The organism is Mesorhizobium sp. M0174 (assembly GCF_040322275.1).
Lineage (GTDB): Bacteria > Pseudomonadota > Alphaproteobacteria > Rhizobiales > Rhizobiaceae > Mesorhizobium.
Map to the genome: position 1 here is coordinate 57,329 of NZ_JAMYTB010000014.1, position 47,298 is coordinate 104,626.

General features: G+C 60.9%; 38 protein-coding genes and 1 pseudogene (1 of these 39 running past the window's edge). 31 read left to right on the forward strand and 8 right to left on the reverse strand.

From position 1 onward, the window contains the following. Positions 1-547, reverse strand: partial view of a type VI secretion system ATPase TssH gene (tssH, locus tag NKJ13_RS23120; RefSeq protein ID WP_352778429.1) — the beginning only. Its footprint begins 2,204 nt before the window's first position; 547 of the gene's 2,751 nt are visible here — the first part of the coding sequence; its start codon is at positions 545-547; its stop codon lies beyond the left edge, outside the window. A gap of 338 nt (positions 548-885) precedes the next feature. On the opposite strand from tssH, the gene tssA reads away from it, so the two are divergent. From tssA to NKJ13_RS23210, 18 genes are read left to right on the forward strand one after another with little or no spacing between them, the layout of a single operon-like run. Then, the gene (tssA, locus tag NKJ13_RS23125; RefSeq protein ID WP_352778431.1) at positions 886-2,064 is read left to right on the forward strand and encodes a type VI secretion system protein TssA; all 1,179 of its coding nucleotides are present in this window, start codon (positions 886-888) and stop codon (positions 2,062-2,064) included. 6 nt (positions 2,065-2,070) lie between these two features. Beyond that, positions 2,071-2,607, forward strand: coding sequence for a type VI secretion system contractile sheath small subunit (gene tssB, locus NKJ13_RS23130; RefSeq protein ID WP_352479410.1), 537 nt, complete (start codon positions 2,071-2,073; stop codon positions 2,605-2,607). A gap of 2 nt (positions 2,608-2,609) precedes the next feature. Next, positions 2,610-4,112, forward strand: a complete 1,503-nt coding sequence (gene tssC, locus NKJ13_RS23135; protein ID WP_023720342.1) for a type VI secretion system contractile sheath large subunit — start codon at positions 2,610-2,612, stop codon at positions 4,110-4,112. A 46-nt stretch (positions 4,113-4,158) separates the two neighbouring features. Continuing rightward, the gene (locus NKJ13_RS23140) at positions 4,159-4,620 is read left to right on the forward strand and encodes an Hcp family type VI secretion system effector (RefSeq protein ID WP_023678576.1); all 462 of its coding nucleotides are present in this window, start codon (positions 4,159-4,161) and stop codon (positions 4,618-4,620) included. Next, complete coding sequence (gene tssE, locus NKJ13_RS23145) at positions 4,607-5,362, forward strand: type VI secretion system baseplate subunit TssE (RefSeq protein ID WP_352752056.1); 756 nt, start codon at positions 4,607-4,609, stop codon at positions 5,360-5,362. Before NKJ13_RS23140 ends, tssE begins: the two co-directional genes overlap by 14 nt. Before the next feature lies 1 nt (position 5,363). Beyond that, positions 5,364-7,238, forward strand: coding sequence for a type VI secretion system baseplate subunit TssF (gene tssF, locus NKJ13_RS23150; RefSeq protein WP_352778432.1), 1,875 nt, complete (start codon positions 5,364-5,366; stop codon positions 7,236-7,238). Beyond that, positions 7,202-8,269 carry a type VI secretion system baseplate subunit TssG gene (tssG, locus tag NKJ13_RS23155; protein ID WP_352752052.1) on the forward strand — a complete coding sequence of 356 codons (1,068 nt, stop codon included), beginning with the start codon at positions 7,202-7,204 and terminating at the stop codon, positions 8,267-8,269. Before tssF ends, tssG begins: the two co-directional genes overlap by 37 nt. After that, positions 8,266-9,720 carry a type VI secretion system-associated FHA domain protein TagH gene (gene tagH, locus NKJ13_RS23160; RefSeq protein ID WP_352778434.1) on the forward strand — a complete coding sequence of 485 codons (1,455 nt, stop codon included), beginning with the start codon at positions 8,266-8,268 and terminating at the stop codon, positions 9,718-9,720. Before tssG ends, tagH (NKJ13_RS23160) begins: the two co-directional genes overlap by 4 nt. A gap of 3 nt (positions 9,721-9,723) precedes the next feature. Continuing rightward, the gene (tssJ, locus tag NKJ13_RS23165) at positions 9,724-10,179 is read left to right on the forward strand and encodes a type VI secretion system lipoprotein TssJ (RefSeq protein ID WP_352778436.1); all 456 of its coding nucleotides are present in this window, start codon (positions 9,724-9,726) and stop codon (positions 10,177-10,179) included. Positions 10,180-10,218: 39 nt separating this feature from the next. Then, positions 10,219-11,553: a type VI secretion system baseplate subunit TssK gene (gene tssK, locus NKJ13_RS23170; protein ID WP_023720336.1), complete on the forward strand. Its 1,335-nt coding sequence runs from the start codon at positions 10,219-10,221 to the stop codon at positions 11,551-11,553. Positions 11,554-11,557: 4 nt separating this feature from the next. Then, entirely contained in the window at positions 11,558-12,880 is a 1,323-nt protein-coding gene (gene icmH / locus NKJ13_RS23175) for a type IVB secretion system protein IcmH/DotU (protein ID WP_352648175.1), read from the forward strand. A gap of 1 nt (position 12,881) precedes the next feature. After that, positions 12,882-16,415: a type VI secretion system membrane subunit TssM gene (tssM, locus tag NKJ13_RS23180; RefSeq protein WP_352778437.1), complete on the forward strand. Its 3,534-nt coding sequence runs from the start codon at positions 12,882-12,884 to the stop codon at positions 16,413-16,415. After that, positions 16,397-16,936, forward strand: coding sequence for a type VI secretion system-associated protein TagF (gene tagF / locus NKJ13_RS23185; protein WP_352508031.1), 540 nt, complete (start codon positions 16,397-16,399; stop codon positions 16,934-16,936). The genes tssM (NKJ13_RS23180) and tagF overlap by 19 nt, the downstream gene beginning before the upstream one ends. A gap of 2 nt (positions 16,937-16,938) precedes the next feature. After that, positions 16,939-17,808 carry a DUF4150 domain-containing protein gene (locus NKJ13_RS23190; protein ID WP_352479422.1) on the forward strand — a complete coding sequence of 290 codons (870 nt, stop codon included), beginning with the start codon at positions 16,939-16,941 and terminating at the stop codon, positions 17,806-17,808. Next, complete coding sequence (locus tag NKJ13_RS23195; protein WP_352508030.1) at positions 17,805-18,227, forward strand: hypothetical protein; 423 nt, start codon at positions 17,805-17,807, stop codon at positions 18,225-18,227. Before NKJ13_RS23190 ends, NKJ13_RS23195 begins: the two co-directional genes overlap by 4 nt. Continuing rightward, positions 18,227-18,709, forward strand: a complete 483-nt coding sequence (locus NKJ13_RS23200) for a hypothetical protein (protein WP_352479424.1) — start codon at positions 18,227-18,229, stop codon at positions 18,707-18,709. Before NKJ13_RS23195 ends, NKJ13_RS23200 begins: the two co-directional genes overlap by 1 nt. A 3-nt stretch (positions 18,710-18,712) precedes the next feature. Beyond that, positions 18,713-19,801 (forward strand): DUF2169 family type VI secretion system accessory protein, encoded by a 1,089-nt coding sequence (locus tag NKJ13_RS23205; protein WP_352508029.1) that lies wholly within the window; start codon positions 18,713-18,715, stop codon positions 19,799-19,801. Continuing rightward, positions 19,798-20,847 carry a hypothetical protein gene (locus NKJ13_RS23210; RefSeq protein WP_352778439.1) on the forward strand — a complete coding sequence of 350 codons (1,050 nt, stop codon included), beginning with the start codon at positions 19,798-19,800 and terminating at the stop codon, positions 20,845-20,847. Before NKJ13_RS23205 ends, NKJ13_RS23210 begins: the two co-directional genes overlap by 4 nt. A gap of 1 nt (position 20,848) precedes the next feature. Here the strand turns inward: NKJ13_RS23210 and NKJ13_RS23215 are convergent, their stop codons facing one another. The 3 genes from NKJ13_RS23215 to NKJ13_RS23225 are packed head-to-tail and all read right to left on the reverse strand — an operon-like array spanning position 20,849 to position 24,782. Further along, positions 20,849-22,012 carry a hypothetical protein gene (locus NKJ13_RS23215; RefSeq protein WP_352508027.1) on the reverse strand — a complete coding sequence of 388 codons (1,164 nt, stop codon included), beginning with the start codon at positions 22,010-22,012 and terminating at the stop codon, positions 20,849-20,851. 9 nt (positions 22,013-22,021) lie between these two features. Further along, positions 22,022-22,444: a DUF6484 domain-containing protein gene (locus NKJ13_RS23220; RefSeq protein ID WP_352479429.1), complete on the reverse strand. Its 423-nt coding sequence runs from the start codon at positions 22,442-22,444 to the stop codon at positions 22,022-22,024. A 10-nt stretch (positions 22,445-22,454) separates the two neighbouring features. Next, positions 22,455-24,782: a type VI secretion system Vgr family protein gene (locus tag NKJ13_RS23225; protein ID WP_352778441.1), complete on the reverse strand. Its 2,328-nt coding sequence runs from the start codon at positions 24,780-24,782 to the stop codon at positions 22,455-22,457. A gap of 304 nt (positions 24,783-25,086) precedes the next feature. Between NKJ13_RS23225 and tagH (NKJ13_RS23230) the strand changes: the two genes are divergently transcribed. From tagH (NKJ13_RS23230) to NKJ13_RS23260, 7 genes are all read left to right on the forward strand, one after another. Beyond that, positions 25,087-26,130 (forward strand): type VI secretion system-associated FHA domain protein TagH, encoded by a 1,044-nt coding sequence (gene tagH, locus NKJ13_RS23230; protein ID WP_352778443.1) that lies wholly within the window; start codon positions 25,087-25,089, stop codon positions 26,128-26,130. A gap of 301 nt (positions 26,131-26,431) precedes the next feature. Then, complete coding sequence (gene tssL / locus NKJ13_RS23235) at positions 26,432-27,940, forward strand: type VI secretion system protein TssL, long form (RefSeq protein ID WP_352778445.1); 1,509 nt, start codon at positions 26,432-26,434, stop codon at positions 27,938-27,940. A gap of 25 nt (positions 27,941-27,965) precedes the next feature. Then, a complete protein-coding gene (gene tssM / locus NKJ13_RS23240; protein WP_352778472.1) occupies positions 27,966-31,526 on the forward strand; it encodes a type VI secretion system membrane subunit TssM in 3,561 nt (1,186 codons plus the stop codon). Positions 31,527-32,033: 507 nt separating this feature from the next. Continuing rightward, entirely contained in the window at positions 32,034-32,807 is a 774-nt protein-coding gene (locus NKJ13_RS23245) for a PP2C family protein-serine/threonine phosphatase (RefSeq protein ID WP_352778447.1), read from the forward strand. Positions 32,808-32,812: 5 nt separating this feature from the next. Beyond that, positions 32,813-35,401, forward strand: coding sequence for a serine/threonine-protein kinase (locus tag NKJ13_RS23250; protein WP_352778450.1), 2,589 nt, complete (start codon positions 32,813-32,815; stop codon positions 35,399-35,401). A gap of 12 nt (positions 35,402-35,413) precedes the next feature. Then, a complete protein-coding gene (locus NKJ13_RS23255) occupies positions 35,414-35,920 on the forward strand; it encodes a DUF1036 domain-containing protein (RefSeq protein ID WP_352778453.1) in 507 nt (168 codons plus the stop codon). Beyond that, positions 35,917-38,247: a M23 family metallopeptidase gene (locus NKJ13_RS23260; RefSeq protein ID WP_352778456.1), complete on the forward strand. Its 2,331-nt coding sequence runs from the start codon at positions 35,917-35,919 to the stop codon at positions 38,245-38,247. Before NKJ13_RS23255 ends, NKJ13_RS23260 begins: the two co-directional genes overlap by 4 nt. A gap of 99 nt (positions 38,248-38,346) precedes the next feature. Here the strand turns inward: NKJ13_RS23260 and NKJ13_RS23265 are convergent, their stop codons facing one another. After that, positions 38,347-38,883 carry an OmpA family protein gene (locus NKJ13_RS23265; RefSeq protein WP_352479445.1) on the reverse strand — a complete coding sequence of 179 codons (537 nt, stop codon included), beginning with the start codon at positions 38,881-38,883 and terminating at the stop codon, positions 38,347-38,349. Between the two features lie 254 nt (positions 38,884-39,137). Here NKJ13_RS23265 and NKJ13_RS31630 point away from each other — a divergent pair, with 254 nt between their 5' ends. Then, a complete protein-coding gene (locus NKJ13_RS31630) occupies positions 39,138-39,728 on the forward strand; it encodes a DUF6931 family protein (RefSeq protein WP_502901937.1) in 591 nt (196 codons plus the stop codon). A 614-nt stretch (positions 39,729-40,342) separates the two neighbouring features. Here NKJ13_RS31630 and NKJ13_RS23270 read toward each other — a convergent pair. Together NKJ13_RS23270 and NKJ13_RS23275 are read right to left on the reverse strand one after the other, a co-directional pair. Beyond that, positions 40,343-41,596 (reverse strand): caspase family protein, encoded by a 1,254-nt coding sequence (locus tag NKJ13_RS23270; RefSeq protein ID WP_352778459.1) that lies wholly within the window; start codon positions 41,594-41,596, stop codon positions 40,343-40,345. Positions 41,597-41,607: 11 nt separating this feature from the next. After that, the gene (locus tag NKJ13_RS23275) at positions 41,608-42,717 is read right to left on the reverse strand and encodes an OmpA family protein (protein ID WP_352778461.1); all 1,110 of its coding nucleotides are present in this window, start codon (positions 42,715-42,717) and stop codon (positions 41,608-41,610) included. A gap of 539 nt (positions 42,718-43,256) precedes the next feature. Here NKJ13_RS23275 and NKJ13_RS23280 point away from each other — a divergent pair. The 5 genes and pseudogenes from NKJ13_RS23280 (at position 43,257) to NKJ13_RS23300 (ending at position 45,651) form a co-directional block, all read left to right on the forward strand. Continuing rightward, the gene (locus NKJ13_RS23280; RefSeq protein WP_352778464.1) at positions 43,257-44,210 is read left to right on the forward strand and encodes an NAD(P)/FAD-dependent oxidoreductase; all 954 of its coding nucleotides are present in this window, start codon (positions 43,257-43,259) and stop codon (positions 44,208-44,210) included. Between the two features lie 91 nt (positions 44,211-44,301). Next, a complete protein-coding gene (locus NKJ13_RS23285; RefSeq protein WP_352752036.1) occupies positions 44,302-44,607 on the forward strand; it encodes a hypothetical protein in 306 nt (101 codons plus the stop codon). 168 nt (positions 44,608-44,775) lie between these two features. Then, positions 44,776-44,910: pseudogene (locus tag NKJ13_RS23290) on the forward strand (IS630 family transposase); the annotation flags it as partial. Positions 44,911-45,083: 173 nt separating this feature from the next. Next, a complete protein-coding gene (locus NKJ13_RS23295; RefSeq protein ID WP_352508055.1) occupies positions 45,084-45,452 on the forward strand; it encodes a hypothetical protein in 369 nt (122 codons plus the stop codon). Beyond that, positions 45,412-45,651: a DUF982 domain-containing protein gene (locus NKJ13_RS23300; protein WP_352479446.1), complete on the forward strand. Its 240-nt coding sequence runs from the start codon at positions 45,412-45,414 to the stop codon at positions 45,649-45,651. The genes NKJ13_RS23295 and NKJ13_RS23300 overlap by 41 nt, the downstream gene beginning before the upstream one ends. A gap of 476 nt (positions 45,652-46,127) precedes the next feature. Here NKJ13_RS23300 and NKJ13_RS23305 read toward each other — a convergent pair whose 3' ends face one another. Further along, positions 46,128-46,493, reverse strand: coding sequence for a low affinity iron permease family protein (locus NKJ13_RS23305; protein WP_352508013.1), 366 nt, complete (start codon positions 46,491-46,493; stop codon positions 46,128-46,130). Between the last annotated feature and the right edge of the window lie 805 nt (positions 46,494-47,298).

The following is a 47,298-nucleotide window of genomic DNA, read 5'->3' on the forward strand; positions in this document are numbered from 1 at the left end:
CCGGAGTCCGCCGCGGGGCCTCTGTCGCGGTGACCGTTGGCGCAGCGCCGGCTTCGAGTGAGCCCTCCGTGACATCGGCGAAGCGCGTCACGACGGCGTCGGCGTCGATCTTGTCGAACTCGCCGCTGATCTTCGACAGCAGGCCTTCCAGCACCGGTGTCTTCAGGCAAGCAAGCAGAACATGTGCGCTGCGGACCTCCTCCACGCCGAATTCCAGTGTTGCTAGATTCCAGGCCTCCTGGATGGCGTGGAAGATATGGTCGGAAAACTCTTCGATCGAGGTTGCGCCATAGGGCAGCTTGTCCACCGCGCGCGTCATATCGGCCGTAAGTCGGCTCGCATCCAGTCCTGCATCGGCAATCATCATTTGCACATCCGAGCGGTCGGAGAGCACCAGCTGCTCGATGAAGTGGACGAGTTCGACGTAAGGATTGCCGCGCAGCTTGGCACTGTCAGCCGCTGCCTTGAAGGCGCGCAAGCCTAGAGGGTTGAGCTTGCCGACCAGTTCCTTGCGCTTGAAGCTCTGCGATGACCGGCGCTGTTCCATCGAACGTGCTCCTGCACTCTGCAAGTCGATAACCTGCCACATAAGCAGCCGCTTGACAAAGTGCAGGATGAACAAAGGTTTCGATGCCCCGTTATGCGGGCTCCCATCATTCGTCGAAGATGCCGCATCGCGGCCGCAAACAACCACGAGCCTGACAGCCCAGGTGAGACGCATTCCCGATCCACGGCCCGGCAAACACGCCGGCGGATTCAACAATCAAGACAAGGCTGCATTAGCTTTTGTTAATTTTTTCCGTACTCGCTGAATTGTGGAAAAGCGCAACCGTGTGATAACGTAGCGGCAGGTTCGGCCTCAGGGCCGGTGACTGGGGGATCGGTGTGATCGACGTCGCACTCTGGCTTGCTCCGCTCGACGGTGAAAATCCGTCGGGAGAGGATTTGCGTAACGATCCGGCGTTTCACGAACTGGAGCGCCTGACAGAGCCTCAGGTCAAGGTTGTCCATGACGGCAACAACAAGCCGGTCTCGCAAAGCACCATTCCTGTCGACTGGCCAGCAGTAATCACCAAGGCCGAGGAATTGCGCGCGCGTGGCCGCGACCTGCGCCTGATTGTAATTGTCACACGCGCACTGGCCAACGAGCAGGGACTGGCCGGGTTGGCGCAGGGTCTGACGCTTATTGGGCGGACATTCGACCAGCATTGGGAAACCATGCACCCGGCGCTGCGGCCCAACACGTCGCCTCGCGAAGCCGCCTTGCGCCGCATCAATGCGCTGCTCGACCTTCAAAATGGTCAGGACGGGCTGTTGGCCAACCTGCGGCAAATGACTTTGTTTGCGCCACGCTCGATCGGACCGATCAGCGGACGCGATTTGGAACAAGCTGCGCTCGACGACCGCCTCATGCTACAAGAAGCAGCGTCAGGATTGAACGCGGCCGAAAAAGCAGCGCTTGTCAGTGCGCATGGACAATTGTTGAACCGTGTCCGTGCCGGGTGCGCGGCACAGGCGGATCAAGCCAACGAGGAAATGCAGTCGCTCATTACCGATGCGCGCGCGGCGGTTGCGGCACTGGAAGCCGTCGAGACAGCCCTCAACGCTCGCCTTGAAGGCAGCGGCGGGACCACCATTCCGGAATTAAAACGGTTCCTGCAGCGTTTGCTGACAACCCTCGAGCGCAACTCGGCTGCCGGCGCGATGGCGAATGGCGCAGTAAAGCCGTCCGCTTCGCCGGCAGAACCCGTAATGCCTGCCCGAAACGGTCATGGAGCCGATACTATGGCAAGTGTGGCTAGCTACGCTGACTCGAGCACCGGACTTCCCGACCGGATTACTTCGCGCGACGACGTGGTGAAATGCCTGGACCTCGTCGTCGCCTTTTATGACCGGACCGAACCGTCGAGCCCGATTCCCCACCTCGCCCGCCGTGTGCGCCGGATGGTGCATATGGATTTTGTTGAACTGATGGAAGATCTCGCCCCGTCGGGACTGAAGGAGTTCCGGCTGCTTGCCGGCGTTCCCGATGCCAAGAAGACGGCTCAGAAGGATGAAAGGTAGCAAGCAATGCCAGCCGAAAGCAAAGCCAAGGTCATCGAACGAAATCGCGCGCCGCGGGTGCAGATCGCCTACGACGTGGAAACCTATGGCAGTCCAACGACAATCGAGCTGCCGTTCGTCATGGCCGTCATGGCGGACCTTTCAGGCGCTTCGCAGACCAAGGAAGCGTCGAAGTCGGTACTGGACCGCTCCTTTGTCGAGACCGATGCGAACCGTTTCCCGCGGTTCATGGAGGCACTTGGACCACGCGTGAAAGCCCGCGTGAAGAATACGCTGCCTCAGGCCGAAGGCGCCGAGCGGGACGAGGAGCTGGCGCTCGACCTTACCTTCACCAAGATGGGCGATTTCGCGCCGGACAAGATTGCCGAGCAGGTCCCACAGTTGGCCGAAATCCTCAAGATGCGCCGCCAGCTCGAGGAACTTCTCGGCTTCATGGACGGGCGTGTGGATGCCGAAAAGCGCATTGCGCAACTGCTGAACAACGAACCGCTTCTTGGCAAGATCGCCAGCCAGGCGCTGGCGGACGACAAGGCAGGGGAATGACCATGGCCGAACAGCAAAAAACCGCCGCCGTCGCCGAGGCGGAAACCATCGATCTCGGAGAATTCAGCGGGCTCCTCGAGAAGGATTTCAAGGTCAAGAAGGACGACAGCGAAAAGCTGCAGCAATTGGTGCGCAATCTCGCACTCGCAGCGCAGACGCGTTCCGATACAACGACGATCTCGTCGAATGCGATCAAATCGATCAAGTCGCTGATCGCCGGGATCGACAAGATGCTGTCGGAACAGGTCAACGAGATCCTGCACGCTCCGGAAGTGCGCGAAATGGAGGGCACATGGCGTGGCCTGTGGTATCTCGTGAACAATACCGAGACGGATCAGAAGCTGAAGATCCGGGTGATGAATATTTCCAAGGAGCAGCTGGCCGACACGCTTGAGGATTATGAGGGCCAGATGTGGGATCAGAGCCCGATCTTCAAGAAAGTCTACACGGACGAGTATTCGATGCTTGGCGGCGAGCCGATCGGCTGTGTGATCGGTGCCTACGAATTCTCCAACCACCCGCGCGACGTCGGTCTGCTGCGCAACATCTCGGGTATTTGCGCCTCAGCGCACACGCCCTTTATCGCAGCTGCCTCGCCGCGCCTGTTCCGCATGGACAGCTGGCAGGAATTGCCGAACCCGCAGGACCTGCAGCAGATCGTCTCAAACCCCGCCTATGCCTCCTGGCAGTCGCTGCGCGAGAGCGAGGATGCACGCTATATCGGCCTGACCATGCCTCGCGTTCTGGCGCGTTTGCCCTATGGCACCGATACCGTTCCGGTGAAGGGCTTCACCTTCGAGGAGGAGGTACACGGCGACCACAACAAATATGTCTGGATGAACGCCGCCTTTCCGATGGGCGTGAACATAAACCGCAGCCACAAGCTCTATGGCTGGGGCACGCAGATCCGCGGTGTCGAAAATGGCGGCACGGTCCTCAACTTGCCGGTGCACAGCTTCCCGACCGATGATGGCTCGATAGCGATGAAATGTCCGACGGAGGTTGCCATCGACGACCGGCGCGAGGCGGAGCTGGCCAAGCTCGGCCTGATGCCCATCCTGCATCGAAAGAACACCGATCTCGCCGCCTTTATTGGCGCCCATTCGCTGCAGGACGACGAGACAAGGGCGGGACGGCTGGTCGACCCCGATGCGCAGGCCAACGAGCGGCTGAGTGCCAACCTGCCCTACCTTTTTCCGGTCTCGCGCTTTGCCCACTACCTCAAGGCGATCGCGCGCGACAAGGTCGGCTCGTTCAAGGAGCGCTCCGACATGCAGATCTGGCTGACCGAATGGATCAACCGGTATGTGCTGGCCAACCCGGCCTTTGCCGACGACAAGGCGCGCGCCAAGCGCCCGCTCGCCGCCGCCGAGGTCCAGGTGGACAGCGTGGAAGGGCGCCCCGGCTACTACAATGCGCGCTTCTATCTGCGCCCGCATTATCAGCTGGAGGGTATCAATGCCTCGCTCCGACTGGTTTCGGAACTTCCGTCGGTGAAGACTTGATTTGCAGCAACAACATCTTGGTTTTTGAAAGCGGTGGAGAAAAACAATGCCCACAAATACGAAGATTGATGGCTTTCTAAAGGTTCCCGATATCAAGGGTCCAAGCACTCGAGATGGCCATGAGGACGAAATCGAAATCCATGGCGTCGATTACAAGATGATCGCGCCCTATGATCCAAATTCGCTCTCGCGCCGCGGTCGTGTTTCATTGGGAATGATCAAGTTCACCAAGCACTATGACAAGTCTTCGCCCTACCTGAAAAAGGCGCTGTTCGAGAACAAGGCGCTGGACGAAGTCGTGTTTTCGGCACGGCGGACCATTGATGGCGAGACCAAGGATTACCTGGTCGTCACACTCACCGACGCCTCGATCATGGAATACGACATGTCGCAGGCCGAGGATGAGGAGGACCTGATCGAGGAAGAGGTCAGCTTTGCCTACAAGAAGATAAAGTTCGTCTACGACGACAACGACGAAATCGAAATGGATGTCTATGTCGGCAAGTGAGGCCCGGCGGCCCGGCGCGGACAAGTCGCTGGGTAGCGGCAGTTCGCGAGCAAAGCGCGAAGCGGTCCAGCCCTCTCTATGGGACCGCCTCGTAAACGATCTGCCGGGCGTGACCTCCGAGATAGACGGGCTGCGCCAGGCGCTGCAGGACGAGCTTGGCGCGGAGCGGCTGGACAACCTGGTTGCGGCCAGTGCGCGGCTCATCGACGCCGACGCGGAGTTGACCGCCGACCAGAAGCGGCGTCTGCATCGCCTGGCCTTTCAGAGCCAGCACCGCGCCGAACTCGAAAGCCGCAGCGTGGTGGTGTCGGTTCGTGTGCTCAAGGAGGCTGTGCGGCGCGATGTCGAGGCTTTGTTCAACACCGAACGGTTCGAGGCCGTACCGCTGCTCTCCGATCTTGAAAGCGAGCAGGCAGCGGACAACCCGCCGTCGCTCGCCGATTTTCCGGAGGTGCGTCGCAGCGTCGTCAATTACGGCGTGCCTTCCTTCTCGGGCCGTTCCTCCCGCGACTTCGATCGCGAGGCCCTGGCGCGCGAGATCCGCTCGGTGCTTGCCACCTTCGAGCCGCGGCTCAAGGACAGCGCAACAAAGGTTACGGTAACCCTTGGCGACAAAACCGTGGGCCTGAAGATCGAGATAGATGCGGTGTTGATCATGACGCCGACACCCGAACGCATGCGCCTGCGCACCACCATCAATCTCGATAACGGCTTGGCTCGGACCGAATTTAGGGAAGCCTGAGATGGATCGGGTCTTCGTAGAATATTACGAGGAGGAACTGACCCATATCCGTGCGCTGGCGGCAGAATTTGCCGACATGCATCCGGCGGTGGCGCGCAACCTTTCACTCGATACGGTCCCCTGTCCGGACCCCTATGTCGAGCGGCTGCTTGACGGTGTTGCTTTCTTGGCCGCGCGGACCCGGCTCAAGGTTGATGCGGAACGCTCGCGCTTCTCGCGAGCCGTTCTTGATGTTCTCTATCCTGATCTTGTCACGCCGGCGCCGGCAACGGCCATGGTGGTGCTCAAACCTGGACAGCAGGTCCAGACAATGATTGGGGGTCATGTCGTCAAGCGCAATACGCGGCTGGTTTCCAGCCTCCAGCCTGGCCTGTCGACGCGTTGCACGTTCACCACCGCCCAGGACATCACGCTGTGGCCGATAGCCATCACCTCGGTCGGGTACTTTCAGGATCGCAGCGCCTTGGCGGCAGCCGGCATCACGCGGATCGGCGGTGTGGATGGCCAGGCGGCGCTTCGCATCACGCTCGCTCGCACTGGAAAAGGCAAGCTCGACGAACTGTCGCTCGACCGCCTTGATCTCTACTTTGCCGCGCGCACCAAGGCACCATTGCTTTTCGACGCGATTTTCGGCGCCTGCTCGGCTCTTGGTACACGAGCGGAAGGCAAGGCCAACCCGATATCACCGTTGCCGGCCCCTGAAATGGTGGGCATCAGCGATGACGAGGCGTTGATGCCTCGTACACGTCCGACGTTCGAAGGATACCGTCTTCTGCGCGAATACTTCATGATGCCGGAGCGCTTTCACTATGCTCGGATTTCGGGGTTGCAGCCCGTTGTGCGCAGATGCACAGCCGAGCTCGAGATCATCTTCATCTTCAGGCGTCCGGTGCCTGAACTTGCCGATCTGGCGGCGGCCGATTTTGAACTTTTCGCAACGCCGATCATCAATCTGTTCGAACGTGAGTGCAATGTCGTCGAGCTCGATCCACGCAAGACGCGGCAGGTGCTGCATGCCGACCGCACGCGGGCGCGCGACTTCGAAATCTATCGGGTTACCCGCGTCGAGGACGCCGAGAGCGAGGGGAGCGACGCCGCAATCCCGGAGCTCTTCAGCCTGGGACAAAACCGCGGCAGCGGTTGGGTTTACTCCACCGAACGGCGCCCGCGGCGCCCGACGGAGGAGGAGCGGCGTGACGGACTCACCCGCACTTCATACACGGGCGACGACGTTTTCCTGGCGATTTCACGCCCAGCGGAAACTCCGCCGAACCGCCCGCTGAAGCGTGTCGACATCGTGGCGCTTTGCACCAACCGCGATCTGCCGATCCTTGATGACAATCCTACCTTGACGCTGGAAGCCGGCGATCCGGTCGAAACAATCCGGCTTCTCGGCGCATTGCGCCCGCCTCGCCCAGCCATCCCTGCAGCACTGCCGGCGGGCGCGGCGGGTGAATCGCGAGCCGACAATCTCGCCTGGCGGCTTGTAGCGCAGCTCGCGCTCAACTTTCTAAGCCTTGCAAAGGAAGGTCGCGGCGTCGACCCGCTGCATGCGCTGCTTGAGCTTTACGCCGACAGGGGAGACCCGAGCCTCGCCCGCAATGTGCACTCGATTGTGCGCATCGACTCCCAGCCGGTCATCGAACGACTGCAGATCGATGGGCCGATGTGTTTCGGACGAGGCACGGAGGTGATATTGCATGTCGATCAGTCTGTCCTGGCGGGGCAAAGCACCTTGCTGCTTTCGGCCTTGCTGGCACGGCTGTTTGCCCGTCACGCCGGAATAAACGGCTTTGTGCGAACCCGCACATGGCTGCTGCAGAAGCAGGAGGATGTGCCATGGCCGATGACGCCCGGCAATCGCTACCTGATCTAGACAAGCCTGGCGTGCACCGGTCCGAAGAGCTGTCAGATGCGTTCGACTTCTTCGAGCTGTTGCGCCGACTCGAACGAAGAGGCGGGCTGTTCGGCTATTCCGGAGCGCCGGAGCGCGAACCCTCGCGGCTCGGGCAGCACGTCCGGCTCAGCTTTTCGGCCAAGGACTTGGCAGAATTTCGCGAAGCGACTGACAAAGCGCCCGCTAGGGTCACGGTCGCCAACATTGGTCTGATGGGACCTGAAGGCCCGATGCCCCTGCATTTGACGCGCTGGGTGCTCGATCGCCTGTCGCAACGCTGGTTCACCGGTGCCGATGCGCAGCAGACCAGCGACACGACCTTCATGGACTTCGTCAACATTCTTCAGAACCGCATGATCGCGCTGTATTACAGGGCGTGGGCGGATGCGCATCCGGCGGTTCAGGTCGAGCGCCCAGTTGGTGGGCGCGTTCGCGCCATGCTTGAAGCCATGGCGGGGTTAGGGCTTCCCGGCACCCACAACCCCGAACTGGACGCCGTGAAGCTGCGCCAGGCCGCTTCGCTTGCCAATCAGGTAGACGGCCCCGAGCGGCTGACGCTGTTCCTGTCGGAGGCGTTCAAGGTGCCGGTCCACATCAGGGAGTTCATCGCTGCCTGGATGACCATACCAGCGGCGCTCCAGACCCGCCTTGGCAAAGCCTACGCAGCGCTCGGTCGCGGAGCAACGATCGGTCCGCGCGTCTTCAATCGTCAAAGCAGGATCGAGCTCCGTGTCGGCCCGCTGGGCTATGAGGACTTCAAGGCGTTCCTGCCGGGCGGTCAGCGCCTCAGATTGTTCAAGCAGGCCGTTAGCGACATGGTCGGCGAATCGCTCGACGTCGATGTGCGCATCGTGCTGGCGCGCGATGCCGTTCCGCCACCGCGTATTGGAACCGTGCAACTCGCCCGGACCGCGTGGCTTGCGCGGCCCGCTGAAAGGGGCGATGCTGAAGACTTGCGGCTGCGGACATTAGTCGGCTGGCGGCAGGAAGGGGCGGAGGTCGCGGCATGAGTCTGCTGCTGACGCTGGAGCAAGGGCCACGCACCCAAGCGGTACGGCAGGCCCGGCTTGACGAGGGGGAACTGGTGATCGGCCGCAGCGCGGACGCCGGCTGGAAGATCGACGATCCCGACATGTTCGTTTCGCGCGCCCATTGCAGGATCACTGGTGGGCGCGACGGATATTTCGTCACTGATACGTCAAGCAGCGGATTGTTCATAGACGACTCCGACAGCCCGCTCGGTGCCGGCAAGTCGACGCGTCTTCGCAATGGCATGCGGCTGAGACTGGGCGATTACGTCGTGTATGTCGATCTGCAGACGTCGAGCACTCAAGCAGCAGCAGCAGCGCCAGTTCCGGAGCGCTCGCGGCCGGCGTCTCGGGCGCCGGTCAGCATCGGCCGGGACGATTTCTTTTCAGCCACCGTGGAAGAAGAGCCCCACCGGCAACGTCCAGCCGAGCTGCCGAACCCGTTCGAGCAGCCGATCACGGGTGCGTTCGAGCGCGCCAATTCCAGACAGCGCAGCTCGCCTGCTTTCGATGACCCGTTCAGCCTCGATCCAATCTCAACGCCTGTTTCCAAAGGCACCGCAGAATCGGCCGGCACGCCCAACCAGACAGACCCATTCGGCCTCGACTCGGGATCGTTCCCCAACGGCGCGACGGAGCCGGCTACGGCAAAGCTGCCGGAATTCAACGACGACTTCGGTTTTGGGCCAGCCGCGGCGCCCAGCCGGGGAAGCGATGCGGGCTCAAACGGTCAGCACGAGCGTGACGCCCAACCAAAGCAAGCGGCCAATCCCTGGGACGTGCCCATGCGGGCGGCAGATGCCCCTCCCCCAATGCCGGCAGGCCCCAGCCCCGCCCGCCCGCCGCCTGCGAGGCAGCTCGCCGACATGGCGCTTCGCACCGCATTCCTGCGCGGCATGGGCGTCGCGGAAGCCGATTTTCCCGGGCGCGACGCCGTCGCCGAGATGGAAAAGTTCGGCCGCGAATACCGGCTTATGATGGAAGGACTGATGCAGCTGCTGCGCAAGCGTGCCGAAGAAAAGGGAAATGCTCGCGTTGCGCAGACAATGGTCGGAGCCTCTGAGGTCAATCCACTCAAGTTTCTGCCGACGGTCGACGACGCGATAGTGACGCTTATCGCCGAACGCAGCCCCGGATTTCTGGCCGGCGAAGCGGCTATCGCGGATGCGGTTCGCGACCTCGCACAACATCACGTGCGCGCCTGGCGCGGCGTGCAGGCCGCTCTGCGGCGGATGGTCGACCGTTTTGAGCCGGCAGCCATCGAAGAAGAGCTGAAATCGAGTTCCGCGATCGGCACTCTGTTGTCGGGCGGGCGCGGCGCCAAGCTGTGGGAGCTTTACCAGAAACGCCACCGTGAAATCGCCGAGAGCGCGGAAAAAAGCTTTCTCGGCGAAATCGGCGCCGATTTTCGGGATGCATATGAGGAGGAGTAACACATGATCGATCGACGCGAATTTATCGTTGCCTTGGGTGCGACCGGCCTGCTTACGGCCTGTCAAAGCGCCGGGCCGCCAAAACCGTCGGTCATCACGGTCAAGCTGTCAGGGGCGGCCGGCATGAACCCTGGACCGGGCGGCGGCGACAGGCCAGTGACGGTGCTGGTCATGCGGCTGCGCAGCACCGGTAAGTTCAACTCCGCCGACTACTTTGCCTTGCAAGGGGATGCCGGCTCGGCACTGGCAGGTGATCTCATCGGATCCGACCAGATTGCCGTCGCGCCTGGAAAAACCGCGACCAAGACCATTACGGTTGAACCGGATGCGACGGCCCTGGGCTTCGTTGCACTTATCCGTGAGCCTGGCGGGCGAAACTGGCGGACGACCAAATCGGTTTCGCCCGGATCAAACTTTGCGATCAATGTCACACTCGGCAGCGGCGGCATTTCCGCCTGACGGCCAAGGCAAGGGGAGCTCGATGCAGAGAGTAGCCGGATGAGCGATGCAAACAGGGTGCTGTGGTCGGAGGGCCTTTTTCTGCGGACCCAGCATTTCCAGCAGCAGGACCGTTTCTTCGAGGCGACTGTGCGCGGCGCGTTGCAGGCCGGCCAGCTGCACACGTTCGGCTTTCAGCAATTGACCCTGGATAAGGCATTGCTCGATGCCGGCCAGATCTCGATCCTGTCTGCACGAGGCATTTTCCCTGACGGTACCCCCTTCTCCATTCCGGATCTGATGGACGCGCCGCGTCCGCTGCCGGTCACCCCGGATACAGGCGCCGGCCCAGTGCTGGTCGCCCTGCCGCTCGAGCCGGCCGGCGGCGTTGGCTTCGATCCCGCGCATGCGCCACCCAGCGGTGCGCGCTATCATGGACGGATCGTTTCGGTGCGCGATGCCGTCCAGGGCGGTTCAGACCCCGAAGAAATCGAAATCGCCCGACCGCAATCGCTGTTGCTTGCACCCGGCAAATCGGTCGGCGGCTATACCGCCCTGCCGATAGCCGACATCAAGGGGGTTCGCGCCGATGGCGGCGTTTCGCTGGACGAGACATTCCTGCCACCGGCCCTGGTTACTGGTGCAGTGGCCTGGTACCGGCAATTGCTTCTGGAGGTCGTCACAGGCCTTGACCAGATCGCCGAGGCGCATGGCAAGATGGTCATGGGCGGGCCAGGGCGCAGTGTCGAAGACCTGTTGATGCTCAACCTCGCCAACGCGGCGCGTCCGCGCCTGGCCCATATGCTGGCGCAGGATGTTTTCCATCCGGCCGAACTCTATCTGGAACTGGCCGGGCTTGCCGGTTCGATGGCGACCTACGGCTCGAGCGCGCGGCGACTGGGCGAGCTGCCGGCTTACGATCACATGGCGCCCGGCCCACCGTTTTCGGCGCTGGCGGATGCATTGCGCTCACTGATCCTGAGCCTGCGCTACATCGAGCCGAAATCGCGCGCGCTGCCCGTCATGCGTCATTCGACCAATGTTTGGAAAATCCGCATCGACAATCCGAAGCTGCTGGTGGCCAGCCGGATCGTCATCCGGGTCGGTTCGGAACTGTCGGAGGACGCGCTACGCAAGATATTCGTCAACCAGGCGACCGTGGGCTCCGCGGATGAGTTCGAGGGCCTGTGGAAGTCCCGCCTGCCCGGCATCCCGCTGAAACCGCTTCATTCGCAACCGCGCGAGATTCCTTACGACGGCGATCGGCTGTGCCTTGAGCTCGACCAGAAAAGCGAGCACTGGGCATCGCTGCTCGGTGCCCCAGGCTTCGTCATTGGCGTTTCGGGTGTACTGCCGAGCGAACCGCAGGTGGACTGCTATTCGGTGAACAGGTGAAACCATGAGCCGGGATGATCCTTTCGGACTGTCGGAGGATCGCGAACGCACTCGCATCAGGCTGACCGGCACGCCGATGCCGCGGCCGATGGCGGCATCCTTGCCGGGCGGGCCGGTAAAACGCTCGCGCACCCACCCGAACGGCCTTGTCAACGCCTTCGCGCCCCTGCTCGAGTTTGCGCCGGAGCTTGAGAGCGCGCTGCCACCGGAGAATCCGGAAGTGTTACGCACCAGGCTGCTCGAAGAACTGGTTCGGGCACGCGACACGGCAATGGCGGCGGGGTCGTCGATGGAACGGGCCGATCAGGCAGCCTGGGTGGTGGCGGCCTTGCTCGACGATCTGGCACTGAACACGCCCTGGGGCGGGGCCAGCGCGTGGCCGCGTCAGCCGCTTGTGGTCATGTTGCGGGGCGATGTCGACGCCGGCACGCAGTTCTTTACACGGCTCGACGAACTGGAACGTCATCCGAACCGAGATCGCGAATTGCTCGAACTCCAGTATGACTGCCTGGCACTCGGTTTTCGCGGCAAGTATCGCGTGCCCGGCCGGTCGGGCGATCGCTCGCTCAATGCCGTTCGTGTGGCCGCGGCACGTTTCCTGCGCGATGCCGACGCCGAGAATGCCCCGCTGTCACCAAACTGGAAGGGCGTCATCGCATCCGATGAGCCGCAGCGCTTCATCGTTCCGATCTGGGTGATGGCCCTGGCCGCAACGGTTATCGCCACCGCGACTTATGTCGGGCTCTCGATGGGACTCAGCAGCCAGGCGGTTGAGCTTTCAGCGCTGGTCCGCGCCTTGCCGCCGCCGACACGTGGCGACATCAGCCGCGTGTCGCCAACGGTCGATGTCCCGCCGCCGGAGACTGTGGATTTTGCACTGCTGCCCGAATTTGAGGCCGGGGCGCCGGGCAATCTCAGATCGGCTCTCAGCGGCACGGAGAGCGTTTCGCTGGCCAAGCTGGTCATCCAGGCATCCAACCCCGAACTGTTCCAGTCGTCGCGGCCAACACTGACGGAAGGATTCGAGCCGCTGATCGGCTCGATCGCCAAGGTGATCCTTGCCAATCGTGACCTGATCGGCAACATCACTGTGGTCGGACATACGGACGGGGTTCCTCTGCAAAGAACCAATCCGCTGTCGACCAACCAGCGACTGTCTGAGGCTCGCGCCCAGACCATTGCCGACATGCTGGTACAAAACGGAGTGCCGCAGGAACGCGTCCATTCCGAGGGCAGGGCAGCCACGGATCCAGTGGCCGACGACGGCACGCGCGAGGGCCGGGCCCTGAACCGGCGCGTTGAGGTGCTGGTCGAAAAGAGGCTGTGAGATGTTCATCCTGCGCTTCCTCTGGGCGGTCCTGACATCGCGCTGGCTGTGGACACTGATTGGCATCACGCTGCTTTCGTTGGTGATCTGGGTATTCGGGCCGATCGTCAGGGTCGGACCCTACGACCCTTTCGCCTCGGACAATGTGCGCATCGTCATCATCGCGCTGCTGGTCATCTTCTGGCTGATCTGGCTGATCGTTGCCCAGCGTCGGGCGATCCGTGCCAACCGGATGTTCGTCGCCGAAATCGCCGCGCCGGCGGTGGAGAAGCCACTCAGCCCCGGCGAAGAGAATGTCGCTGCCGTCGGTGCCAAGTTCGCCGAGGTCATGGCCGAGTTGAAGCGCCGCAAACTGGGCGGTCGCAAGTTCCTGCGCGAGATGCCGTGGTACGTTATCGTCGGGCCGCCGGCCACCGGCAAGACCACAGCCTTGCGGCAGTCGGGGTTGAACTTTCCGATCGACCTGACCGACGACCTGCAAGGGGTCGGCGGCACGCGCAATTGCGACTGGTTCTTTTCGGAGAGCGCGGTTCTGATCGACACTGCAGGCCGCTATGTCCAACAGGAGAGCCAACCCGACGTCGACGCGGTGGAGTGGCTGGGCTTCCTCGACCTTTTGAAGAAGCACCGGGGCCGTCGCGCGCTCAACGGTGTGATCGTCGCGCTTTCGATCGATGTGCTTTCGGAGGGCGACGACGCCATCAAGGCGCATGGCCGCAAGATCCGGCGTCGGCTGGCCGAGCTCAACGATCGCCTCGAGATCCGCCTTCCGGTCTATCTGATGCTGACCAAAGCCGACCTGATCAAGGGATTTGAGGCTTTCTTCGGCGGTTTGTCGACGGCGGCGCGCGAGCAGGTCTGGGGGACCACGTTCGCACTCGACGCGCATGTGGATGCAAGGACCATCGAGCGGGAAATCGCGACGTTAGCAACCGAGCTCGAGCGGCGGCTGGTGCCCCGGCTGGAGGATGAGGACAAGCTTGCCGCCCGCGCCGAAATCTTCAGGTTTCCCGCCCAACTCGCCAGCCTTTCCGAGCCGATCCAGGTACTGGTCGAGGCGATGTTCGGGGAAAGCCGGTATGAGGAGGCCCCCTGGCTGCGTGGCCTTTATCTGACATCGGCGACCCAGGAAGGGGCGCCGATCGACCGGCTGACCGCAGCGCTGTCTGCCTCCTTCGGCCTTCCGCCGCGCCGGGCGTTGCCCGCGCCGCGTGTCGAAAAACGCAGCTTCTTCCTAAAGAATCTGCTTACCGAAGTCATCTTCAAGGAAGCCGGCCTCGGCACCTTCGATCCGCTGGCGCAACGCCGCCGCGCCTGGGTCTGGCGTGGCGCGGCTGCCGCATGTGCCGCAGCCGCCCTGCTGGTCAGCGGGCTGTTCACCTGGTCCTATTACGACAACCGCAACGCGATCGCGGCCCAGGCAAGCCAGTTCGAGGCGCTGCAGACGCCACTGACCTCGGCCGCGGCAAACCCGGCATCCGTAGAACAGCCTGCCATCGATGTCGCCCTCGGTGCCATGGATGAGGTCGCAAATGCCCGCACCCCACCGCCTGGCGCAGCACAGGATTTGCTGGGGCCATCAGCCTCGGCGGAACTGGTGCGAGCGCAGACCGACACTTACGATCACGCTTTGCGCAATATTCTTGAGCCGCACATGGTGGCGCTGCTCGAGGCGACGATGTGGCGGCAGATCCGCGATCCGGACTTCATGCTTGGCGCGCTGAAGACCTATCGCATGATGACCGGCCTCTCCCAGATGGATCCGGATTTCGCCCAGAACTGGTGGGTAAACAGTCTGCCCGAATTCGCGGCCGCGGCCCCCTTCCCGACAGCTGACGCGGAAGAGCACCAGCTTGCCGCGATCCGTCGCATGGCGGTTGACGCCAGTTATATCACCCCGGACCAGGCACTGGTTGCAGAGGCATTAAAAACCGTCTGCACGATTTCCTTGCCGGCGCGTGCCTACAAGCAGTTGCTGGCCGACCCGGCGGTGGCTGCGCTCAAGGAATGGATCCCTGCAAACTTCGCCGGCCCAAACGGCGCCAAAGTCTTTGCGCGGCGTTCCGACAAGACGCTTCGGGTCGGCATTTCGGGAGCGTTCACCTATGCCGGCTTCCATGACGCCATTCTCGACCGGGTCGAGGATGTCGCCGCCCAGGCAGCACTCGACCGGGCGGTGTTCGCCGGCGGTTGCTCGGAGAATTCCGAAACCTCGGTGTCGGCGCTGTCAGAGGATATTCTGAAACTTTATTACGACGACTATATCGCGCAATGGGACAGCTTCCTGCGCGACATGAGGCTTGCGCCACTAACCGACCTAAACGTCGCCAGTGAAAACCTCAAGGATCTTTCAAGCGCCGACTCCGCGCTGAAGCGCCTGGTCACCGCGGTGGTCCAGGAGACCGAGCTTACGCGATCCGATGAAGCGCCGGCAAACGACAAGGCGGCGGCAGGTGGCTCGAAACTGCTTGGCAAGCTGGGCAAGCTTGGCAAGATCGTAAAAACCGGAGCAAAGCTTTTGCCGCGTGCGGGCTCCGCCGACGAAGTGGATCTTACCGGCAGTCTGGTGGCCGAGCATTTCAAGCCGCTCAAGGGTGCCATCGCCGAGGTCGAGGGCCAGCCGCCGGCGCTCGACGCCGCCATTGTCGCCCTCACCGCACTGTCCAACGTGCTGCAGACGGTAACGGCCAATCCCGATCCTCAGGACGCCATCAAGAAGCAGGGCGGCCTGGCAGAACTGACTGGAGCAGTTGCCAGGCAGGCGCAGATCCTGCCCGACCCAATCGACGATTGGTTGGGCGGCATTGCCGGCGATACCAGCGGCCTCACGCAGAAGGCGGTCACCTCGGAGCTCAACGCGATCTGGCGAGCCGACATCCTGCCGTTCTGCCAGGCAGCACTCAACAACCGCTATCCTTTCAGCCCTGACAGCGCCGTAGACGTCAATGTTCGCGACTTCGCCCGCCTGTTCGGACCGGCAGGGCTGATCGACAACTTCATAAACGACCACCTGATCAGCTATGTCGACACGTCGGCGCAGCCATGGAAATGGCGCGCCGATTTCGGCCTCGATCCTTCGGCACTGGCCGCGTTCGAACAGGCAAGACGGATCCGCGATGATCTCTTTCCCGGCGGTACAGGCCCGCTGATGAGCTTCACGCTCGAACCGAAGGACCTGTCGCCCAATGTTGCGCGCGTGACGCTCAACCTCGACGGCCAGAACCTCGTCTACTATAACAATGCAACGAGGCCGCAGCCGATGACATGGCCCGGCAAGGACGGCACAGGGGTCATCTCGCTTGCCTTCCAGCCGATCGATGGCTCGCCCGAAATCTTGCTCAACGAGACCGGTAGCTGGGCGTGGCTGAGAATGTTGCGCAGCGGTCGCTTCACCGGCACCGCGCTGTCGGATGTCTACAGCCTGCGCCTGGGGACGAACGGCATGTACGCCGATTTCCAACTCAAGGCCGCCAGCGTCGAAAATCCCTATAACCTGCAGATGTTCAAGAAATTTTCATGTCCGCCGCAGATATGAGCACTGGATTTTTCGGCAAGATCCCGACGACGGGCGACTTTGTCGCGTGGAACTTGCCGCGGACCTTCATCGACCGCTGGGACCGCTGGATGTCGATGGAGTTGCTAGCGCGACCAGACGAGGGCGAACTTGACCCGCATGTCTGGCGCTTCACGGTGCCGGCTGGCATCTTCTGCGATCAGCCTTGCGCAGGCGCGTGGCGGATGAGCGAGGATCGCGTCGGGCGCAGATATCCATTCGTAGTCGCCGCCGTCGGACGCCCGCCCCGCATGGAAGACGAATGGTTCGATGCTGTGTCCGAGATCGCAGGTGACGCGGTGGCGCACTACTGGACGAGTGCCATGGTTGCCGAGCGGATCAACGCGGTTCAGCCGACGCCGGCCAACCACGCGGAGCCCAAGATCGTCTTCTGGTGCGACGGCTGGAACGTGCACGAATGCCATTTCAAAGACATTCATGATCTGGCCGACAACGCCCTGCCGGTTATGCGTACCGTGCCTCTGCCGGCCGAGGAAAGCTGATTATGGCCATTACCGTCTTCGCCGAGAACATGGGCTTCTTCCACAAGGGCAGCAATGGCAAGGGGATCGCGCCGGGCGATGTCTGTCTGTCGCCGCCGTCGCCGCCGGCGGGCCCGGTTCCGGTGCCCTATGTCAATATGCTGTCCTCTTCCGACCTGTCGAAGGGTACCAAAAGCGTCAAAATCGACGGCGAGCCGACGGCGATCGAGAATTCTTCGGAGATTTCGACCAGCACCGGCAACGAGCCGGCGACCCAAGGTCTCGGTGCAGGCGTCATCACCCACAAGATCAAAGGCAAGGGCGTTTTCAAATTGTGGTCGTTCACGGTCAAGGCGGAGGGCAAGGGGGTCGATCGCCACGGCGACATGATGGCTCAGAATACGGCAAGCGATATACCCAATTGCATCGACCAGACAGCGATCAATACCTTCAAGGCGCTGCTGAGACGCAAGGGTATCACACCCGGCCCCTGTCCGAGCAAGCCTTACGACGCGAAGGTCCACAGACCAGATAAGGATCCTTCCCCGGCCCAGAAGAAGGCGGTCCGCAACAAACCATGCTGGGAATGCAAGCGGGACGACGCGCGGGTAAAGCGCGCTCACTGGCGCACGACGCGACCGAGCGGTGGGGCGATTGTACGATACGAGGATCCTGTCCATGGGAAGGATATGGCGCGCGGTAAAGGCCATATGACCCATGACCATCAGCCGCCGCTGTGCGTGGCCTGGGCGCTTGGCGGATGCAATATGAAACTTGCGGATTTCAAGAAGTATTTCGAACGGGCAAGCAGGGTCAAGCCGCACTGCGAAGCGCATTTTCGCAGTCAGGGAAGCCAGGCGGAAGCCTATGCGACAAAGCTAGGTGCGCCATGATCGCGATCGCCAAGAGCTACGACGATATCCAGCAGCGCTACATCGCCGAACTGCGCGCGCTCCTGCCCGAAATCAATGCTTGGTGGAGCGGCATCGTTGCAGTCGAAAGCTTTGATGCCATCTCACTAATCTGGCCGACTGGAATTTCCGGGCACCCGCGCTTTCTGCATATCTTTCGCACGCACTATTTCGAGGTGGAGAATCTGAACCGAAAGAACGAGCACGAATTCGTGGAGGAAGCCGAGAAGTCGCTTGAGGAAAAGTGGGGTGTCGACGACCTCGGCGACAGCCCCCGCTATGTCGGCCATATAGACTTGCTGATCGACGACATCCCCAGCAAGGCCCCCGATCTGACCGAAGTGGTCAACGGCTTCGTTTTTGTGCCGATCGGGCTTGACCAGGACGAAGAGATCACCTGATGGCGCTTATCACCTATTTTGAAACCGACCGCGGCATTCGCCGCCTGCTGCGCCAGCCCGGCTACATCGAGCCCCGGGATGCGAAAATCGCGGCGCGCAAGCTCGCCCAGAGTTCGGGGCGGCATCAGGATCTTTTCGACGGGTACTTGGAAGACATCCAAATGGCCTACGAGATCGCGGCGCCCTGGTGGGCAGACACGGTCAAAGCACAACAACAGCAAGGATTGAACCGCGACGAGGCTATCCGCAAGGCGTTCAACAAGCGCGCCGCCGGCGCTGCCGCGCATGGCCACGTGGTGTGGATTGTACGCAATTACTGGCTCGATTGCTGCGACGCCAACAAGAGCTCTGGAGAGGTCATCTATCCCGAAACCCTGCTTCTGCAATGGTTGATCGACGCTAGGAAGAAGGAATTGGTGCGCCTGATCGCCTGTATGCCGTACTGGCCGATCGGCATGGATGAGAACAGAACCTGGTGCTGACCGATGAGCTTTGCGGTCTGGTTGGAGAATCGTACCCCTTTCGCTGTAGGGTCTTACACACTGCCTGATGCGGAAGGTCAGGAGGTTTTCCTGGGCATTTTTTCGGCGAGCTTCCAAGGCGCGGAGGAAACGACAGCCCTGGAACCGGCCCAGGAACAATTGCCGGTGACGCTCAGCGACGTCTTTTTCGGCGATCCTGCTCTTTCATCGACGCGCTACGAGGCTGACATCGCTATGCGCAAGCCCGGCGTGGACGTTATCGTCAACGGCACCGCATACGCGCCGAACGGGAAGCCGGTTCGAGAAATGCAAGCCGGACTGAAGTTCGGGCCATTGCAAAAGGTACTCAGTATCGTCGGCGACCGCATGTACGATGCCGGCAGCTATAGCGCGCCACATCCATTCACACGGATGCCTATCGTCTATGAACGCGCCTACGGCGGCACCACCGCCGATCTGAAGACCCATCCTCACAATCCGCTGGGAGTGGGTTTCGCCCTTGCCCGCTCGGCTGATCCAGCAGTCAAGACGCAGGCGCCAAACATAACCTACCCGGCCGAGCCATTCATGAGTCCCTCGGACAAGCCGCGGCCGGCCGGTTTCGGGGCGCTCGGGCGCGGGTGGCAGCCGCGCCTGCCGTTGGCAGGGACCTATGATCAGGCCTGGATCGACTCCCAGTGGCCCTTGCCACCGAAGGATTGCGATCCGCGCTACAATCTCGCGGCGCCGGCGGACCAGCAACTTCCCGATCTCAACGGCGGCGATCAGGTCACTCTTATAGGACTCACTCCCGGCGGCCGGTGGAAATTCAAGCTCCCAAGCGTGGTCGCGCCCATCCGCCTGATCTTCGATGACCGCGTCGAAGACCAAGTTTTCAAAGTGGATACGATCATCATCGAGCCCGACATATTTAGGGTCACGATGAAGGCGCGGGTGGCTATGACGACGCGGCGCAACCGGCCTGCGCTGCGCGAACTTGTCTTCGGGCACGTCACGCCGGCGCTGATTGCGGCGAAACGAAAGGGTAAGGACTATTTTGCGCTGCGCGGGACTGACGGAACCATTAGCGAACGCCCGGCGTGGCTCCCATGAATCGGCCATTGTATATCGTCGGCGGTGGCGCGGTGACGCCCGCCGGCCTGAACCGGCGGCAAACGCTCGCCGCGATCCGCGCCGGGCTCTCCGCCTATGAAGAGTACCTGCCGGCCGAGCCTATGGGTGCATCGCAGATCGTCTCGCGCATTCCCACTCACTGGTCACTGAAAACCACCGATTGGGACTGGCTGGTCAACATGGCGGTGCGCGCCATCATGGACGCGCTCGCATCGACGGCGGCGGATCCGCGAACGACCGTGCTGATCCTGGTGCTACCGGAGCAGTTCAGGAACCATGCGGCCTTCGAAGAAGAATACCCTTCTGGCTTCCTGAATGTCGTCGTGCGCTCATGCGGCGGACCATTCCATGAGGCATCGCGGGCGCTCGATGGCGGCGCCGCCGCAAGCATTGGCGTGCTTCAGAAAATGCCGGAGATACTTGCCCATCCGGGCGTCGAGCGCGTCTTGCTCGGCGGCGTCGACAGTCTGGTCAACGACAAGGATATCGCTCGGCTCGCCGAGGCGGGACGGCTGAAGGGCTCTGACAATTCTCAAGGGCTTGTTCCCGGAGAGGCGGCAGCCTTTGTTTGCTTGCAATCGAGACCAGATTCGAAGTCATCGTGTCTCGCCGCCATCCACGGCGCCGGCTTTGCTCAGGAAGCCGATAGTGTTCTGACGGAGCGATACAGCCAGGGCAAGGCGCTGCTTGGTGCGCTTCAGGGTGCCTTGAATGGGACCGACAGTGGTCCGCAAGAACCTGACATCGTCTTTGTCGTCAGCAATGGCAATGGGGAGCGCTATAGCGGGTGGGAAGCAAATATAGCAAGATCTCGCTTCTATCGTACACGGCGTGAGATCTTGCCGATTGCCTATCCGGCGATGACCGTCGGCGAGGTGGGAGCGGCCGGTGGGGCGCTGGCGCTACTCGTGGCGTCCGACAGTTTCACCGCCGGCTACGCGCCCGGTCCGGTAGCTATGTGCGAAGTTGCGTCCGAAGCCGGATTGCGCGCCACGGCGCTGGTCAGCCAGGTAAAGTCCAGCTGAATTACATCCAGGCGGGGAAGCGCTGCGTGCGCCGCCAGTCGGCCAATGGGAGGTCACGGTTGTCCAAAGAGGCTCGGATGGCCGCGAGCCGCAGCCGACGCATGGAGCGGAATGCGACGTGTTTGCCCGGTCCCCGCCCATCGTCCCACCATGCACTCGCGCGTTCGGCCATTGGAAGCGGCGAGTCCTCGATCTTGGCGAATGGCTTTCCAAGCGGCGAGGTATCGACTGTGAAGACGTCGGTATCATTGAAATCGACCTCGAACAGATCGCGCCAAGCGAGGCCCGCGGCATAAGCGGATTGGGGCTCGCGCATGCGTTCGATCAGCCAGGGGACGATTGATCTGTCGCCAAGCATTCCTATGGTGGCTAGAGCCGGTAGTCGCAACGAAGGTTCGTTTAGACATTTCTGAAGCCAGGCCTTTGCGGGAGTTCCCGCCGAGGCGAGTAGCCGGATTTCGATCACCTCACCTTGGGGAACACTACGCGAGGCAAGCAATTCATCAAGAACAGGCAGGGCCATACGGTCCGCGCCGAGGAGACAAGCGGCGATCGAGGCCGCCAATCGTTCCGGCAGCTGATCGGCGGCGAGACGCTCAGCTACCGCCGGGAGCAGATCGCGGCGGCGCAACGCGCCAGCCAACCGCAATGCTCGTATACGGATCTCAGCCTGGCTATTTGCGACTAAATCGCCGAGGCTCGGGCCGGCATCGGCGCGATGGTGCCAGAGCGCCGAAAGCCCGATGCATTTTAGCATCGTTTCCCTGGAATCGACCCACTTGGCGACAAAAGGACGGAGTTTCTCGCGCGGTGTCCGGGCGATGGCGCCTGATATACCCTTGATGCCGGTTTCGCCGAGTGCGGCGGCGGCCTCGATCACTGCGGCAAGCGGCTTTTCCAGTCCCCAATGGAGCGCCAGGCACGCCATGACAAAGAGCTCTGGGGCTTCAGAATAATCGGAGAAACGCGCCTTCGCCGCCGCCCACGCAGCCTCGCCCGACGCGAACAGGCCTTCAAGATTGGCGTCCAGCCGCTGGTCGATGCGGCCGATGTCGATTTCGCCCAGTAGCGGTCCATCGATCTCGCGGCGCCGCCGTGACCAGAGGAAAGCGGCGTCCTCCGCGTGCTGGTCAACGATGGCGGGGATCGTCGCAAGGCGCTGCATCGGCTTGACCTAATTCAGGTGAACGGCCGCCCCTCGTATACGGTTCGTACCGGTCGCGTGGCTGTTGAGCTGTGTGCCGCGAATGGAGACGCGCCCGTTCTTCTCCAAAATGATGGACGCCAAGCCACATCTGAACTCAATGCGATCGCGAGCATTCAATATCACCGTCTCACCGTCGCGCAACACTTCGACGGGATGCGGATTGGGACGCGGATCAACTATCCGTCCGACCACAAGCGGCCGGGCGGGGTCACCCGCTTCGAACAGCAGCGCCACTTCCGAGCCGACAGCGGAAGCGTCGAGAGCGGCGAGGCTGCGGGCCTTGAGCGCCGTGTCGCTGGGATTGCCGACGAAAACGACGAGCGGCGAGCCATCATCGAAGCCGATCAGCAACCCAATTATCACCCCATCAACACGCTCCACAACGTCCATCGCTCGGCCCTCAATTGTTGTGAACACTGCTGCCTTTGATTTTGGTCTTGCCGTCGGCCTTCACGTCGATGTCGCCGCTGCCGTCGAGCCTTATGTCCTTGCCCTTGACGCTAATAGTGCCGTCCTTTTTGAGGATGATGCTGGCATCGCCGCATTTCAGCGTGATCTCGTCAGCCGCCTCGACGTAAAGCTTCTTGCCGAACTTCATCACGCCGTCTTCGCCGACAATGACACTGCTCGCCTTGGCGACTTTTAGCGAGTAGGCCCCGCCGACCTCGATCCCCTCGTCCGCTGCAATCTTGGCCAGCCGCGCCTTGCCGACCTGCGAGGAATGGGCGCCGCCAACAGTAAAGCTCTGGTCGGCGGCGACGTCAACCGTCTGCGCGGCGCCGATCTGCCATTTGTCTGCCGAGCCAATCGTGTGGCTCTGCGCCGCGCCTACAGTAACCGATCGTGTCGCACCGATCGTATTCGTTTGCGGTCCGCCGACGCTTCGTGTCTCGGAGGCACCGACCGTATCGACGCGCGCCGCCCCAACCGTGATCGTCTGGACAATCGCTACGGTCTGCGAATGGTTGGCGTCAATGTTTTCCGTAGAGTTCGCGCCGATGTGGATCCTCTCGTTCGATCCGACTGTCAGCGATCGATTCACCCCAACCGTCTCGGTGTCGTTCGACCCGATGTTAGTTGTCTGGTCGACGCCGACCTTGACAGTTTTGTTGTTGCCTACGTCCTCGTCGAGATTGTGCCCGACAGAGTGCTTGGCGTCGTGGTCGATGCGGTCGGACTGATCGTGCTGCACCAACTTGTTGCGGTCGTGCTTAATCAGAAGGTGATGGTCCTTCTGCGCCTGGAAGTTGACCAGTTCGGAGCCTGCCTTGTCCTCGAACATCAGTTCGTTGTAGCCGCCACCACCTTTCGACGAATCGGATTTCCAGCCGGATTGCGTGGCGTTGCCGGGCAGTCCATAAGGCGGCATCTGCGCGGCGTTGTAGACCCTGCCGGTTATGATCGGCAGGTCAGGATCGCCTTCGATGAAGTCGACGATGACCTCCTGGCCGATACGCGGAATCTGGATAAAACCCCAGCCGCTGCCGGCCCAGGTCTGCGAAACCCGCACGAAGCACGAACTGTTCTGGTCCTTCTTGCCCAGCCGGTCCCAATGGAACTGGACCTTCACGCGCGCATATTTGTCGGTGAATATCTCCTCGCCGGACGGACCGACCACAGTCGCCGTCTGAGGGCCGCGCATGATCGGCCGTGTCGTGACCCGTGGCGGACGATAGGGCAATGCCGTGGGTGCCACGCCAAGGATCACCTTGAAGTTCTCGCTCTCGACATCCGCATGGGCTCTGTAGCCGGGGTCGAACAGTCTGTATTCGGCGCTCACCACCAGATACTCTTGGTTCTGGTCCTCGCGCGGAAAGCCGTCCAGTTTGAAAATGCAGCCTGAATACAGGCCGCGCACGGTTCCAACCGCGGCGATGCGCTGGTGCACCGCCTGGATTTCCTCGCGCCGGATTGCCGCCAGGCTGTCGCCTCGGCCCACTTCGAGATGCGCGCCGGGCTGACGGTAATTTTCACCCGCAGCCAGCTTGTGACTGAACGGCTGGGCCGATTTGGCCATCAGGTCGGCGCCCGGCTTTTTGAAATCATAGTCGGTATGGACATAGGCGCCCGGCCGCACCGAACTGCCCGGGATCCATTCCGTGATATATTCGACATCCCGCCGGGAGCCCTGCCCTTCAAAGTGATAAGGCACTTTTTCATAGCCCGGCGCCGGCTTCAGCTTGCTCATCGAATCGGCAAGCACAAGCGTGTGCTTGCCCTCGCCATGCTCGAAGAAATACAGGATGCCCTCGTGCTCGAGGAGTCGCTGCACGAAATCGAGATCGGTCTCGTCATACTGCACGCAGTATTCGCGCGGCGGATAAGAGCCTTGCAGGCGCTTCTCGTATTTTGCGGTGCTGTATTTTGAAAATACTTCTTCGACGATTTCGACGACGCTCATGTTTTGGAAAATGCGGCAGTCGGTCGTAGTTCCGAGAAACCAGAGCCATGGTCTGACGACCGTTTCGTAATAGGCCAGTTGGTCCTCGATCCGGGTAAGTCTAAACTCGGACACTAGGCCGCTGAACCAACGTTTTGGATCGGATTCACCTTCGATCGAGACGGCCCCACCCAGCATCTTCAGCGGATTGATGTCGTGATCGGTACTTACGAACCCAACGGTGTAGCCAAAACAACGGCTTATCTCATCGCGCCCGACAAGGTGCGTGAAGGTCAACAGCTCGGCGCCAATCGGCGTCTCCACAACCGTGGCACGTTCATTCGGCATTGGTCGTGCCCCTCCTGGACCCTGCCGCCAGTGGATTTGAAGGTCCTGCTATACTGTCCTGCTATACTAACGACGGCAGGTTCAGGAACTCAAAGCCAAACAATTCTCACTGGGTTGCTGGTCCGTGTTGAGCGTACCACATGTTGTTGCGCGGGCCAAAGCGGCATGCATAGCTGGGCGAAGCAGCAAGATCGAGGGTTCGCCCGCTGCCTTGCGCCAATGTGATGCGAAATTGGATTAGCCACGTTAAAAACATGGAGTATCGTGCCGACAAGGCCGCCAGCGATCACACAGGCGATTGTGCATGTTAATCAGTCTGCAGATCAGCAATGTCGATGTCCTGCCCGCTGGCGTATCCCCCGGCTACAGATCGCGTGATCGCACCTTCAAAATCGGACGCGAAAATTGCGACTGGATCTTACCCGACCCGGACAAGTTCATTTCCGGCCGGCATTGCCAAATTCGATACGAGGCAGGCGCGTTTTGGCTGCATGACATCTCGCGCAATGGCACTTTCATCAACGGATCGAGCCAACGCATCACCGGTCCACACCGGCTGGCGCACGGCGACAGGCTCCTGGTCGGCCGCTACGTCATCTTTGTATCGATTGACGAGCGCGCCTCGCCGACCCATCCGCAAGGCGACGAAGGTTCGACACAACGACACATGCCTATCGCGGCCGATCGGCCGCTTGACTCTGGAGGCGAGCCCTTCTTGAATTCGGCACAGCGATGGCTTGGGCAACGAGCACCGTCGCCGCCCGCGTCGGTCCCGTCGACGAGAGACGAGGTGCTGCGGGAAATCGCGATTGGAGCGGGTATTTCCCCGGAACTGCTGCAGTCGCGGGACCCGCATGAAGTTGCGGCCGAAATTGGCTCGGTCCTGCGGGTGGTGGTCGAGCAACTGGCCATGCTGCTGAAGGCACGTGCGGCCGCCAAAACGCTGGCCAAGAGCACGCACCGGACAATGATAAGCTCCGCCGACAACAACCCGCTTAAGTTCGTGCCGGGGATCGACGACATCCTCGAAATCATGTTTGCACGGCGCAGATCCGGCTATCTCGATGCAAGGCACAGCGTCGAAGATGCGTTCCGCGATCTCAAGACGCACGAATTTGCGACTTATGCCGCCATGCAAGCTGCGCTGTCGCGACTGCTTGACGACCTGTCGCCGGAAGCGATCGGCAAAAAGCTTCCACCGACATCGTTCACCTCCAAGAAGGCCCAAGCATGGGACGCTTTTGTCGCGACATGGCGGAACATGGAGGAAGCCCATGAAAACGGCATGCTGGATATATTCTTGGCCTATTTCGGCGAGGCGTATGCCAAAGCTGACAAGCACAAATAGACCGGCCCAATAGACTGCGCCGCTCTAGCTGACGAAGAAAAGCGCATCGGCGCACCGCATCATGTTCCAATCGACAACATCTGAGATTACGATCACATACGACCGTTCGCCAGGCGGGTAAGCCTGATTGACCTGGGGGTCTGCGGCAGATGTCATATTGCGGCGACATCGTTTCTTGTAGCAAAGACTGCTGCGGACCAAGGGCTCGCTGGCCGGCCCCTTGCTTGCCCTATCCGGCCAGGAAAGATCTGGCGCCTCTCGAACGCGAGCGCGGACATTGCATCGCGGCGGCACATCGGCAATGAGCTCGAAGGACGATCCTTTCGGCCCGGTCGGCAAGACCGTCATCCGCACCAATCCAGGGCGCGGGCAGAATGCCAAACCAGCCGCAAATGAACCGATTGCCAAGCCGGTCAGGCCCTTGGACGTCAAGGAATCGACAGTTTTCGATCCTGACATAGGTCGGCATATGCCGCCGGACTGGACATCCGGAACCATTTTTTATCAGGGAGCGTCGTCCGGTGCAGCGGCCAAAGCCGAGACAGCCGAGTCAAGGCCGATCATTCAGCAGGAGGTGCTGCTCGAAGCCGCCGACACGGTCAAATATTCGACAGCAAATCCGATCCTCGCGGCGTCAGCACCATTGCTTGTCCTGTTCGGGCATCTCAGGCTTGTGCCGGTTGAAAGACAGGCGGCGCCACTGGCCGAGCATATCGCCGAAGCGATCGAGAGGTTCGACCGGACGCTGGAGAAGTCGGGCGTTGCCGAAGAGGATGCGCGGATCGCGAAGTTCGCCCTTTGCGAAACTGCCGACGATCTTGTTGGCAACCTGCCCTGGACCGGCAAGGACACCTGGGCACAGCACAGTATGTTGTCGCGGTTTTTTCACCTCGAAGCCACGGGCGCCGGCTTTTTCGAAGCGCTAAACAAGGTGCTGGCCAATCCGGAGCCACACTTAGACCTGCTGGAGCTGATGCATGTCTGCCTGTCCCTGGGATTTGAGGGCCAGTATCGGGGCCTGGCGCGCGACGATATCAGTCTCGAACGTGTGCGGCGCGACGTCTACGAGACGCTTCGCTACTTCAGGGCCCGCGCCGGAGAGGACATCTCCCCCCACTGGCAAAGCATGGCGGCGACGATGGTGCCGTCTTCGACCCGCCTGCCGCTCTGGGGCGTTGCCGCCGCGGCATCAGCCCTGCTGACGGCCGCGTTCTTCATGTTGCGGGCGTTCGTGACCGATGAAGGCGATGCTGCAGCCAGACAGTTGCTGGCGCTCAATCCCTCGACACCCGTGACGATCGAGCGCGCCAGTGTGGTACCCCCACTTGCCGAACCGGCGACAGTTGCCTCGCCTGCCGTAACCGAGCAGATCGACCGCATCCGCTCGGCACTGTCCACGCAAGTCGAGCGCGGCGGGATGACCATCGGCACAAAAGGCGACTTCATCGTAGTGGAGATCAACAATCAATTGTTGTTTCAGCCGGGCAAGACCGAAGTGAAGCCTGAGTCTCAGTCACTGGCCGAACAGATTGCCGCAGCCCTTGAGCACGAGCCGGGGCCAATCAGGATCGTTGGCCACACGGACAACGTGAAGCCACGGAAATCGAGCGCATTCAAATCCAACTTTGACCTTTCGGTCGCCCGCGCGAAGGCTGTTGGAACAATGATCGCCGCGAAACTTAGCGATCCCGCGCGAGTGACCGCCGATGGCAAGGGCGCAGATGAGCCAATTGCCGACAATGCGACGTCCGAGGGCCGCGCCAAGAACCGCCGTGTCGACGTGATGATCCCCAAGGAGGAAACGCTGTGAAGACCGCCGGTGGGAAACGCCAGTGATGCGTTGGCTGCCGCGGATATTCAGCACGGCCGCGTTGGCCGGTTTCGCGGCAGCGATCTGGTTTGCTGGACCTTTGATCCGCTTCGCCGATATCCGGCCGCTGGGACCTGTTTGGTTGCGCGCGACAATCATCGGCACGATCGTAGCGACCGCGGCCCTCGTTTACGGAGTGCGCGTCTGGCAGGTGAGAAAGGCGCAAAAAGCGCTCGAGATCGTCATTGCTCGCGGCGACGAGGGCAATGACGATTCACCGGTGCTCGAGGCGCGCATGAGTGAGGCCATCGGAACACTCAAACGCTCGAGCGGCAAGCGCAATTTCCTCTACGATATTCCATGGTACATCGTCATTGGCCCGCCGGGCGCCGGCAAGACGACGGCACTGGTCAATTCGGGTCTGAATTTTCCGCTTGCCGGTTCAGGAGACGCCCAGCCGGTGGCCGGTGTTGGCGGCACCCGCTCCTGCGATTGGTGGTTCACTGAAGGGGCTGTGCTGATCGACACGGCAGGACGTTACACCACGCAGGATTCCAGTGCTGGAAGCGACAGCAAGAGCTGGCTTGCGTTTTTGTCATTGCTCAAGAAATTCCGCACAAGGCAACCGATCAACGGGGTCATCCTGGCCATCAGCCTTGCCGACCTCATCAGCCTCGATGACCAGCAGCTAGATGCCCAAGTCGTTGAAATACGCAGTCGCCTGAGGGAGATCCACCAGACGCTTAAAATCCAGTTTCCGGTGTACCTGCTGTTCACCAAGGCCGATCTTGTTTCCGGCTTCATGGAATACTTCAGCAGTTTCGAGGAGCCGCGCAGGCGCAAGGTCTGGGGCGCGACATTCCAGACCACAGACCGCAACAAGAACATGGCCGGTGAGGCTCCGGCCGAATTCGATGCGCTGGCGAACCGCTTGGCGGACGAGATGGCTGACCGCCTGCAGGAAGAGCTTGATCCGGTCTCGCGCATATCGATCTTTGGCTTTCCGGCCCAGTTTTACGCGCTCAAGGGGCGAATTGCCAATTTCGTGACCAGCCTGTTCGATCCGGTGCGCGGCCAGGTGAACGTCAGTTTGCGTGGGATCTACTTCTCGTCGGGGACGCAGGAGGGAACGCCCATCGATCAGGTCTTGGGCGCAATCGGCCGCAGTTTCGGCAACAATTCCCGCCCCCACCTGTCCGGGACCGGCAAGAGCTTCTTTTTGCACGATCTCCTGAGCGATGTCATTTTCGCTGAATCCGGATGGGTTTCCTATGACCGAGCGACCGAGAGGCGGGCAGCGGCCCTCAGGTATGGCGGCTTTGGCATCATAGCCTTGATCACTGCAGCGGCCCTTGGCGCGCTCGGGATGAGCTTCATGGCCAACCGCTCGCTGATCGCCTCTACGACGCAGGCGACGAGCCAATATCGCGAGACAGCGGACGCCCTGCTCAAAAGCACGACGGTCGCGGATGTCGACCTTGAAAACGTCATCGGGCCACTCGACCAATTGCGCAACATGCCGGCCGGTTTCGAAAGCAGTGACTCACCGATCCCGATCGACGAAACGTTCGGCCTGAGCCAGCGGGAAAGGCTTAGTTCTGCATCGACAACGGCCTATCGGCAAGCACTGGAACGAATGTTGCGGTCGCGTCTGCTCGTTCAGGCTGAGCGGACGGTCCAGGCGACGATGGCTGAGCCTGCCACGCTTTACGAACCGCTCAAGATCTACCTGATGCTCGGCGGCAAGGCACCCAAGGTCGATGACGCACTGATCATCTCTTGGATGAAGCAGGATTGGGAAAAGAACCGGTATCCCGGCGAGAGCAACCGGGAAGGACGCGCGCAGCTCGAAAAGCACCTACGCGCCATGCTCGCGTTGGACGATGCCTATGATCCAGTTTTCGAACTCAACCAGCCGCTTGTGGAAGCCGCCCAGCGTTCGCTCGGGCGCATGAGCCTTGCGGATCGCGCGTCAGCATTGATCAAGTCGGCGGTGTATGCGGCTGCGCTGGACGATTTTGCCGTCTCTCAAAAAGCTGGACCGGAAGCGCAGCTTGTGTTCGAGCGCGTCGATGGCGGCGATCTGTCGAAGCTTCGTATACCCGGTCTCTACACCCGAGCCGGATTCAACAACTTTTTTCTCGGACAGCTTTCGCGCATTGCCCAGACACTCGTCGACGACCAGTGGGTTCTGGGCGGTGGCGGCGAGCAAGGCGGCATCGATCAGGCGTTGCTCAAACTCGGCCCCGAACTTCTCGATCGCTACGGCAAGGAGTTCGCAGCCGCGTGGAACAGCGTACTCGATGGATTGAAATTCAAGGCCATGCTGAACGACAAGCCGCACTATGTCGCGCTTTCCGCCGTAGCCTCACCAAGCTCGCCGATCGAACAGCTTTTTACCGCGATGGCCGAGGAAACAACCCTGGCGCGCGACTCTGTCTCCGGCGCCGACTCGGGCACTGGGATGCAGGTCGGCACCGTCCTGCGCCAGTCCCAGGACGCCGCAGACATGGCCAAGGGCCTGGCTCGCATCGGCATCCAAATTGGCTCCGCAAAATCGCAAAGCCGTGCCGGTACGGGGTCCGAGAAATTTCATAGCCAGAACCCTGGGGCAAACATCGAAGCGCAGTTCAGGTCCTTCCAGGCTCTGGTAAGCGGTCCTTTTGGACACCGACCGATCGATGCGCTGACCCAGAATTTTCGCGACATCCACCAGAGCCTGCGACTGGCAACCGAGGTCCCTTCGCAGACGGAACGTGTCAACGCCAACCTGCAGCTGCAGATAGCCACCCTTCGCGCCAATGCATCGCGTCTGCCCAAGCAACTCGGCAGAATGGTCAACGCAACTGCAGACGAATTTGAGGGCAACACGGCTGAAATTTCTTTGACGAATCTGAATGAGATGCTCGACCAGGCCGTCACGCAGCCCTGCGAGAAGGCGGTCAACGGCCGCTACCCCTTCGCCGGCGATGGTACCGAGGATATTGCGATGGCGGACTTCGCCAAATTGTTCTCTCCGGGCGGCCTGATGGACCGGTTCTTCGCACAAAACCTTGCTTCCTTGATCGACATGAGCGGCCAGGACTGGAGCTGGAAACAGGATGCACGCTTTGGCCGCGACCTGTCGAAGTCGACGCTGAAAAACTTTCAGCTGGCTGCGGAAATCCGCGGCGCATTTTTCCCGTCGGGCGGGTCAATGCCGTCAGTCAACCTGACCTTTACTCCGTTCTCGCTGAATGGAGATGCAGATGCTGCGGTGCTCGACGTCGATGGCCAGATCGTCCAGAGCAACCAGGCGGCTAACACGCCAAGCACTGTGTCCTGGCCGACCGGTGCGGCCTCGACATCCGCCAGTCTGAGGCTGACGCCGGAAATGCCGGGCCGCGAATCCGTTATCAGCTTCGAAGGGCCGTGGTCGCTGAAGCGGTTGCTGGACAAGGCGACGATCACCAGAAAAGACGGCACTGTTGAGGCGCGCTTCGTAATCGGCGGACGCGACGTCACCTATACGATCCAGACCGGCTCCGGACCCAGCCCCTTCTTCCTTCCCGCACTTTCTGCTTTCAGCTGTCCGAAGGCGTTTTGAATTTGACCTCGCCGAAGGCAAGTAAGATCGCGAAACCAAGCTAGGGTGAGGATCGATCTTTTGAATATACCGACGCTCCTGTTTTAACGACGGGGTCGGCAATTTGCGCTGGGTGGCACGTCGCTCGCTCGGATCCTGAAAGATGCCGGGTCCTGGCAGCGGCATCCAGGTGGTCGTCTCGAGCACCGATCACGGCGAGATCACACGGCGTCATTCCGGCGTACCTGACGGGCTGCCCGGTTGGTTGTGGGATAAGAGCTGGAACACTTCGGCACCGGCACGTTGTGACAGGCGGGGAGATCGCAGGATGCGCAGTTGACCAGGCAACGGAGCGCTGTCGCGCCCTCAAATCATCTCTTCAGCTCTTTTTCGGGGTGACCCGCCACAAAGGCCACGCGATCAAAGCTAGATTTCGATATTTTAATATTCGAGCCTGTGGCAAAGTGGCGCCAGCGAGCGCCTTAGAGTGCGCTGCAGAGGGCGCTTCGAGAAGCGCTTGGTGGCAAGTTGAGCGATGTCGCCCTTTCCTTTGAAAGCTTCGGCGTAAGCCACAATGGCTGTGTCCGTGAGCACAATGAAGACAACTATCTGCTCGAGCCACGAACCGGCCTGTGGGTGGTGGCCGACGGTATGGGTGGGCATGAAGCCGGAGAGGTCGCTTCAGCCAGCATTGTCGATCATCTGGCCACGATCGGCATTGCCAGTTCCGCCCCGGATCTTCGTGCGCGCTTCGAGGACAGGCTGAGCCGCGCCAACGCCGAGATCCGCAGGATCTCCGAGTCCCGCGGCATAACGATCGGCTCCACCGTTGCCGCCCTGCTGGCGATGGATGGGCGATTTGCTTGCCTATGGGCGGGCGACAGCCGGGTCTATCTGATCCGCAACGGCTCCATCTCGCAGATCTCGAAGGACCACACCGAAGTTCAGGAACTTCTCGACCGTGGCATGATCAGCGCGGCCGAGGCGCTCACCTGGCCGCGCCGCAATGTCATCACGCATGCGGTAGGCGTCAGCGACGAAATCGTCATCGATTTCCAGCAAGGGGAAATCATGCCGGGAGACATCTTTGTGTTGTGCACCGATGGGCTGACGGCGCATCTGACCGACGCCGAGATCGGCGCCGCGGTTGTGACTGCAACACCTCAGGCGGCCTGTGAGGCTCTGCTGAAAACGGTGCTGGAGCGAGGCGGGACAGACAATGTCACGATTGTGCTGGTAAAATTCGCAAGCAGAAGCAACGGACACCCCCCCTACCCAGATCTGTCCAGAGCGGAGGGTTGAGGCTGATGAGCGCCGACGACAAGACGCGAATATCGCCGCAGCTGGCCAACACCGCCGTCGGCACGCAGCTCAGCGGCATCTACGAACTTGACGAGCGGATCGCATTCGGCGGCATGGGCGAGGTCTACCGCGGCCACAACATTCAGACTGGCGACCATGTCGCGATCAAGATCGTCCTGCCCGAATTTGCCCGCGACCCGACGATCTTGTCCTTGTTCCGCAAAGAAGCGTCGATCCTCAATCACCTCTCGCACGATGCGGTCGTGCGTTATCACGTCTTCACGATCGATCCAGGGATCGGTCGTCCCTACCTTGCGATGGAATTCGTCGACGGCGAGTCCCTATACGACATCATGCGACGTGGCCCTATGCCGACTGAGCAGGTGCGCAAGCTCTGCCATCGCCTCACGTCGGGTCTGAGCGCCGTGCATCAGGCAGGAGCAATACACCGCGACCTCTCTCCGGACAACATCATCTTGCCCGGAGGTCAGGTCGATCGCGCCAAGATCATCGATTTCGGAATCGCGCGATCGGCGACCGTCGGCGGGGAGACCCTGATCGGCGGAAAATTCGCGGGAAAGTACAACTACGTTTCCCCCGAACAGCTTGGGCTGTACAGCGGCGATGTCAGCGAGCAGTCCGACATCTACAGCCTGGGGCTGGTGTTGGTTGCCGCCCTGCGCGGGAAGCCGATCGACATGAGCGGATCCCAATTCGAGATCATCGAAAAGCGTCGGACCGTGCCTGACTTGTCCGACATCGATGACGATTTTCGTGACATTGTCGAAGCCATGCTGCAGCCGGATCCGCGAGACCGCCCGGTGAGCATGGCGGAAATTGCCAGGATGACGCGTGACGAGGACGAAGGGACAACGCCGCCGACGTTCATCCCAAACCGCGACAGGCCGGGTTTGCCACGAGCGGGGCAAACCCTTGCGCCCGACCCGAAGGCCTCGTCCCCGCCATCCGATGTCTTGGGCCATAGCGGGCCTTTGGCAGGCTCGGGTGGGCAGCGCTTTGTCCCGCATGTCCGACCAGCGCTGCTGTCCGAACCTCGGGCCTCACCGGTCGCTGCGCCGCCACGAGCCCTCGTTGGTGCTGTTCGCGGAACATCTACAAAAGGCCGAGGCATCGCCATCTCTGCCTTCGCGACATTGGCTCTCGCCTCAGTTGCCGGCCTCTATTTTAGCGGCTTTATAACACCCACCGCACCGAGCGCTGTCAAAACCTCGCTTTCCGCGCCAGAGCCACCGCAACTTGCACCACAAGCAACAACGCCTTTCCCGGATGCATCAATTCCTGACGCAGAGGCGTCAAAGCCGCTGGCGACGGACAATGATGCGCACGCGCCTGAGCCGCCACAGGCAGTTCCAGCCCCAAAGCCGGAAACGGAAGCTAGATTAGCGCCAACTGAAAATCAGGCGGAGGCCGCCGCGGCCAGAACGCAGCCGCCGGCAGCGTCGCCCAAGATGCTCCCGCAAATGCAGGAAAAGTCGAAGCCGTCGGCAAGCGCGGCGCAACTGCCGGCCGAAACCGCAACGCCATCATTTCAGCCCGATACGCCCTCGCCGCCTGCCACGATTGCTCCGGCTCTCCCGCTGGTCGACAAGGCTCCGGCGCCGCGCGCCGCGCAGCCAGACGCCGCACCGAGCCAAAAGCCTGAACAGCAGGCAAGCCCGCAGGCGGGGGCGAAACCGGCCGTGCCAGCTCCCGAACCGGCTGCGGGCCAGGCAGGTGCGACGAGCCCAAAGGAGCAGCAGGCCGTCCTGCCGCCGCCCAAACACCAGGCGAACCGGCCGGCGAAGACGATACCAGCAGCGCCCGTTCCCGAGCCGGCTGCACGCCAGGCGGATACGACGAGGGCAAAGGAGCAGCAGCCCGACCAACCGGCGGCCGGAGAACCAGATCCGGCCATGGTCGCCCTGAACTTGCCCAAGCCGGAAGTTGCCCCAGTAATGGACGAGATAGCGCAACGTGTGTCGTGGGTTCGCGACTTCAGCGGCGGCGACTGTTTCTACGCCGCCGTAACCTCGATAACCGATAAGACCGCTGCGATCGAAGGATTTGGAACCGCGGTCCAGCCATTCGAGCAGATGCTGGCTGATTTCCAGGCAAAGTTCCACGTTGAGCCGGACATCAACGTGCGCCTTATTGAGCCGAGCCAGTGCGAAGTCACCAACTTTCTGCGTTTTCTGGGGCAGACTGCTGGCGAGAAGCCGCAGCTTGTTCTCGATCGAACATCGGTGCCGAACGGTACGCCGATCAGCGGTACGCTGGTAACGCGTGGCGGGCTCATTTCCAGCGTGCTGCTGATCGACCACAAAGGCATGATGTTCAACCTCGATGACCGCATGGTCGTTCACTCGGACAAGGCTACCTTCAGCATCCCGATCGGTCTCGGCGCCGCCGACAGGGCTGCAGGCAAGGCCGTGCCGCAGATCATCATGGTGATCACCGGGCCCCAGGACATCCAGGCGGCTGCGATCTCCACGCCAGTGCCAGCCTCACGGCTGTTGCCCAAAATTCTCGAGGAAATTGAGGCCAACGGTTCCAAGTTTTCGGCCAGTGCCAAGTATTTCCGACTCGGCGGCTAGCATGGGCGTCCGATGGAACTGCTTAGCTCGCGTTTGCCCCGCTCGTCTTCCGACCTGCCCGTAAAGCAGCGTGGTCGGCTTCGAACCTTGCTTGCCTCGATGAGCCGGATGGGGCTTGCGGTCGTTTCGGCCGCCGCGTTGCTAGCCGTGCTCTCGTGCAACGAAGCGCGCGCCGAATTCACGGTGTGCAATCAGACGCTCGACGTCGTCAACCTCGCTGTCGGCCAGGAGGTGGACAATGCCGACCAGACCGACGGCTGGTGGACCATCGGCGCAAATCAGTGCGTCAACGTCATCCGCGAAGAACTGACGAACCGCTACATCTACCTCTACGCCACCGACGTTTTCGGCCACGCGATCCTGACCGGATCGACCGAAATGTGCATTGAGCGGCGACGTTTCTCGATACGCGGCATCGACGAATGCTGGCAGCGCGGCCATATTGCCGCGCGATTTGTCGAAGTCGATACGCTTGAACAGGTGCGGTGGACGTTTTTCCTGACCGGAAGCAGTCCGTGACGCACGCTATCGACACCAGCTTCAAGGAAAAGAAGCAAGCACGCGCTGCCCTTCGCCGGCGCACGTTTTGGCGCAAGCTTCTTGCCGGCCTCGCCACGGTTTTCCTGTGTTCGATTGCAGCCGGCTTCTATCTCACCGCGGACTACTGGTCATTTGGCGACGAAGACGAGGAGCTGCATGCGGTCGAAGGAGCCGACGATGTGCCGGCCGATGCCTCTGTTTATGTGCCTGCCATTATCGGCCTGGCGGGAGACCCGATGTGGATCACGCTCGCACCCGATTCCGGCGCCGCAACGAAAGGCCGCGTCGTTCCGCGTCCGGCCGAACTCGACCAGGCCGGGGTTTCGTCACAGATCGAGATTTTGTCCGACGTCATGCTTAGCGCCAGCGAGAAATTCATGACGACCATACCGTCGACGCAGGAGGATTTTGCGTTCTTCCAGGCACAACGAAAAACCGCCCCCGCAGCCTCCAGCGATCTGCAGAACGATCTTCAGCCAGCTCCTGGCGCCGATGAACCCGCGCCTGCTGCCGATCAACTGACCGAAGCCGATGACCCGGAGGCCGGCTGGGGTGAAACAATCGACGCAGGCGATGCAGCTCTTCCCGCGTTCCACAAGACCCAGATCGAAAACAACACCAGCGTCGCAACTGTCACGAACGAATATCAGCGGTTCGAGGCGACGGAAGACACGTTCGTGAAGATCCTCAACGATCGCAGTCTGGATAGCGTTGCGCTCGATGCACATTTCTCCGCCGACGACGCAAAGCAGGCAGGCGAGGCGCTGAAGGCCCTCTTCGGCCGGGACGGCCTTGAACCGGGCTATGTCGTGGCCATGCGTGGATACCGGCCCAACCGCGAGACGACAACGATGTCCCTCACGCAGGTGTCGATCTACGCCAAGAACGTCTTTGTCGGCACGCTGACGCGCAATGCCGCGGGCGTGTTCGTCTCCGGCGTCGACCCTTGGGTACGCGAAGATCTCTTCAACTACTCGGGCGCGCCGGCGGAAGGCGGCCACAAAAGGCAGTATCGTCTGCTCGACGCGATCTACTCGACTGCGGCACGCAACAGCGTTCCAACCGGCGTGATCGGCGAAGCGATCATGTATCTGTCGAGAGGACAGGATCTGGACGCCTTTGCAAGCGAGGACCAGCGTCTTGTGCTGATCTATTCTCAAACGCCGCGCGGCAAGGACGAAGGCGCCGGGCGCGTGCTGTATGTTGGTGTTCAGGGCACGACAAAAAGTCTCGACTGTTTCGTCTTCCAGCAGGGCGATGGCCAGTTTGCATGCGTCACAGGCGACGATCAGGTCCGCTCGCTGACGGTCACCAACGGCATGGTCACACCGGTCAACGGGGTCTTGACCTCGACCTTCGGGCCGCGCAAGCATCCAATTCTGGGCACCGTTCGCATCCATAAGGGCGTCGACTGGGCGGCGCCCGTAGGCACGCCGATCGCAGCCGCCTTCGATGGCGAAATCAGCTTCCAGGGCGATGGGGGCGGCTATGGCAATCTGGTCAAGATTTCGCACGGAAGCGGGCGCGAGACGCGCTATGCGCATATGCAGAAATTCGCAATCATGGGCGGTGTCGGCACCAAGGTGAAGGCAGGCGATATCATTGGCTATATCGGCACCACCGGACTGTCGACCGGGCCGCACCTGCATTTCGAACTCTACCAGAATGGCGCGGCGATCGACCCGCTGGGTACGGTTACTGCGGTCGCTTCGGATCTTTCCGCCGTGCAAACGCTCACCGACCGCATCGTCCATGTCGAAAGTGGCGGCAGTGCCCGTGCCAAGAACCCGAATTCTTCAGCGACCGGCGCCGGCCAGTTCATCACCAAGACCTGGATCCGGATGATGAATACATACCGCCCCGAACTTGCACGCACACTGTCGACCGCCGACCTGCTTGCCCTGCGTTACGACGCCACGATCTCGCGCGAGATGGTTCGCAATCTGGCGCGAGAGGGCGAAGCCTATCTTCGGGCGCGCGGCCACCAAATCACAGCCGGCCGGCTCTATCTGTGCCATTTCCTCGGCATGGAGGGGGCGCATCAGGTGCTGTCGGCGTCGGGTTCGGCGCAACTGAGCGCCGTGCTCGGATCAGCCGTCATTCAGGCCAATCCCTTTCTCACCGGCAAGACCGCCAGCTATGTCGTGGACTGGGCCGAAAGGAAGATGGGTCGAAAGCTCAGCCCAGCAACGACCGCGAGCCAGCAGACGACGACCACCACTGAAATCCGGCAGACATCGCCCGAGTTCGCAAAGTACAAACACGTGATCATGGCGATGCTGAGCTCCGTGCAGAACGCGCTTTGAGCCATCGCAGCCGTTCGTAAGAAAGGGTTCAAACGACTGCCCTGCTCGCGGCAAAGCCGTTGTGGCTCGAAACTGCCGCACAGTTTTCGGCGGCATGCGCTACTCGGTCTTTATGCGCATTTCCACACGGCGATTGACAGCATCGTATGGGTTGGGGCTGCGCGGATGCGCTTCGCCCAGGCCGATCGGATTAATCCGAGCCGCCTCAATGCCGCTTGATGTCAGGAAGGACGTCACAGATTGCGCTCGTCGCTGTGAGAGCCGCTCATTGTAGTTCGCCGGACCGGAAGCGTCAGTGTAGCCTTCGACGACGAAATGGAAACTGCTAAGCCGGTTGTCCTTCAGGGCCTTGGCAAACTCCGCGAGCTCGGCGCGCGCGGTTGCGTCGAGTTCGGCCGAATCGAGTCCGAAATTGATCAGCATGTCGAGACTGGATTTGCCGGCGGGTCCCTCGTTTGGCTTACTCTTGCTCTTGCACTGCTCCTCGGTGCCGACACAAATTCCGCGCGACTTGCCAAGATCGGCCGCGCCGGCAAAAAACTTGACGATGTCTTCTGATTTCTGGACAGGGTCGGCGCAAACATGCGTTGAGAAAACCATGACCGCCAACACCAAAGGTGAACTGGCCCACCGCATAGCGGTTACTCCTGTTGAGCATCCGATATTATCAAGCGTGAACATACCAAATTCCGAAGCAATTGTCTGCGGGAAACACCGAGCCGCGCCTGTGTCGCCTTTATCACTCCGCTGCGAGTAGAGACTTGACCAGCGCCGCGCTGCGGGCTTGAGTGCTGACAGGCTCTCGATGAAAGCGTGGCGTCATGGCCAACGGGCTCCGATTCAAAACGGCACGAGATCTTTTCCTAGCTTGTCCCGCCGCTGCCCGAGACATGCGAACCCTTCCAACCGAACAGCATTCGATCGAATTTTGCCGCGATCTCCTTGCAGGGCGCGTTCCCGAAGAGGCAATCACCTTTTGTGCCTACCTGCTGCCGGATCGGGCTGCGGTCTGGTGGGCTCATGAATGCCTTGGGCATTTGAGTGAGCTGCTCTATGAAGCCGATCAACAACTGCTCGCGTTTGTCAGCAACTGGGTCAGCGAACCGGGCAGCGCCCACCATCGTGCCGCGCTGGGCCAGGCAGCGGCAGTGCCCCCTACAACCCCGGGCGCCTGGATTGCCTTGGCTGCGGGATGGCGTGATAATGGCCTTGGTGCTTGCCGATCCGTCGGCCGAACAGCAGTACCACCCGCCTCACCGCCGGGTCCTGCCGCCCATGCCGTCAATGCCGGAGTTCTGGCAGGGCTGGCGCGTGTTGCACTCGCGGACCCTTTTTGCCATTCTATCTGCCTTTGTCGAAATGGGTCTACAGATGGCCGACCCCTCAGTGCCCTAAGGTCATCTTGCCCGGAACTTAGGAGAGATCAACAAACGATTTCCTGTGGAATGGGAGGTCGGAAATATTCCGTGGAAATTCTTTAAGCGGGTGATCGGATAACTGGCTCGCGCGATGACGACCTTGTGCCCCCTAGGCTCCACAAAGGCCTGTGGGCACAGCGTTGTTATGTACCCTGGCGACGTCCTCGATCAGTTCGGTTAAGGTGCGGACCCGTAAGTCGGACCTATCCCCTATGTTTCCCACATCTTTGGTCACCATCCCCAGCGAAGACATGGAGACCGCCCCGCTCACCTTAATGTTGACGGTAAAGGTTCTTCTAGGCGCCTTCTCAGGCCGATCCGTCGATTTACAGAGCGCCGCTGCCGGCAGGCTCCCCAGCTTCGAACCACAGTCGGTAGCTCTCCCGCATGGCTCGAGCACCAGCCTTCGAGGGGCCAACAATGGCGAGACGTTCCAGTTCCGCGAGCGGGTGTCGCGCGGCCATTTTCGGTCGCAGACGCTCGAGCGTAGCCCGCGGTTCAACATCCGCCACATAGAAATAAGCCTCCTTAGAGGCTGTTCGAAATTCGCTCTGGCGAGTCATATGGTGGTGGTTTCGAGAACCGGAGCAGCGGACATTTGGGTCCGTGAGAACCGGAAGCGCAGATTGGTCCCATCGCCCGTTTGACCACGAATTTTCAAACCGAAGGCCCAGATCTTACTTGCAGCCGCCTTGCGCCCACTTGGCTAGCGCCACCTTGAAGCGCGTCCCGAGCGGATGTTGCAGACGCAGCACGGACACATCGTTGGCGGCGAAATTCTTCGCCTGTTCGCACAGCCGAACCTCATCCCACTCGTGGCAGCCATTGCAGTGCTTGCCCTGCCACACCGCTTTATCGAGCCCTTCCACGGGAGCAAAGAGAGGCTTGCCCATGATCAGCTCGGCGATACTCTTGCCGTCGATCTTTGGATCTCCAAAATCGACAGGTCGGTCGAAAAAGATCGGATCGTCCGAAGCCAGTTTCGGAATTTTCTGCCGCAGGACATTAAGCGCAAGCTGTGCCTCATCGTCGCCTGACGAATTTGCGGTGGCGTTGCGCCAATCCGAACCGTCTTCCGCATGTTGCGGAGCGGTCGCTTCGCCGACGATCAGCGGCGCGTTGAGATCGACCCTGTGCAAAACGACCTCGGTGGTCAGCGAGACATTGATCCACGGGCGCTGCTTGCCGGCCGTTGCTTTGAAGACATCGGCGGTGACCATGTTCATCGCGTCGGTGATGGAGACGTTCGAAGCCCCGATATGGGCAAGCAACGCGGACGTGAACGGCGAATGCTCGCTTGATCCGTCATAGGCAACCTGATTGGGACTGGTGGAAAAGGCGACCAGTGTACCCGCACCGCCATTCTCGATCGGGATTTCGGCAAGCCCGCTTCTCGCTCCCTTGACGCCTGCGGCCTTTGCCAAGACTTCAGCCAGGGGATTGTCGCGACAGGCGTCGAGGAAAATCAGTCTTATGCTGGTCTCGCGCGACATTTGCCGCAAAACGAACTCGACAGGCACCGCCTCGAAATCCAGCGAAGTCTCGTCTTCCAATGCTGCATCAACCGGAAGGAGATAGTTGCTGCCCGAAACCTGCAAACCATGGCCAGCGTAAAAGAAAAGCGCAATGTCGGCGCCGCGAACCTGCTTTGCGAACTGCGCAATCGTCGTCTGGGTCTGCAATTTGGTCAGATCGAAACCGGAGACGACTTCAAAGTCCAACTTCGAAAGGCGGTTGGCAACAGCCTGCGCGTCCCGGACCGGGTTGGTCAGCGCCGGCGCATGCTGGTACTGGGAGTTGCCAAGGACCAGAGCAACACGGCGTTCCGCATTGGCCGCCGTCAATGTCAATAATAGCGAGAGCGTCGCCAGCCCGATCGCGCGCGGGGCACTGCCAAAACAGGCAATCAGATGAAAGCCCCACCGGAACAAGAGGTCCTTCCTCAGTTGACGAGTTTGGTGGCGGAAAACTCGATCCGCCGATTGAGCGCCTTGTTCTTCGGCGTATCGTTAGCCGCGACAGGCCGCTCCTCGCCATACCCGGTTGCCGTGATCTGCGTTCGTGCAATACCCGCAGCGACGATGGCATCGGCAACGGCCTGGGCTCTGCGCTCCGACAGCAGCTTGTTGGAGGCAGGCGAACCATCGGAATCGGTATAGCCAGAAACTTCTACCTTCAGGCCTGGGCACTTGCCGACCACGCCAACCACCTCCGCCAACAGCGGGCGGCTTTGGTTGTCGAGCCGCGCGCTCGCCGACCGAAAGTAGATGGCCCCAGTGCGGGAGAGCACCGCGAACCGGTTAAGGCACTCTTCTTCGCTGAAATTCGCTTTCGCGGCGTCGGTGGCGACGGGCCCGACGTCGGCAGTACTTGCCGCGACTGTCTGCACGGCCGCGGGCTTACTGTCGCCAGCGTTGAACACGAAATCGAACGATACCGAAGCGGTCGGAACAATGTTGGTCACATTGGCGGCTTGCTGCAGCTTGTCGACATTCGGCAGCAGTCCGAAGTCCTCGACATGCACGGCAACAGGCGCCTCCGAAGCGACGGAGACCATGCTGTCGCTGATCATGGTTACGACGACATTGGCCTCAAGATCCTTGTCGACGCCGTGCAGGTTGAGGCGAAATGGCAGCACTGCCTTCACCCTTCGCTTGGTCGCCAGGTCTGCAAATGCGGCAGGGTCCACTTTTGCTGTCAGTTCGGCGGACGGATATTTGAATGTCTCAAAGAAAAGGAACCGCATGCGCACATTGCGAAGGTCGACGCCAGTGTCGACGGAGTTAAGGTCAAAAGTGATCTTGGCCTCACCCGTCGAAGAAAGAGTGCCGGCTATGTTCCTGATCTTGTTGGTTTCGACGATCGTATTCTTCTTGACCGACTGGTAGGTGAGCACGGAGGCGGTCGGGTCGAGTGTCCAGTTCGTCTGTGCATTGGCGCTTTCCAGCCCAGGTAACAACAGCACCGATACGGCAACGATCAGGCCAAGGGTGTTTAGGGCGAAGCAGCTTCTCGAGCCCGTTTTCCACCAGCCTCCGACGACTTCGAACATTGGACCCCCCACAGGACAACAGCCTTCCGCGTTGCAACCACGAACTATGCCGTGCCAAGGAGCATAGAACAATTGTCGAGGCTTGGCGAGCATCGGCGAATCGACCGCAAGGTGTAAATTCCGCTCAGGTCCCGGGCTGCGGAAGTCCGGCAAAATGGTGATGGACGAACACTGGCTACCCAGCAGTCTTGTTGGCGGATATTGGAGCTGACTGAAGAACCCGCTACAGCACCTGCCCGTCTTTGAAGGCCGGTCACGGTGGACCAGCCCAAGTGAGGAAAAAGCCCGCCTGCCCCATCCTGCTTCTGCCGCGGACGCCTACTCCCCAGCCCGTCGTCGACGCTATTCTGTCAGTCTCCATCTCCATTCCGCGCTGAAGATGGCTTCCCTTGGCAGGTCATCAAAGCACTATCCCAATGGCTGAACTGTCCGGCGAATTGGGAGCTCCACGTTTGTAACCAAATGGCGTGCTCCGCGTTCTCTTCAACGGCGTTCGACTATGCGCTCGCGATGCAGCCGTGTGATTTCAGGGTTTCTGGATGGTCAACCGGGACAGGAGCCGGCATGAAGGAAGCTTCGACTGCCTGATCGTAGGTGGCGGGCCAGCGGGCCTAGCGGCTGCGACTTACCTTGGAAGATTTCGAAGGCGAGTAATTGTTGTCGACGCAGATGAAAGCCGTGCAAAGTGGATTCCCTTGACGCGCAACTGCCCAGGCTTCCCAGACGGCATCACCGGCCCTGACCTACTTGACCGCCTCGAACTGCAGGCCACTCGATACGGCGCAAGCTTGGTCCACGACAGGATCGTATCCATTCGCAGAACGAAGGCTGGGTTTTTGGCGGGCGCTTCATCTCCCATTCGTGCCCGCTCGGTGCTCATTGCAACCGGCGTTGTTGACACCCTCCCGGATCTTCCTGGCGCTACCGACATGATCCAAGCTGGCGTCTTGCGATTGTGCCCTATCTGCGATGGCTATGAAGCCATCGACAAACGGGTGGCCGTCATCGGACCGGCCGAACACGCAATGGAAAAGGCCTTGTTCATGCGCACCTTCACTCAGGATCTCACTTTGCTGATTGCCGATCCATCCGAGCCCTCCCCCGACAAGCGTACCAAGCTCAAGAGGGCCGGTATCGAGATCGGCGTATGCAGACCCAATACCGTTTGCGCCACGGGCCGGGAGGCGGTCGTGGAACTCATCGACGGCGGAACGCTGTCGTTTGACACCATCTACCCTGCGATGGGCTCGACCATCCGCTCGAGGCTCGCGGTCGACCTTGGTGCATGCTGTGACAAAGCGGGCAACCTCGTCGTAGATTCGCGCCAGCGCACCGCAGTCACCGGACTTTATGCAGCCGGAGATGTGGTCAATGAGATCAATCAGCTTGCCGTAGCATTCGGCCACGCAGCGGTCGCTGCAACCGACATGCACAACTATCTTGCAAATGGCGACGGCGAACATTGGTCCCAGGCCGAACACGGCCCACGGTGACACCAAGCGAACGGCGCCCGGCGCCGAGGCCGAAAACAAGGCATGAGGAACGAAGAGGCACGGCGACCGTTCGTGATCATTGAGTTTCATCATGTATCTTTTTCAAATCCTGCTACCTCGCGCGGACAATTCCGGCAGACCGTTCCCCAAACAGGAATTCGACCGGCTCAAAGAAGAACTGGCCCAGCAGTTCGCCGGCGTCACAGCCTTTTTGCAGGCACCTGCGGAAGGGTTGTGGCGGCAAGGCGGCGAGTGCAGCTATGATGAGATCGTCATCTTCGAGGTGATGACGGAGGAGATTGATCTGCAAGCCTGGCGAACACGCCGTGCTGACCTTGAGCGACGCTTTCGTCAGGACGAGGTGATCATCCGTTACTCATCGATGGGCGTCGTGTAAGATGCGTAGAGGTTCGGTTCCAGCGGCGGGCAGGTTCGACGCAGGTTGACCAGAGTGGCAAAGGCGCGGCGCTCGAAGTCCGTTACACGATGCACATCAGCTCGCGGCGATCAGCAACTCTTTTTAAGTTCGGGTCTGTGACGGAATCTCTGTAGTAAGGCTCACGTCGTCCGGGCGCTGCTGCGAGCAAAGGCCGAGAGAACCATCAAGGCTCTCTGGGACGCGGTCGGCGCGGTCGTCGACCTCTTCACCCCAGCCGAATGTGCCAACTACTTCAAAGCCGCAGGATATGAACCGGATTAACAGGACGTGCTCTGGGTTTGTGCCAACGCGTACTTCAACGGCTCTGCACCGACGACACGTCGACCCCTCGCCCTTGGATGGCGACGTCTCGCATCTCCCATTTTGAGGGGCAAAAGCACGAGGGCGAGCTCCTCGAAGCTAGACCCCGAAACGGACAGCCCGGCAGCACCACGGTGGAACGTTTCAGAGCCGCCGTGATTCCGATTTATGGCCTGCCCACGGAGATCATCGTGCCCATGGTTCGTAAACCGCGCCATGGAGCCTGTCGGCGATTTGTTCGCTTCAGAATTCGGCGACCCGCCAACGGGCGTTATTTTGAGTTTAGCTTTGCCCCGAGAAGGCCTGTTCAGTCTCAATTGCATCGTGTAGCGGGACTTAAAATCGCGAAGCTGCGCGTTCATGCAACCTCCGCCTTCTCTTCGCGTTTAGCCCCGTTCAATCCTGGCGAGCGAGAAAATGCCGGCGTTCATTCCGATTACAATTTACCTGAATTGCAGGCCAATGGTGGTTGCATCAATATCCGACGCTGCGAAAGCACTTGAACAACCATGGCCATACGTGGCCAAGCCGCGGCGGCTCGAAGCCGTCCGAATGATCAGGGAATGCTTGGCCGGTCATTGCAACCAACAAGCTGCGATCGATGCCTTCAAGGCGGCCGCAATCGAACAGGGACTTTTTACGCAAAGGCCTTCGAGCGTAGGCCTAACGAAATTAGATGCGGTTGTTAGAGACGTGGTGTGAGCTCATACCGCTCTCCGCATCTGGACCGCAGGCAGGCTTCGCCGACATCGCTATGCCGACGCCTCCCACGGCGTCGACGTTCCCTGGAGAATGCGGCAGCGCTCGACGGCGGTGTTCTTCCAAATAATGCGGGTCAAAGCCGGGAGACCTGCCCATAGCTTGGAATTGCTTCCGCCAGCTCTGCGAAAAGATGCACTCCAACGGAATACGATGGGCCGCAATGATTCCGACCGGGGCACAAACAGTCCTCGAGCTGCCCCCCTAACTGCAAGTCCGGCGAGCCCGCTCGCGTCCATCCCGGTTTGCAACGGCCAGACTTCTTGCCGACTACCACAGTGCGCATACGTTAGATCAGCCATTCTCCGCTTATAAGCTTACTGCTGCTGCGCATCTCGTTGCGCTTGGCAGCCGCCGGCGGGACTTGAGCGACCGCTTCGTGCAGGACTCAGCTTGCCATGATGGCTTTTGAGTAGCGCTCAGGCGTCAGAAACTCCCCCGTGCTTGGTTTCTTGATCAGCCGCCGCCGCTTCCATTTCGAGCCGCGCCAAATGGGCCTTAATTTCCTCAGGCTCGGCGTGCTCCAGCCCGACGACATTGTTCCTCGTTTCCTTCAATGCAACGATAATTTCATCGAGCTTGGCATGGATGGCAGCAGTGTCGCGATAACCCTGGATCAGAACAACGCCGGTAATCACAATCGCAGCTACTGAAAGCGCATAGGTGATTACGCTTGTTAGGCCGAAAGGGACCATCGCAGTGCAGGCTATCATGGCCACGATGATCAGATAAAAGCCTGGCGGCCGGGACAGAAAATCAGCAATTACAAAGAGAAATCGGTTCATGTGAATCCCCAACCAAATGATGAAATCCGATTCGGGCTCGTTTTTGGGTGCTCGTCAATGCGGTCCGAAATGCGGACGGCTCTCGCCATGAGCCAGCGGAATAAGGAGCCCGGACTGTGCATGAAAGGTTGCTGTGCAGTCTCCTTACTTTTCCCTCATGCGGGAATGTGGCGTCCCATCATCCTCTCCGGATAGGACGTGAGGGTTGGCTTACTTAGTCACCTGCTTTCGCTGTCGCCAGCGGTGCCATAAGATGCGCAAGCTGGCATCGCAAGCCGCCGCGGCAGGCGCCGTTGCGTCGGCTCTTCTGTCTGTGGGTCGCCTTCGGCTTCCCAGCCTTCGCCGCCGTACTCGGGATTCTGTGGCTGATAATCGCGCGGCCTCAGATCAGGTGTTGGTCGCAGGCAGGTCCCACTGCGATAATGCCCAGTCAAAGCACTCCGAAAGAATTCCGACCCATGCAGCGCGAATATCTCCCGGAGTGCGCCTGCGCCTCGACCTGTAAGTCGCACCGGAGTCCGGTCTCGTATCATTTCCAATCGCGCGCTCACCGCAATCGGCACAGGACAAGATCCCGTCTTGAGGCTGGTTAGGCTTCGCTTACAAAAAGATGACGCCTGAGGGGAACACGGGAAGCAGAGGCAAGTTCGGTGTTCAGTGGAGGAGATTGCGCCATGAACAGTGTTATTTATCTCATCGGCCTCGTCGTCGTGCTTGCGATCCTCTCCTTCCTCGGATTCCACTAGGAGACACCATGCAGGACAAAGACGATCAAGGCCGTCAGACGGCCGATTTCGAGACAGCC

Bases quoted from the DNA above. Each gene is read 5' to 3' on its own strand.
- NKJ13_RS23195 (WP_352508030.1), top strand. From the start codon at position 17,805: ATGATCGCGATCGCCAAGAGCTACGACGATATCCAGCAGCGCTACATC.
- NKJ13_RS23250 (WP_352778450.1), top strand. From the start codon at position 32,813: ATGAGCGCCGACGACAAGACGCGAATATCGCCGCAGCTGGCCAACACC.
- NKJ13_RS23280 (WP_352778464.1), top strand. From the start codon at position 43,257: ATGGTCAACCGGGACAGGAGCCGGCATGAAGGAAGCTTCGACTGCCTG.
- tssC (WP_023720342.1), top strand. From the start codon at position 2,610: ATGGCCGAACAGCAAAAAACCGCCGCCGTCGCCGAGGCGGAAACCATC.
- NKJ13_RS23300 (WP_352479446.1), top strand. From the start codon at position 45,412: ATGGTGGTTGCATCAATATCCGACGCTGCGAAAGCACTTGAACAACCA.
- NKJ13_RS23190 (WP_352479422.1), top strand. From the start codon at position 16,939: ATGGCCATTACCGTCTTCGCCGAGAACATGGGCTTCTTCCACAAGGGC.
- NKJ13_RS23210 (WP_352778439.1), top strand. From the start codon at position 19,798: ATGAATCGGCCATTGTATATCGTCGGCGGTGGCGCGGTGACGCCCGCC.
- tssJ (WP_352778436.1), top strand. From the start codon at position 9,724: ATGATCGATCGACGCGAATTTATCGTTGCCTTGGGTGCGACCGGCCTG.
- NKJ13_RS23285 (WP_352752036.1), top strand. From the start codon at position 44,302: ATGTATCTTTTTCAAATCCTGCTACCTCGCGCGGACAATTCCGGCAGA.
- NKJ13_RS23200 (WP_352479424.1), top strand. From the start codon at position 18,227: ATGGCGCTTATCACCTATTTTGAAACCGACCGCGGCATTCGCCGCCTG.
- tssK (WP_023720336.1), top strand. From the start codon at position 10,219: ATGAGCGATGCAAACAGGGTGCTGTGGTCGGAGGGCCTTTTTCTGCGG.
- tssF (WP_352778432.1), top strand. From the start codon at position 5,364: ATGGATCGGGTCTTCGTAGAATATTACGAGGAGGAACTGACCCATATC.
- NKJ13_RS23205 (WP_352508029.1), top strand. From the start codon at position 18,713: ATGAGCTTTGCGGTCTGGTTGGAGAATCGTACCCCTTTCGCTGTAGGG.
- NKJ13_RS23255 (WP_352778453.1), top strand. From the start codon at position 35,414: ATGGAACTGCTTAGCTCGCGTTTGCCCCGCTCGTCTTCCGACCTGCCC.
- tagH (WP_352778434.1), top strand. From the start codon at position 8,266: ATGAGTCTGCTGCTGACGCTGGAGCAAGGGCCACGCACCCAAGCGGTA.
- tssB (WP_352479410.1), top strand. From the start codon at position 2,071: ATGCCAGCCGAAAGCAAAGCCAAGGTCATCGAACGAAATCGCGCGCCG.
- tagF (WP_352508031.1), top strand. From the start codon at position 16,397: ATGTCCGCCGCAGATATGAGCACTGGATTTTTCGGCAAGATCCCGACG.
- icmH (WP_352648175.1), top strand. From the start codon at position 11,558: ATGAGCCGGGATGATCCTTTCGGACTGTCGGAGGATCGCGAACGCACT.
- tssM (WP_352778437.1), top strand. From the start codon at position 12,882: ATGTTCATCCTGCGCTTCCTCTGGGCGGTCCTGACATCGCGCTGGCTG.
- NKJ13_RS31630 (WP_502901937.1), top strand. From the start codon at position 39,138: ATGCGAACCCTTCCAACCGAACAGCATTCGATCGAATTTTGCCGCGAT.
- NKJ13_RS23275 (WP_352778461.1), bottom strand. From the start codon at position 42,717: ATGTTCGAAGTCGTCGGAGGCTGGTGGAAAACGGGCTCGAGAAGCTGC.
- NKJ13_RS23265 (WP_352479445.1), bottom strand. From the start codon at position 38,883: ATGCGGTGGGCCAGTTCACCTTTGGTGTTGGCGGTCATGGTTTTCTCA.
- NKJ13_RS23225 (WP_352778441.1), bottom strand. From the start codon at position 24,782: ATGCCGAATGAACGTGCCACGGTTGTGGAGACGCCGATTGGCGCCGAG.
- tssL (WP_352778445.1), top strand. From the start codon at position 26,432: ATGAGCTCGAAGGACGATCCTTTCGGCCCGGTCGGCAAGACCGTCATC.
- tssE (WP_352752056.1), top strand. From the start codon at position 4,607: ATGTCGGCAAGTGAGGCCCGGCGGCCCGGCGCGGACAAGTCGCTGGGT.
- NKJ13_RS23220 (WP_352479429.1), bottom strand. From the start codon at position 22,444: ATGGACGTTGTGGAGCGTGTTGATGGGGTGATAATTGGGTTGCTGATC.
- NKJ13_RS23140 (WP_023678576.1), top strand. From the start codon at position 4,159: ATGCCCACAAATACGAAGATTGATGGCTTTCTAAAGGTTCCCGATATC.
- tssG (WP_352752052.1), top strand. From the start codon at position 7,202: ATGGCCGATGACGCCCGGCAATCGCTACCTGATCTAGACAAGCCTGGC.
- NKJ13_RS23305 (WP_352508013.1), bottom strand. From the start codon at position 46,493: ATGAACCGATTTCTCTTTGTAATTGCTGATTTTCTGTCCCGGCCGCCA.
- tssM (WP_352778472.1), top strand. From the start codon at position 27,966: ATGCGTTGGCTGCCGCGGATATTCAGCACGGCCGCGTTGGCCGGTTTC.
- NKJ13_RS23215 (WP_352508027.1), bottom strand. From the start codon at position 22,012: ATGCAGCGCCTTGCGACGATCCCCGCCATCGTTGACCAGCACGCGGAG.
- tagH (WP_352778443.1), top strand. From the start codon at position 25,087: ATGTTAATCAGTCTGCAGATCAGCAATGTCGATGTCCTGCCCGCTGGC.